General features: G+C 56.8%; 49 protein-coding genes, 2 tRNA genes and 2 pseudogenes (1 of these 53 cut by a window edge). 35 read left to right on the forward strand and 18 right to left on the reverse strand.

Features of this window, described 5'->3' with window-relative positions; genetic code table 11:
* The first annotated feature begins 10 nt into the window (after nt 1-10).
* Nucleotides 11-922, forward strand: coding sequence for an FAD-dependent thymidylate synthase (gene thyX, locus GCE01_RS06830; protein WP_046900805.1), 912 nt, complete (start codon nt 11-13; stop codon nt 920-922).
* A 479-nt stretch (nt 923-1,401) separates the two neighbouring features.
* On the opposite strand, the gene GCE01_RS06840 is transcribed toward thyX, so the two are convergent.
* The 3 genes from GCE01_RS06840 to GCE01_RS06845 form a co-directional block, all read right to left on the reverse strand.
* A tRNA-Thr gene (locus GCE01_RS06840) sits at nt 1,402-1,476 on the reverse strand.
* 68 nt (nt 1,477-1,544) lie between these two features.
* Entirely contained in the window at nt 1,545-1,703 is a 159-nt protein-coding gene (locus tag GCE01_RS16840; RefSeq protein WP_167386129.1) for a hypothetical protein, read from the reverse strand.
* Entirely contained in the window at nt 1,700-2,890 is a 1,191-nt protein-coding gene (locus GCE01_RS06845; RefSeq protein ID WP_174694802.1) for an Mrp/NBP35 family ATP-binding protein, read from the reverse strand. Before GCE01_RS06845 ends, GCE01_RS16840 begins: the two co-directional genes overlap by 4 nt.
* Before the next feature lie 117 nt (nt 2,891-3,007).
* On the opposite strand from GCE01_RS06845, the gene GCE01_RS06850 reads away from it, so the two are divergent.
* The 4 genes from GCE01_RS06850 to GCE01_RS06865 all read left to right on the forward strand — a co-directional run bounded on the left by GCE01_RS06850 (nt 3,008) and on the right by GCE01_RS06865 (nt 8,023).
* Complete coding sequence (locus GCE01_RS06850; RefSeq protein WP_099211858.1) at nt 3,008-4,543, forward strand: Do family serine endopeptidase; 1,536 nt, start codon at nt 3,008-3,010, stop codon at nt 4,541-4,543.
* A gap of 30 nt (nt 4,544-4,573) precedes the next feature.
* A complete protein-coding gene (locus GCE01_RS06855; RefSeq protein ID WP_099211860.1) occupies nt 4,574-5,326 on the forward strand; it encodes a glycosyltransferase family 25 protein in 753 nt (250 codons plus the stop codon).
* Nucleotides 5,327-5,410: 84 nt separating this feature from the next.
* Nucleotides 5,411-6,442 (forward strand): FUSC family protein, encoded by a 1,032-nt coding sequence (locus tag GCE01_RS06860; protein WP_244591121.1) that lies wholly within the window; start codon nt 5,411-5,413, stop codon nt 6,440-6,442.
* Nucleotides 6,443-6,565: 123 nt separating this feature from the next.
* Nucleotides 6,566-8,023, forward strand: coding sequence for a mannitol dehydrogenase family protein (locus tag GCE01_RS06865; protein ID WP_099211862.1), 1,458 nt, complete (start codon nt 6,566-6,568; stop codon nt 8,021-8,023).
* Between the two features lie 80 nt (nt 8,024-8,103).
* On the opposite strand, the gene GCE01_RS06870 is transcribed toward GCE01_RS06865, so the two are convergent.
* Nucleotides 8,104-8,988, reverse strand: coding sequence for a LysR substrate-binding domain-containing protein (locus tag GCE01_RS06870; protein ID WP_099211864.1), 885 nt, complete (start codon nt 8,986-8,988; stop codon nt 8,104-8,106).
* Between the two features lie 107 nt (nt 8,989-9,095).
* Between GCE01_RS06870 and GCE01_RS06875 the strand changes: the two genes are divergently transcribed.
* Entirely contained in the window at nt 9,096-10,166 is a 1,071-nt protein-coding gene (locus tag GCE01_RS06875) for a YeiH family protein (RefSeq protein ID WP_099212020.1), read from the forward strand.
* Here GCE01_RS06875 and GCE01_RS06880 read toward each other — a convergent pair.
* Nucleotides 10,163-10,993 (reverse strand): TerB family tellurite resistance protein, encoded by an 831-nt coding sequence (locus GCE01_RS06880; RefSeq protein ID WP_046900812.1) that lies wholly within the window; start codon nt 10,991-10,993, stop codon nt 10,163-10,165. The genes GCE01_RS06875 and GCE01_RS06880 overlap by 4 nt on opposite strands.
* Nucleotides 10,994-11,100: 107 nt before the next feature.
* Here GCE01_RS06880 and GCE01_RS06885 point away from each other — a divergent pair, with 107 nt between their 5' ends.
* Nucleotides 11,101-11,469 carry a hypothetical protein gene (locus GCE01_RS06885; RefSeq protein WP_046900813.1) on the forward strand — a complete coding sequence of 123 codons (369 nt, stop codon included), beginning with the start codon at nt 11,101-11,103 and terminating at the stop codon, nt 11,467-11,469.
* 5 nt (nt 11,470-11,474) lie between these two features.
* On the opposite strand, the gene GCE01_RS06890 is transcribed toward GCE01_RS06885, so the two are convergent.
* Together GCE01_RS06890 and queG are read right to left on the reverse strand one after the other, a co-directional pair.
* Complete coding sequence (locus GCE01_RS06890) at nt 11,475-11,699, reverse strand: ribbon-helix-helix domain-containing protein (RefSeq protein ID WP_099211866.1); 225 nt, start codon at nt 11,697-11,699, stop codon at nt 11,475-11,477.
* Complete coding sequence (gene queG / locus GCE01_RS06895; protein WP_099211868.1) at nt 11,696-12,760, reverse strand: tRNA epoxyqueuosine(34) reductase QueG; 1,065 nt, start codon at nt 12,758-12,760, stop codon at nt 11,696-11,698. Before queG ends, GCE01_RS06890 begins: the two co-directional genes overlap by 4 nt.
* Before the next feature lie 109 nt (nt 12,761-12,869).
* Between queG and GCE01_RS06900 the strand changes: the two genes are divergently transcribed.
* From GCE01_RS06900 to GCE01_RS06915, 5 genes are all read left to right on the forward strand, one after another.
* A complete protein-coding gene (locus GCE01_RS06900) occupies nt 12,870-13,646 on the forward strand; it encodes a PhzF family phenazine biosynthesis protein (RefSeq protein ID WP_264785202.1) in 777 nt (258 codons plus the stop codon).
* A complete protein-coding gene (locus GCE01_RS17345) occupies nt 13,538-13,777 on the forward strand; it encodes a PhzF family phenazine biosynthesis protein (RefSeq protein WP_264785200.1) in 240 nt (79 codons plus the stop codon). The genes GCE01_RS06900 and GCE01_RS17345 overlap by 109 nt, the downstream gene beginning before the upstream one ends.
* Nucleotides 13,778-13,852: 75 nt before the next feature.
* Nucleotides 13,853-15,397, forward strand: coding sequence for an adenosine deaminase family protein (locus GCE01_RS06905; protein WP_099211870.1), 1,545 nt, complete (start codon nt 13,853-13,855; stop codon nt 15,395-15,397).
* Complete coding sequence (locus tag GCE01_RS06910; RefSeq protein ID WP_099211872.1) at nt 15,394-16,485, forward strand: purine nucleoside permease; 1,092 nt, start codon at nt 15,394-15,396, stop codon at nt 16,483-16,485. Before GCE01_RS06905 ends, GCE01_RS06910 begins: the two co-directional genes overlap by 4 nt.
* Nucleotides 16,486-16,611: 126 nt before the next feature.
* Entirely contained in the window at nt 16,612-17,220 is a 609-nt protein-coding gene (locus GCE01_RS06915) for a nitroreductase family protein (protein WP_099211874.1), read from the forward strand.
* A 50-nt stretch (nt 17,221-17,270) separates the two neighbouring features.
* Here the strand turns inward: GCE01_RS06915 and GCE01_RS06920 are convergent, their stop codons facing one another.
* The 7 genes from GCE01_RS06920 to mazG form a co-directional block, all read right to left on the reverse strand.
* Nucleotides 17,271-18,329, reverse strand: coding sequence for a purine-nucleoside phosphorylase (locus GCE01_RS06920; RefSeq protein WP_099211876.1), 1,059 nt, complete (start codon nt 18,327-18,329; stop codon nt 17,271-17,273).
* A gap of 67 nt (nt 18,330-18,396) precedes the next feature.
* On the reverse strand, nt 18,397-19,563 hold the full coding sequence (gene tgt, locus GCE01_RS06925) for a tRNA guanosine(34) transglycosylase Tgt (RefSeq protein ID WP_099211878.1): 1,167 nt from the start codon (nt 19,561-19,563) through the stop codon (nt 18,397-18,399).
* On the reverse strand, nt 19,560-20,603 hold the full coding sequence (queA, locus tag GCE01_RS06930; RefSeq protein ID WP_167386130.1) for a tRNA preQ1(34) S-adenosylmethionine ribosyltransferase-isomerase QueA: 1,044 nt from the start codon (nt 20,601-20,603) through the stop codon (nt 19,560-19,562). Before queA ends, tgt begins: the two co-directional genes overlap by 4 nt.
* Before the next feature lie 115 nt (nt 20,604-20,718).
* A complete protein-coding gene (locus tag GCE01_RS06935; protein ID WP_099211880.1) occupies nt 20,719-21,207 on the reverse strand; it encodes an OsmC family protein in 489 nt (162 codons plus the stop codon).
* Nucleotides 21,208-21,262: 55 nt separating this feature from the next.
* The gene (locus tag GCE01_RS06940; RefSeq protein ID WP_099211882.1) at nt 21,263-23,692 is read right to left on the reverse strand and encodes a membrane-bound PQQ-dependent dehydrogenase, glucose/quinate/shikimate family; all 2,430 of its coding nucleotides are present in this window, start codon (nt 23,690-23,692) and stop codon (nt 21,263-21,265) included.
* Nucleotides 23,693-23,789: 97 nt separating this feature from the next.
* On the reverse strand, nt 23,790-24,578 hold the full coding sequence (locus GCE01_RS06945; protein WP_099211884.1) for an SDR family oxidoreductase: 789 nt from the start codon (nt 24,576-24,578) through the stop codon (nt 23,790-23,792).
* Between the two features lie 53 nt (nt 24,579-24,631).
* A complete protein-coding gene (mazG, locus tag GCE01_RS06950; RefSeq protein WP_099211886.1) occupies nt 24,632-25,417 on the reverse strand; it encodes a nucleoside triphosphate pyrophosphohydrolase in 786 nt (261 codons plus the stop codon).
* Between the two features lie 187 nt (nt 25,418-25,604).
* On the opposite strand from mazG, the gene argC reads away from it, so the two are divergent.
* The 7 genes from argC (at nt 25,605) to GCE01_RS06985 (ending at nt 32,881) form a co-directional block, all read left to right on the forward strand.
* The gene (argC, locus tag GCE01_RS06955; protein WP_046900824.1) at nt 25,605-26,510 is read left to right on the forward strand and encodes an N-acetyl-gamma-glutamyl-phosphate reductase; all 906 of its coding nucleotides are present in this window, start codon (nt 25,605-25,607) and stop codon (nt 26,508-26,510) included.
* Between the two features lie 75 nt (nt 26,511-26,585).
* Nucleotides 26,586-26,669 (forward strand) — tRNA-Leu (locus GCE01_RS06960).
* Between the two features lie 55 nt (nt 26,670-26,724).
* Entirely contained in the window at nt 26,725-27,882 is a 1,158-nt protein-coding gene (locus GCE01_RS06965; RefSeq protein WP_099211888.1) for a phosphoserine transaminase, read from the forward strand.
* Nucleotides 27,879-29,018: an ATP phosphoribosyltransferase regulatory subunit gene (locus tag GCE01_RS06970; RefSeq protein WP_099211890.1), complete on the forward strand. Its 1,140-nt coding sequence runs from the start codon at nt 27,879-27,881 to the stop codon at nt 29,016-29,018. Before GCE01_RS06965 ends, GCE01_RS06970 begins: the two co-directional genes overlap by 4 nt.
* 53 nt (nt 29,019-29,071) lie before the next feature.
* Entirely contained in the window at nt 29,072-30,361 is a 1,290-nt protein-coding gene (locus tag GCE01_RS06975) for an adenylosuccinate synthase (RefSeq protein WP_046900827.1), read from the forward strand.
* 91 nt (nt 30,362-30,452) lie between these two features.
* Nucleotides 30,453-32,423: a protein kinase domain-containing protein gene (locus GCE01_RS06980; protein WP_099211892.1), complete on the forward strand. Its 1,971-nt coding sequence runs from the start codon at nt 30,453-30,455 to the stop codon at nt 32,421-32,423.
* Nucleotides 32,420-32,881, forward strand: coding sequence for a hypothetical protein (locus GCE01_RS06985; RefSeq protein ID WP_086633341.1), 462 nt, complete (start codon nt 32,420-32,422; stop codon nt 32,879-32,881). Before GCE01_RS06980 ends, GCE01_RS06985 begins: the two co-directional genes overlap by 4 nt.
* A 13-nt stretch (nt 32,882-32,894) precedes the next feature.
* Here GCE01_RS06985 and ftsY read toward each other — a convergent pair whose 3' ends face one another.
* Nucleotides 32,895-33,860, reverse strand: a complete 966-nt coding sequence (gene ftsY / locus GCE01_RS06990; protein ID WP_046900830.1) for a signal recognition particle-docking protein FtsY — start codon at nt 33,858-33,860, stop codon at nt 32,895-32,897.
* A gap of 257 nt (nt 33,861-34,117) precedes the next feature.
* On the opposite strand from ftsY, the pseudogene GCE01_RS17450 reads away from it, so the two are divergent.
* From GCE01_RS17450 to GCE01_RS07030, 8 genes and pseudogenes are all read left to right on the forward strand, one after another.
* Nucleotides 34,118-34,258: pseudogene (locus GCE01_RS17450) on the forward strand (IS5/IS1182 family transposase); the annotation flags it as partial.
* Between the two features lie 1,039 nt (nt 34,259-35,297).
* On the forward strand, nt 35,298-36,092 hold the full coding sequence (locus GCE01_RS07000; RefSeq protein WP_099211894.1) for an ABC transporter permease: 795 nt from the start codon (nt 35,298-35,300) through the stop codon (nt 36,090-36,092).
* A 438-nt stretch (nt 36,093-36,530) separates the two neighbouring features.
* On the forward strand, nt 36,531-37,592 hold the full coding sequence (locus GCE01_RS07005) for a capsule biosynthesis protein (protein WP_145995778.1): 1,062 nt from the start codon (nt 36,531-36,533) through the stop codon (nt 37,590-37,592).
* Nucleotides 37,593-37,602: 10 nt separating this feature from the next.
* Nucleotides 37,603-38,250: an ABC transporter ATP-binding protein gene (locus GCE01_RS07010; RefSeq protein ID WP_099211898.1), complete on the forward strand. Its 648-nt coding sequence runs from the start codon at nt 37,603-37,605 to the stop codon at nt 38,248-38,250.
* Nucleotides 38,251-38,670: 420 nt separating this feature from the next.
* Entirely contained in the window at nt 38,671-39,897 is a 1,227-nt protein-coding gene (locus GCE01_RS07015) for a polysaccharide biosynthesis/export family protein (RefSeq protein WP_174694803.1), read from the forward strand.
* A 290-nt stretch (nt 39,898-40,187) separates the two neighbouring features.
* The gene (rfaE1, locus tag GCE01_RS07020; protein WP_099212024.1) at nt 40,188-41,642 is read left to right on the forward strand and encodes a D-glycero-beta-D-manno-heptose-7-phosphate kinase; all 1,455 of its coding nucleotides are present in this window, start codon (nt 40,188-40,190) and stop codon (nt 41,640-41,642) included.
* Between the two features lie 38 nt (nt 41,643-41,680).
* On the forward strand, nt 41,681-42,883 hold the full coding sequence (locus tag GCE01_RS07025) for an AGE family epimerase/isomerase (RefSeq protein ID WP_099212026.1): 1,203 nt from the start codon (nt 41,681-41,683) through the stop codon (nt 42,881-42,883).
* Nucleotides 42,876-43,760, forward strand: a complete 885-nt coding sequence (locus GCE01_RS07030) for a hypothetical protein (protein WP_099211902.1) — start codon at nt 42,876-42,878, stop codon at nt 43,758-43,760. The genes GCE01_RS07025 and GCE01_RS07030 overlap by 8 nt, the downstream gene beginning before the upstream one ends.
* An 18-nt stretch (nt 43,761-43,778) precedes the next feature.
* On the opposite strand, the gene GCE01_RS07035 is transcribed toward GCE01_RS07030, so the two are convergent.
* Complete coding sequence (locus GCE01_RS07035) at nt 43,779-45,107, reverse strand: glycosyltransferase family 4 protein (protein WP_099211904.1); 1,329 nt, start codon at nt 45,105-45,107, stop codon at nt 43,779-43,781.
* 468 nt (nt 45,108-45,575) lie between these two features.
* On the opposite strand from GCE01_RS07035, the gene GCE01_RS07040 reads away from it, so the two are divergent.
* The 6 genes and pseudogenes from GCE01_RS07040 to GCE01_RS17105 form a co-directional block, all read left to right on the forward strand.
* Nucleotides 45,576-47,774, forward strand: a complete 2,199-nt coding sequence (locus GCE01_RS07040) for a glycosyltransferase family 9 protein (protein ID WP_167386131.1) — start codon at nt 45,576-45,578, stop codon at nt 47,772-47,774.
* Nucleotides 47,771-49,786, forward strand: a complete 2,016-nt coding sequence (locus tag GCE01_RS07045) for a glycosyltransferase family 9 protein (RefSeq protein WP_099211908.1) — start codon at nt 47,771-47,773, stop codon at nt 49,784-49,786. The genes GCE01_RS07040 and GCE01_RS07045 overlap by 4 nt, the downstream gene beginning before the upstream one ends.
* A 103-nt stretch (nt 49,787-49,889) precedes the next feature.
* Complete coding sequence (locus GCE01_RS07050; protein ID WP_099211910.1) at nt 49,890-51,698, forward strand: glycosyltransferase family 9 protein; 1,809 nt, start codon at nt 49,890-49,892, stop codon at nt 51,696-51,698.
* 155 nt (nt 51,699-51,853) lie between these two features.
* Nucleotides 51,854-52,855 carry an ADP-glyceromanno-heptose 6-epimerase gene (gene rfaD / locus GCE01_RS07055; RefSeq protein ID WP_099211912.1) on the forward strand — a complete coding sequence of 334 codons (1,002 nt, stop codon included), beginning with the start codon at nt 51,854-51,856 and terminating at the stop codon, nt 52,853-52,855.
* A 132-nt stretch (nt 52,856-52,987) separates the two neighbouring features.
* Entirely contained in the window at nt 52,988-53,596 is a 609-nt protein-coding gene (locus GCE01_RS07060) for a D-glycero-alpha-D-manno-heptose-1,7-bisphosphate 7-phosphatase (protein WP_099211914.1), read from the forward strand.
* Between the two features lie 270 nt (nt 53,597-53,866).
* Nucleotides 53,867-54,103, forward strand: a pseudogene (locus tag GCE01_RS17105) (IS5/IS1182 family transposase); the annotation flags it as partial.
* A 151-nt stretch (nt 54,104-54,254) separates the two neighbouring features.
* Here GCE01_RS17105 and GCE01_RS07065 read toward each other — a convergent pair.
* On the reverse strand, nt 54,255-55,460 hold the full coding sequence (locus GCE01_RS07065) for a MiaB/RimO family radical SAM methylthiotransferase (RefSeq protein ID WP_099211916.1): 1,206 nt from the start codon (nt 55,458-55,460) through the stop codon (nt 54,255-54,257).
* On the reverse strand, nt 55,457-56,230 hold the full coding sequence (dapF, locus tag GCE01_RS07070) for a diaminopimelate epimerase (RefSeq protein ID WP_099212028.1): 774 nt from the start codon (nt 56,228-56,230) through the stop codon (nt 55,457-55,459). Before dapF ends, GCE01_RS07065 begins: the two co-directional genes overlap by 4 nt.
* Nucleotides 56,231-56,315: 85 nt before the next feature.
* Between dapF and GCE01_RS07075 the strand changes: the two genes are divergently transcribed.
* Nucleotides 56,316-56,966: a class I SAM-dependent methyltransferase gene (locus tag GCE01_RS07075; RefSeq protein WP_174694804.1), complete on the forward strand. Its 651-nt coding sequence runs from the start codon at nt 56,316-56,318 to the stop codon at nt 56,964-56,966.
* A 124-nt stretch (nt 56,967-57,090) separates the two neighbouring features.
* On the forward strand, nt 57,091-57,208 hold the start of the coding sequence (locus GCE01_RS07080; protein WP_174694805.1) for a DEAD/DEAH box helicase. Its footprint extends 1,706 nt past the window's final position; the window shows 118 of its 1,824 coding nt (coding positions 1-118); the start codon lies at nt 57,091-57,093; its stop codon lies off the right edge, out of view.

Here is a 57,208-nt window from a genome sequence, read left to right on the forward strand (position 1 = left end):
GCCGCGGCCTATGGCACTGACATCCGAACAGCGCGCTGAGATCGAAGCTCAGCGCAACGAGCCCCAGCTGACCTCCCGCCCGACAGTTCCGGCGATGGAGAAACTTCTTTTCACGCCCATCGAGGTGCTGGATCATGGTTTCCTGCGCGTCGTCGATTATATGGGCGATGATGGAGCCGTCGTTCAGGCTGCCCGGGTGTCTTATGGGCGTGGCACCAAGAAGGTGTCTGAAGATGCCGGACTGATCCGCTATCTGATGCGTCATCGGCATTCGACGCCGTTCGAGATGTGCGAAATCAAGTTCCACGTGAAGCTTCCGGTTTTCGTGGCACGGCAGTGGATTCGTCATCGCATGGCGAGCGTGAACGAATATTCCGCGCGCTATTCGATTCTCGACCGTGAGTTCTATCTGCCAGCTCTGGATCAGGTTGCATCGCAGAGCGCCTCGAACCGTCAGGGACGCAGCGAAGCTCTTGATCCGGAAACAGCAGAGCGCGTGCTTGAGATTCTGCGTCGTGACGCCAGCCAGTGCTACGATGATTATGAATCGATGCTGGACCCAGAGGGCACCGGCCTGGCCCGTGAACTGGCGCGCATGAACCTGACGCTGAACACCTATACCCAGTGGTATTGGAAGATCGATCTGCACAATCTGATGCACTTCCTCGCCCTGCGCGCGGATCCGCATGCGCAGTACGAGATTCGCGTTTATGCAGAAAAGATGATTGAACTCCTGCATGCCTGGGTGCCGGCAACGGCTGCTGCATTCGAAGAATATCGTCGCGGAGCCTTCACGTTCTCAGCGGGGATGCTGAACGTGGTGCGCCGCCGTCTGGCGGGAGAGGCCGTGACACAGGAAACGTCCGGGCTTTCCAAGCGCGAATGGATCGAGATGAACGACATTCTCGAACCAGAAGCTTGAGATAACCGAAAATCGTGAACGATTTTGACAAGCTCCTGCGAGAAGCTCCTTCCGTGCAAAGTGAAACTTCGGCTGAAATAGAGCCGCAGTTGCCGCGGATCTGGCCTTGGGCGATTCTCGCAGGGCTGCTCATTCTTGCGTCCGTGTGCATCCACATTTTCTGGCCTGCACCGGCACACAAGCATATGGCCCTTTGTAAAAAGGGCCTGACTGAACACTGCTATAAAATTGACCCTACCGTCGAAAATTAAGTTCGTATTTCGGTGAGTAAAATGGTCGGTGGATTTCCTGTTTTCCGGAATCGCTGTTTCTGAACTGATTCTACGGAGAACGAATGTGGAATCACGTCCGACTCACATTTCGTAGATCTTAATCAACAAACTTATCCACAGGCTTTGAACCCACAAAGTGGGGGTCGACGGCGTGCACGGTTCTTTTTGGAGAATCGCGTAGAACGCTTGATTTTCTGGGAAAAATCGTGGTGCCGGGTGAGGGATTTGAACCCCCGACCTTCGGTTTACAAAACCGCTGCACTACCACTGTGCTAACCCGGCATCCACAGCCCGGCTTTTTCCACGCCGAGACCCCTTTGGTCAAGCTCCTGAGTGTCGATTCTGTAATTTTATCGTGTCGCAGGGGTCATGAGGCTTGGTGGCGGGGGAAGATGGGAGGAGTTATTCGTGAAGCCGTAGCCGTCTGAAGAAAGCCCATGATGGACTACAGGCGGCTTAGCACAAGCCGACAGAAGTAGTGCTGTTCCCAGCAGGAGAAGACGGGTCATGAGGAAGCCTTTTCATCAGAGTGGCTGAGGGCCTCGGCAATAGTCGTGGCGAGTGCCGTGTAGGCACGGGCAGCTTCGCTGTCAGGTGCCGAGAGGATAATGGGCGTGCCCTGATCACCGCTGGCCCGGATGTCAGCCAACAGGGGAATTTCGCCGAGGAAGGGTACGCCAAGGCGTTCAGCCTCTTCTCTGGCACCACCGTGGCCAAAAAGCTCAGTGCGGTGATTACAATTAGGGCAGCAGAAATAGGACATGTTCTCCACAACGCCGAGGATGGGAGTTTCCATCCGTTCGAACATGGAAACGCCACGTCGCGCATCTAGCAGCGCAATGTCCTGAGGCGTGGAGACAATAACAGCCCCACCCCTGGCCATCTTGGCTCCAAGCTTCTGGGCCAGTGTCAGTTGGGCATCACCGGTTCCGGGTGGCATGTCTATGACAAGGACGTCCAGATCTCCCCAATCCACTTCTCCAAGGAACTGGGTGAGGGCGCCCATGACCATGGGGCCACGCCAGATCATGGCCTGATGCTCGTCCACCAGATAGCCGATGGACATACTTTTCAGCCCCCAGGCTTCAATGGGAATGATCCGGCCTTCAATGACTTCGGGGCGTGTATTGCGGCCAAGCATCCGCGGCAGGGACGGGCCGTAGATGTCTGCATCCAGCAGTCCGGTCCGCACACCGAGTTTGGCCAGTCCGGCTGCAAGGTTCACAGCGGTTGTGGATTTGCCAACGCCTCCCTTGCCGGACGCAACAGCGACGACGGCTTTTACACCCGGCAGAAGCGTCTCTGGAGCATGACGGCTGGACGCATTCTGCCGTTTGCCGCCCAGATTGAACGGCCGGTGACCGCCCCCGGCTGCTGGGGCTTGTGCGTTGGCCGGTGGTGGCGTGGTAGCGCGATGGGCTGTCAGGGAAATTGTTGCTCCCGTCAGGCCTGGAATGCGCGCGATCTCTGCTTCAACCTGAGGTCTGATCGGCTCCATGCGCGACACGTTGTCCCGCGAGGTGGCAAGGGTCACGTGCGCATGTCCATCGCGAACTGAAACACCTTCCAGCGACGCAAAGGACAATACGTTCGATCCAAGGCCAGTTTGTTCGTTGTTCAGAATCTCGGAAATGCGTTTCTCGGCATTGGCATGTGATTCGTCAGAAGAATTGGTCGGGGGGAGATGATCGGTCATGCCAAGACTCTTTTTTCTGGGGGAACGGCCTGTCAGGAAGGAGAAACAGCGTAGCATATGCCCCTCCTGAACTACAGGATGGTGACGAATGACTGTCTTCTGCGTTAGCGTGTCACCATGAGCAGATTGACCGCCAGCCTTGCCCTGTCCTGCGCCGTTTCCCTGGCGCTGTCCGTTACGACGGTACAGGCCCAGACCGCCCCGCAGCCCTCTCCGGCACCCGTACCAGTCCCGCGATCCGTTCCGTCCAGCTTCGCGGATCTGGCAAATCGCCTTCTTCCGTCCGTGGTGAACGTTTCGACGTCTGCTGTGCTCAAGCCTGGTAAGGATGAAGACAAGGGGCCGGACGCCAGTGGTCCGGATGGGCCGCAGGTGCCGCAGTTCCCGCAGGGCTCTCCACTGGAAAAATTCTTTCACGACTACATGACTCACAAGCCGGCACCGAACCGGCCGCCGCGGCGGATGCAGGCTCTGGGATCAGGCTTTATTGTCGATCCGGCAGGCATCATCGTGACGAACAATCACGTCATTGAAGGCGCAGATCAGGTCTCCGTGACACTTCAGGATGGTACCGAACTGCCGGCTAAGATTGTTGGGCGTGACAGTCAGGTTGATCTGGCCGTTCTGGAAGTCAAACCGAAACATCCGCTGCCGGCTGTTCCGTTAGGACACAGCGATGCCGCCAGGATCGGAGACTGGGTGGTGGCCATTGGCAATCCGTTCGGCCTGAACGGAACAGTCACGGCAGGTATCATCTCGTCCCGCGGACGGAATGTCGAACACGGCCTGTATGATGACTATATCCAGACGGATGCAGCCATTAACCGGGGAAATTCTGGCGGCCCACTCTTTAATCTCTCGGGCGAAGTTATTGGCATCAACACCTTGATCTATGGTGGGGCCGGGGGTGATTCTATCGGGATCGGCTTTGCCATCCCGGCGGATGACGCGCGCGGCATCATTGATCAGCTTCGCAAGACAGGTCATGTGTCGCGCGGGTGGATGGGACTGAAGTTCCAGAATGTCTCCTACGACATTGCTGAGGATCTTGATTTTCACCAGGCGGACGGCACGGTCGGCAAGGGCGCTCTGGTATCTGAAGTGGGGCCGAAAAGTCCGGCAGCCCAGGCTGGCCTGCAGGTTGGTGACATCATCACTCGTGTGGGCAGTCAGGATGTGACGGGTCAGACCATGCCGCGCATCATTGCGTCCATTCTGCCTGGAACCAAGACAGAGCTGACCGTCTGGCATAAGGGCAGCATCAAGACGCTTCCGATCACGCTGGCACAGTCGCCAAACGCGCCAGATATGCCACCGTCCGACACGCATCAACCAACGCATACGAAAGCGGCATTTGGCGAGCTGGGTCTGGCGGTGCGTTCCATCGATGCAGAAATGCGCACCCAATATGCTCTGACAGACGATCAGCGCGGCGTGCTGGTGGATCGGGTTGAACCGTCCAGTCCGGCCACATCTCGCGGGATTGCCGTTGGGAATGTGATTACGCAGGTTGGGCAGGATCAGATCGACACGCCGGATGCGTTTGCCAAAGCGGTGAGCCGCGCGCTGGAACAGAAGAAGAAAGAAGTTCTGCTGTTGGTGCAGGATGATGACGGGCTACGCTGGGTACCAGTTCCTTTTCTGGGGAACTGATCCGCTCAGCTTCTTAGGGTGTGAGGGGCGATGAAGAATTACGTCATCAGTCTTGCTTCCAGGCCAGACCGGCTTGCGCAGTTCAATGTCATAAATGCGCCGTTCCTCGACCAGATTACCATTTTCCCTGCGACAGATAAAAATGATGTCAGCAAGCAGGCGTGTGTTGATGCCGGTATCGTTTTAAATGACGCCGATTATGACGATACGGCGCTTGCCGTCGCGATGTCGCATCTGAGGCTATGGCAGCTCTGCCGGGACATCGGGGAGCCCATTATGGTCATGGAGGATGACGTTCATCTGTCTCCAGATTTCTGGAAAGACCGAGAGCAGGCGCTGACCACCAATCCTGATTATGATTTTCTGGCTCTCGGGTTCAACACGGATTGGCCGTTGGAGGTGGCGTTTGTTCCGGGCTCCATGAAGGCGACAATCATTTTTGATGAAGAGCAGCCAAAGTTCTTAAAAGGGCGTGCGTTCTGTTACCCGCAACTCAGCGCCTTCGCAGGCTGTTGCTGCTACGTCATCACGCCTGCCTGCGCAAAATTCTTTATGGAAAATATCTTTCCGATAAAGGACGGGTATTACGCTCTGCGGTATTTTACATCTCCCGTTTGCCGGGAATTTACCCGCATACGATGGACGAACGTTGGCATTGATGTTGCCATCAGCATGGTTCTGCAAGACGTCAGGTCCTACGTGTGTCTCCCACCAATCGCCATTCCGGGGAATGACTGGTCCAGCTCTTCGTTTGAACGAGGCGGGCATCTGATCTCGCTCTGAAACGGGTGGACGGAAGAACCGGGAAGCTCTTAAAGCGCTCATGATATGATGAGCGCTTTAAAAAAAATCACACAGGCTTGGCTGATGGTCCCGCCGAAGGGAAGCAGTTGGCGAGAGGTTCTGCGACCCGCCACGCGCCAGACTATTCGCGTTCTGGTTTCGATCGTCACAGCCTGGGTTGTGGGCATGACGCTCCATCTTCAGGAAACAATCTGGGCGCTCGTGACCGCGCTGATTGTTACGCAGTCCAGCATAACGCAGACAATGGCAACAGCCCGCGATCAGATTACCGGCACGCTGCTAGGCGCTGTCGCGGGGATCGTGGCGGTCTTGCTGGAAATGTGGACGGGTCTGCGGTGGCTGCCTTTCTGGATCGTTCTCGCGCCATTGGCCTTTCTCGCAGCCGTTCAGACCAATCTGCGGTTTGCCTGTATCACCCTGATTATTGTGTATCTGTTTCCGAGCGAAGGCAGCCCGTTCCTGCCAATGGTGACGCGGCTGACGGCTATTATGATTGGTGTGGTTGTCTCTCTGGTGGTGTCCTTCGTGGTATTGCACAGCAGTGCCCGAAAGCAGGCTTTCCACACATCCAGCCGTATCCTGCGACGTCTGGACGGACTGCTGGAAGGCGCACTGGATCAGAAAACGGGCTGGCGGGAAATTGAAACCCGGAACGAAGCCTGTGTGGCCCTTCTGATCGAACTTGAAGGCGCAGTGGAAGAGGCCAGGCGCGAGCGTTTCAGTGATCTGGAGAAGCGCGATCCTGTGCTTGCGGCACTTCCAAGGTTGATGCGGCGGCTCCTGAACGATACGATGCTGGTGGCTCGAGCAATCGCGACAGGCCGTGCAGCAGGGAATACAGGCCTTGTTCCACTCTACAAAAGCCTCAGCCACACGCTGAGAGCATTGGCTCATAGCTGTGAACAAAGGTTTGTTCGCAAGCAGGACCGTCATCCGCATCAGCCGGAAGACAAGGATATTCTCGAACTTCTTCCACGGCTGGAAGAACAGACGCGGCCTGAAATGCGCTTCGTCATGTCTTTGTTCAAGGATGATCTGGAGCGCGCTGTAGGCGTTCTTATGCGGGATGATGCTAGTGCTGCCAAAGGGCTCTAGGCGCCGGTTGATGGCGTTTTTTCGAAACCCGGTCGTGATCTCCCGCGTTTTCTGGAGAGCTCGGTGCATCTGCCCGGAAAACCGGCCCCCGTCAGAGGCTGGTCATTAGGAACGGAGAAATCCATGATTACGCACGAAACCCTCAAGTCTCTTCCCGCCGGTGTGCAGGCTCCGCCCTACGACATCAACGGGATAAAGCCAGGGATCGTGCATTTTGGTGTGGGCAATTTCTTTCGTGCCCACGAGGCATTTTATGTTGAGCAAATTCTCAAGGATGATCCCAACTGGGGCATCATTGGCGTCGGTCTGACGGGCGGTGACCGCTCGAAGAAAAAAGCTGAAGAATTCAAAAAGCAGGATTGCCTCTTCTCCCTGACGGAAACGGCACCGTCCGGTAAAAGCACTGTCCGCGTCATGGGCGCATTGCGGGACTATCTGCTGGCTCCGGCAGATCCTGAAGCCGTACTGAAGCACCTCTCAGACCCTGCTATCCGGATTGTTTCCATGACGATCACGGAAGGTGGCTACAACATCAATGAATCGACGGGTGCGTTCGATCTTGAGAATGCGGCTGTTCAGCAGGATCTGAAGACGCCGGAAGCGCCGTCCACGATCTTCGGATACGTTGTGGAAGGACTCCGTCGCCGCCGGGATGCCGGGGGTAAGGCCTTTACGATCATGTCCTGCGATAATCTGCGGCACAATGGGAACGTCGCCCGCAAGGCGTTCCTGGGTTATGCAAAGGCGCGTGATCCGGAACTGGCTAAGTGGATTGAAGAAAACGCCACATTCCCCAACGGGATGGTGGATCGCATCACACCGACCGTGTCTTCAGAAATTGCCAAGCGCCTGAATGAGGCCAGTGGTCTGAGCGACGATCTTCCGCTCGTTGCTGAGGATTTTCATCAGTGGGTGCTGGAAGACAGCTTTGCTGACGGACGCCCGGCACTGGAAAAGGCCGGCGTCCAGTTCGTCGATGATGTGACGGACTACGAACATGTGAAGATCCGCATGCTGAATGCTGGCCACATCATGCTCTGCTTCCCTGCCGTTCTGGTCGGGTATGAAAATGTTGATGAGGCGGTTCGTGATGAGGATCTGCGCGGTAATCTGGAGAACTTCCTCAATAAGGATGTCATCCCGACCCTGGAAGCCCCGCCGGGCATGACGCTGGAAGGGTATCGTGACAGCGTGATCAGCCGCTTCTCCAATCCGGCGATGGCTGACCAGACACTGCGAATTTCAGGGGATGGTTCCTCGAAAATTCAGGTCTTCTGGACGGAAACGGTGCGTCAGGCCCTTGAAGGCAAGCGGGATCTATCCCGAATTGCGTTTGGCATGGCAGCGTACCTTGAGATGCTACGTGGGAAGAGCGAGAAGGGTGGAACGTATGAGCCGTTCGAGCCAACCTTCGGTGATCAGCAGAAGGCACTTGCGAAAGCAGACGACTTTGAGAGCGCTCTGAAACTTCCCGCTTTTGATGCCTGGCGTGACCTTGATAATGCGACGCTTAACGAGAAGGTTATCGCGCTGCGCAAGATCATTCGCGAGAAGGGCGTCAAGGCTGCGCTTCCAGCCTGAAACCGGGCAGCCTGATAGATTTTTTAACCGCTTCTCTTTAGGGGGAAGCGGTTTTTTTATGGGCTGGCGCCCATCCGTTTTTAGGTGCCGTTTTTCCGCGCCGAGATGATCTGCAAAAGAGCATCAGCGGCTTTGCTGCGATAGCGTTCTTTGTGTCGCAAACCGAAGAAGGTGCGGGGCCCAAGATCAAACGGAGCAGCATGAAGTTTTCCGCTGGCGAGGGATGGGGCAACTACAAGGGAAGAGAGAGCAGCCAGTCCGGCGCCTTCCTCAACAGCTGTTCTTACGCTTTCGTTTGATGGCAGAACCAGACCTTCCTTCAGGGCCTCCGGTCTTACGCCGACAGCCCGCAAACTGGTATCAAGCGATGAGCGTGTGCCCGAGCCGCGCTCTCGCATGATCCAGGTCGCACTTTGCAGCCAGCCAGCATCTACAGTTTGCGTTCCGAAAGGTTCAGCCTGTACGAGTTGCAGGCGATCTTCCGCGAGTGGCCACTGCGCGAGTGTTGGGTCATCCACGTTACCTTCGACAATTCCAAGATCCGATTGTCCCTCGCGCACATGCGCTGCGGCCTGCGTCGTATTGCCGATTTCAAGCGCAACGGTGACGTTGGAAAAGGCGGCGCGAAAGGCGACCAGTATTGGTGGGAGCCAGTAGGCTGCGATGGTCTGGCTGGCGACAACCCGAAGACTGCCGCGGTTGAGTCCGCTGAGTTCATCAAGTGTGTTTTGCGCCAAGGCTGCGCTCGCGAGAACATTGCGGGCTTCTTCCAGAAAAATCTGGCCAGCATCCGTTAGAGCGATGCCTCGCCCCACGCGATGGAACAGCTTGATGCCATGCCGTTCTTCAAGAGCAGAAATTGCGGCTGAGGCCGTGGACTGCGTGACGTTTAGCGCTCGTGCAGCGGCCGTCATATGTTCGCGTTCGGCGACGCCAACGAAAATGCGTAACTGCTCTAGCGTCATGATCGTCCTCGATAGCAATTAATCGTTTTTAACGAATGAAATGACTTAATCAATTTGTTTTATTGATGATTTATGAGCGGATATCTGAAGGGCAGGAGAAAACGATCATGCCCCGATGTCTCGCTGTTCCGAAATTTCAGCCCGCTTATCGCACCCTGCCGGGAATAGGATTGTGCCTTGCAGTGAGTGCTGCTGCATCATTGCTAGAAGCTGGTGAGCAGGTTCTTTTCGGCAAGGCATGGCTGGAGGCCCTCGTCTTGGCGATTTTGACCGGAATGGCCGTGCGCAGCCTCTGGTTGCCGGGGGATAGATACCAAGCCGGCATTGCTTTCACCGCGCGCTATTTTTTGGAGATATCTGTTGTTCTGCTCGGAGCGTCAGTAAGTGCGGCAAACCTGCTGGCAGTCGGGCCTGTCCTGATTATTGGCATCGTGGTGCTCGTAGCGACATCACTCATCATGAGCTTCGGGATTGGGCGGCTTATGGGGCTTCCACCCCGCATGGCGCTGCTCATTGCCTGCGGCAACTCGATCTGTGGAAACTCCGCAATTGCAGCTGTTGCGCCTGTTATTCTAGCAGACGGAAAAGACGTTGCCGCGGCGATTGCTTTCACTGCAGTGTGCGGCGTTCTCACGGTGTTGGGACTGCCATGTCTTGGCTTATTCTCAGGTATGAGTGGCAGTATGTTCGGCGCATTCGCTGGACTGACGGTCTATGCTGTCCCGCAGGTCGTCGCTGCCACGGCCCCGCTCGGTACCATTGCTGTGCAGACAGGCATGATCGTCAAACTGGTGCGCGTTCTGATGCTTGGGCCCGTGTGTTTCGGGCTTGGACTGGCCTCTCCCGTTTTCTTTTCCGAACGTAAAAATGAAACGTCAGAAAATATAAACGCATCAGTTAGGAAAGGCGGAATTTTCCAGTTTGTGCCGTGGTTTATTCTGGGTTTTCTCGCCTTGATAGCCGGCCGCTCACTTGGGCTAATTCCGTCGTCACTTGGCGCCCCAATCAGTCACATCGCAACAATTCTGACGGTAACGTCCATGGCGGCTCTGGGCCTCGGTGTTGATGCCCGCAGCGTTGCGAACGCTGGCTTGAGGGTGACAGGAGCCGTCATCCTGTCACTGCTGGGACTGGGCGCCATCAGCTACGGTATGCTGGTATGTCTTCACTTCGGTTAAAGCTGACGGTCCCGCTTGATGCGGTCCCATGCCGCATTGATCCGGGCCACGCGTTCCTGCGCACGCTTGCGCTCCAGATCCGTCATGGGTTTCTGGGCAATAACATCCGGATGATACTCGCGGATAAGCGTTCGCCACCGAACGCGGACTTCCTTGTCAGACGCTGTACGCGTGATGCCGAGAACGCGATAGGCATCTGGCTCGCCGGTGCTGGCGGCACGGCTGTCGCCACTTTCTGCGCGCGTCCATGCTCCGGAAGACAGACCAAACGCACGATGGACACGCTGAAGAAAATCAATTTCTTTTGGATGGAGCTCCCTGGATGCTCCGGCATCTGCACGGGCAATCCGGAAAAGGGCCACCATCAGGTTCTCCAGCGGTGCCTTGTCGTCTCCGTAAGCTGAGCCCATCTCGCGGGCGTACATTTCAAAATCGTCCGTTCGCTCCCGTGCGCGGTCGAACAACATGCCAACTTCACGCGTATTGTCGGGTGGAAACTGGAAGCAGGTTTTGAACGCGTTGATTTCGGAGCGATTGACCGGCCCGTCAACCTTTGCAAGCTTTGCGCACAGCGCCACAAGGCCAATGGCGTAAAGCTGGTCTTTTTTGCCCATGGCGGCTGCAATTTTTGCAGCGCCAAAAAACGCTGCACTGTTCGGGTCAGGACGACCCCGTGCAGGAAAGCGTTCGCTCCACCCCCCGGTGGAAGGATTAAGCAGAGAGCCACTGTCGGCGGCATGCCCAAGGGCTGCTCCCATCAGTGCCCCGAACGGGCCGCCGACTGCGAAGCCAGCAACACCACCGAACATTTTGCCCCAGATAGCCATATCGACAATCTAGCATGGTCCCGGAAACCGGCAAATGACAGATCGGACATGTACCCTCCACAGAAAGAACTGGATCTCCCGCAGGCTTCGGGTGTTGAAGGAGCATCATGAAAAACAAGGTCACCCCAGTTATGTCCGATCAGACGCAGCATCTCCCCGTCGCTCAGCCTTCGTCGGCAGACGACTATGAGGAGAAGATGCAGGCCCTGATTCGCAAACTTCCTGAATGGATGCAGAAGACCCTGAGCTGGCTACGGGAGCCAGAGCGTAAATGGATTCGGATTCCGGCCGGTATTTTGTTCATGCTTGGAGGCTGCATGGCGTTCCTACCCGTTCTGGGTGTGTGGATGATTCCTGTAGGTATTCTGCTACTTTCCGAAGATATTCCGTTCTTCCGTCGTTTGATGGAGAAAGCTCTGAACTGGATCCAGAGAAAGCACCCTGACTGGATGGATCTGCCTCCGAACGCGAAGTGACCCGATCAGTCGTCGCCCGTTTTTCGCGCATCCATAAGGGCTGCAACACGGAGAGCTGAGGCCAGTGGGCGGTCTGGTGTGCGTTTGGCGTCAATCGACGCAACGAGGGCCGCAAAGCTCAAGGCCCGCTCCGTAGCCATCTGATCCAGGACTGCCCAGAATTCTGGTTCAAGCGCAACGGACGTCCGATGTCCTGAGAGCGAAAGGCTGCGTTTGACGAGGTCACTCATGTCAGGCGTTCCAAAGCCCAGCGGGCAGTTTCGGCAATATCGGGATCAGGGTCAGATTGAAGAGCCTGCGCTGAAGGTACGAGGGCAGGATCGTCCGAGTTGCCGATTGCGATCAGAACATTCCGGACAAACCGGTTGCGGCCAATGCGCTTGACGGGTGATCCCGAAAAAAGCGTGCGGAAAGCCGCATCATCCAAGGCCGCAAGGTCTGCAAGTTTTGGCTCGATCAATTCCGGTCGTGCCTGAAGCTTGATATGGCGGGAGGTCTCGGCAAAGCGGTTCCACGGGCAGGCAGAAATGCAGTCGTCGCAGCCATAGATGTGGTTGCCCATTTTTTCCCGCAGGTCGTGCGGGATCGGCCCTTTGTGTTCGATGGTCAGGTACGAAATGCAGCGCCGGGCATCCATACGATAGGGACCAATGAATGCGTCCGTCGGGCAGGCTGTCAGGCAGCTTGTGCAGGTGCCGCAGCTTCCGCCTTTTGGCTCGGACGGGCTTAAATCCAGCGTCGTGTAGAGTTCTCCCAGCAAAAGCCAAGAACCGTGAGTGCGGGAGACCAGACAGGTATGCTTGCCCTGCCAGCCCAGATGCGCCTTTTCCGCCAAAGCGCGTTCCGAAACCGGGGCCGTATCGACGAAGACCTTCACCTGCGTAGTCTCATCGCCCAGCTTCACGACGAACTGCGCCAGATGTTTCAGCATCCCTTTGATGACGTCATGGTAGTCCCGATTACGGGCATAGACGGAGATATTGCCCCGATCCGGCTGACGCAGCGTTGCGTCCGGGTCTTCGGCGGGTGCGTAACAGACTGCAAGGGAAATGACGCTGCGGGCTTCAGGCCAGAGGGCCTGCGGGTGGCTGCGCTGTTCGATGCGCGTTTCCATCCATTCCATCGTTCCGTGATGGCCTTGGGCAACAAAAGCGCGCAGTCCGGCTTCCACATCCGGGCCAAGCTCCGCCGCGCAGAAGCCCACGGCATCGAACCCCAGATGCCGGGCGTGGTCCTCGATCCGTTGCTCAAGGGAACGTCCGGGGCGGGAAGGGGACGGGCGTGATGTCATGCGCTCAGCAGATGGATGGAAAGCAGAATCAGCAGTTTACGCCATCTTTCCCCCAACGGGCCAATCAGACATGATGGGATGTCTTCATTCTCCGATGAGAGAACCGGTTATGCGTCGTTCCTATGTCACCCTGGATGTTTTCACGGACCAGCTGTTCGGGGGCAATCCTCTGGCTGTCGTGCTGGATGCGGCGGGGCTTTCCACCGAACAGATGCAGAAGATTGCCATTGAGTTCGGCTATTCCGAGACAACCTTCGTGCTCCCTGCGGTAGAGGCGGATCATACGGCGCATGTCCGTATCTTCACGCCAGCCGGAGAGCTGCCATTCGCTGGTCATCCGAATATCGGCACCGCTTTTGCCTTGGCGCGACAGGCCGAAGCGCAGGGGCAGGAGCTGCCAGAAACGCTTTTGTTTGAAGAAAAGGCCGGCTTGGTTCCTGTGCGGCTGGAGCGTGAGAACGGACGGGTCGTTCGGGCGGAACTTATGGCGCCGGAAGCCATGACACGCCGGAGCCGGATGATTCCTGAAAATGCGGCTGCGTGTCTGGGGCTTGAACCCGCAGATATTCGTACGGATCACCACGCGCCACAGGTTGTTTCGGTCGGGCTGCCGTTCCTGATTGTTGAGCTTGCGTCCCGCGACGCTCTGCGTCGCGCCCATGGAGAGCTTGCCGCGCATCGCAGGCTTCTCGCCTCCAACGGGATCAGTTCCGTGTATGCCTACACGCGCAATGCCGGGGAAGCGCCTTTGAAAAAGGCAGCGACATTCAGGGGCGCATGTTCTCGCCATTGGATGGCATTGCCGAAGATCCTGCCACGGGGAGCGCCACGGTTGCAGCCGTCGCGTTCCTGTCTGCGCTGGAGAATGGAGCGGATCTGTCCCTGACCTTCACGCAGGGTGTGGACATGGGACGACCAAGCCTTCTGGACGCCAGAACAGAAGCGGGCAAGGCTTACGTCGCCGGTTCCTGTGTCCCTGTCATGGATGGATTTTTCACTTTGGAAAGCGAAGTCTGAGAACGGTCTGTTGCAGAGTTTATAACGGTCTGAAAATGTCTTGTCAGGGGCGTGGGCAGTCGGCATCGTGCCACCATGCGATGCACCCTCCCTTCCGTTCTTGTAGCGGTTGCCCTCTCCCTGACGGCCCTGTCTCCTCTGGCAAGGGCCGAAGCTCCGTCTGCTGTTGAGCAGACTTACAACACCGTTCGAAATGATCCGGTTCGGCTTGGTCTGTTTCTGCGGGCCTTTCCAAAAGGCGCAGATCTGCACAATCATCTCGTAGGGGCGATCTACGCAGAGAACATGCTGAACTGGGCGGCCCAGGATGGCTTGTGCGTCTCTCTCAAAAGCCTTGAGATCCTCAGTCATGCATGTCCGCATCCGAAAGAGGGTGAGATGCCGGCAACGGCTCTGGCTGGAAATCCGGATGCTGAAAGTCGCCTGATTGATGCCATGTCCATGCGGGATTTTACGCCGTCTCCGGCTGACCGCTCAGGGCACGACCACTTCTTCGCAGCTTTCAGGCACTTTGGGTCGATCGATGCGGCGCATCAGGGCGATATGTTGGCAGAGGCCATGGATCGTGCCGCCCACGATCATATCACCTATATCGAGCCCATGATTTCACCGGCTCTTCCCGCGATGATCCGTGCTGGCTTCAAACATCCGATGAATGGTGACGATTTCGCCGCTGCTCATAAAGCGCTGGAGCCGGAGATTTCTGCTCTTGTGACGCAGGCCCGTCAGGAAACGGATGCCATGGACAAGCAGGCACAAACGGTTCTGAAATGCGGCACGCCCGAGGCTCATCCGGGTTGCAGCGTGAGTGTGCATTACCTTTTCCAGGTTCTTCGTACGCTGCCGCCACAGGCAGTCTATGCCCAGCTTGATGCCGGATATGCGGTCGTTAAGGCCGATCCCCGATTTGTCGGCCTTAATATTGTTGCACCGGAAGATGATGCCATCGCCATGCGGGATTACACCCTGCATATGCGGATGTTCCAGTTTCTGTCGCAGGTCTATCCGGGTGTGAACCTCAGCCTTCATGCTGGTGAACTCACAGGCAAGCTCGTTCCGCCTGAAGGCCTGAAGCATCACATTCGGGAAGCCATCGAAATCGCTGGTGCCAAGCGCATCGGCCATGGCGTCGATATCGCATCGGAAGATGATGTTACCGGGCTGCTGGCCGAGATGGCTAAGAAGCACGTCATGGTGGAAATCAACCTGACGAGTAATGACGAGATCCTGAACGTGAAGGGCGCTGAACACCCGCTGCCGCTCTACCGCCGGGCCGGGGTTCCCGTTGCGCTCTCCACGGATGACGAAGGCGTCTCCCGTGGTGATCTGACGCAGGAATATGTACGGGCCGCTCAAACCTACAATCTGAGCTATGCGGACCTGAAACAGATGTCCCGGACGGGTCTGGAATATGCGTTTATTCCGGGGCAGAGCCTTTGGGACAACCATCAGGTCGGCAAGCCTGTAGCGGCCTGCCAGACCGTGTCTTCATCTCAGCCTGAGAGCGGCCCTTGTGCCGATCTGTTGAAAACCAGCGAGAAAGCCCGCCTTCAGTGGCAGCTTGAATCGCGGTTTGTCGCCTTTGAAACTTCCGCTCCACACGAAAGCCTCTATCAATGAACCGCCTGAAAACTCTTCTCGGGGCCACTGCCCTGTCAGTTCTTGCTATTTCAGGCAGCGTCTCCAACGCCTCTGCCAAGAGCCGGCCCATTCCCGTCCGTGTGGTGGTGGTCACGACATTTGAGCTTGGCAAGGACACGGGCGACACGCCGGGCGAGTACCAGAATTGGGTTGAGAAACTCCCGCTCTCGCAGGAAATTCCTGCGCCCGGTACGGATCATGATGTTATGCACTACAACCCGGAACTGCATGTTCTGGGTATTGCGTCCGGGGAAGGGCCGGAGCACATGGCATCGGCCATCACGGCGCTCGTCCTTGATCCGCGGTTTGACCTGAAACACGCCTATTTCGTGTTGGCCGGAATTGGCGGTGTTGATCCGAAGTTCGGTACGGTCGGCTCTGCAATCTGGGCGCCACGCGTGATTAATGGCGGTCTGTCGCATCTGATTGATCCGCGGGAAATTCCGAGATCCTGGCCGGATGGGTTTACGCCGGTTCAGGGCAGTCTCCCGGATGAGAAGCCGCGTCCGCCTTTGCATTCTGTCAGCGGGGATATGGTTTACACGTTTAACCCGCAGTTCGTGCAGTGGGCCTATGGCCTGACGAAGAATATGACCCTGCCCGACACGCCGGGTCTTCAGGCATCCCGCGCGCGTTACAAGGGTTATCCGGAAGCCCTGAAGGCACCGTCTGTCATGGTCGGCGACACCATTTCTGGTGAGACCTTCTGGGTTGGCGAGAAAATGAATGCCTGGGCCGAGCGGTGGGTCCGCTACTGGACCGACAATCAGGGAACATTGGCCACGACAGCAGAAGAGGATGTTGCATTCTGTCAGGCACTTGCTGCACAGGCTAAGGCTGGTCGAGTAGATCCCCAGCGTGCTCTGATCCTTCGGACGACCAGCAATTTTGACATGCAGTATCCGGGCCAGACGGCGGCGGAATTGCTGGCCGAAGAAGCGCACGAAGGCAGCTATTCGGCGTTTATTCCATCTGTTGAGGCCGCCTACACGGTCGGCAGTGTCGTGGTACGCGAGTTGGCCACGCATTGGGACAAATACGAGAAAACCATGCCCGGTGCAGAATAACGACCTGTCCCTGTGTTGAAAGGAAAATGCTCGCCAGATTGAACTGGCGGGCATTTTTTGCGTGTATGCGCTTAAGACATAGTTTGTCGTGAACAGAACGCTTTAGCTTCGATTGATTGGATTCCCATGACTCTCGACGTTTCTTCCGCCATTCTTCAGCGCCGTGCGACCAAGCATTTCGATGCCGCGCACATCATGCCGGAGAAAGACCTCGAAACTATTCTCGGTCTGGCGCGCCGGATGCCGACGGCCTTCAATATCCAGAACTGGCGCTTTGTGGCTCTCAAGGACCCGGAGTTGCGCAAGCAGGTTCGTGCCGTTTCATGGGATCAGGCTCAGGTGACGGATGCGTCTGCGCTGATCGTTCTGTGTGCGGACATCAAGGCCTGGGAAAAGTCGCCGGAGCGATACTGGGAAAACGCCCCGGATGCTGTTCGGGAGTACATGGTTGGCGCCATCGACCAGTATTATCGGGGCCGCGAGCAGGTGCAGCGGGATGAGGGGATGCGGTCCTGTGGCATGGCGGCGGCTGCCATCATGCTGGTGGCCGAGAGCATGGGGTATGGAACCTGCCCGATGGATGGTTTTGACTTCGATGCCGTCGGCAAGCTCATCAACCTGCCGGAAGACCATGAGATCGTTATGTTCGTGGCCATCGGGAAGGCGGCGTCTGCTCCGAAGCCATCGGGCGCTGCGCTGCCGGTTTCCGAAATCATGATCGAAAACCGGTTCTGATAAAAATCGGCTCTGGACGGTGCTGCTGCATTGTCCAGAGCCTGATGGTTTTAGTCCTGTCCAGGAATATGCGTCCGGTACGTTGCCCAATGCGCGATCAGTTCATGGACAACCGGCTCACCGGCACGCTCGTTATTATCGAACGCGAGCTTCTGGCCGGGCGCTTCGTCCCCGATGCTCTCGGTGATCGGCACGCCTGGAGGGGGCATATCAAAATTGCTCCCTGAGCGCAGAACCATGACGCGGTTCAGATCGACATATCCCAGACGGGCTAATGTCCGCATATCAAGCTGATAGGTCTGGCTTTCCTCATTGGTCATGACGAATTGGCCCTGATCCTTCGTCCAGAGCTTGACCCATTTTTCCGCCCACTCGTTGCGGGACGGGCCGTGCCAGTAACGAAGCGCCCCAAGCGTCTCACCCATAATGAGCATCGGCGGTTTCTGGGCGTTGGGGAAGCCTTTCCAGGCTTTCCGGCGCTCGGCGATGGCGGGGTCATCCGCCATCGGGGTGTGCTTGCTTAGGTTGAAGGCCCAGTTCGCCAGACCCTGATTGAGCGGATACGCTTTGCTGAGTTCCGCAACGTCCGTGACAGAGCCATAATGGTTTGCGTTGGCTGGCAGCGTGTCCGGCTTGTCCGCCCCGATGGCATACAAACCATACGGCCAGCCTTTTGGAACGGTGCGGTCATCGATTTCCCGCAATGCGTCTCCATCTACAACCCAGCGTGCCCAGGCCACACTCCCAACAGACGCGACATTCGGGTTCACGCCAGAAATGCCGGTGAAAATCCAGTAGGTGTGCGTCAGATCGTAATGCGGATCGAGGGCAAGAGCGTGCAGGTCAATGCTGCCGCTTTTCAGGGCGATGCCATAAACGCCATCCGCATTGCGGCGGAGCTTTTCCTGTACGCCACGAATGGGGCGCTCTTCGTCAAGATGGAGACGCTCCACCCAGTCCTGATATTCGCCAGGCTCATCGCCCTTGTCCGCGCCGACTTCCCAGTTGGCGACAACAAGGACCTTGATTTCTTCCTTATGGGGCGCAGCCAGAGCACTGCCCGCACAGAGAAGCCCGGCAAGAGCCAGGCCTGCATTAAAGCGTTTCAAATCCGTATTCCCCAAAGCCGAAGGTCGTTGGGGAAACACATTATTGGAACAGGATCAGAATGAAAACTTACAAAGCGAGAGAGGGCATGGGCCATTCATCTTCGGTCCAGTCTCCCTTGGACCAGTCCTCGCGGAGTTTGATCGCCAGTTCGTTCAAAGTACCGTCCACGATAGCGGCACGGATCTGCCGCATCAGGCGCTGGTAGTAGGCCAGATTGTGCCATGTCAGCAGCATCGGGCCGAGCATCTCACCAGCACGGAACAGGTGATGCAGATAGGCGCGGGTGTAACGGCCAGCCATCGGGCTGTCGTCATATGGTGTCAGCGGGCGCGTGTCTTCGGCAAAGCGGGCGTTGCGCAAGTTGATGTAGCCGCGCTCCGTATAGGCTCGCGCCGTGCGGCCAGCACGCGAGGGCATCACGCAGTCGAACATGTCCACACCACGCATGACCGACCCCAGCAGATCGTCCGGCGTACCAACGCCCATCAGGTAGCGCGCCTTGTCCTGCGGAAGCATGGGCGTTGTGAAATCAAGGGTCGAGAACATGAGTTCCTGACCTTCACCTACAGCCAGACCGCCAATCGCGTAGCCTTCAAAGCCGATCTCCGTCAGCGCCTTGATGGAATATTCGCGCAAGTCTCGCTCGGTGCCGCCTTGCACGATGCCGAACTGGCCATAGCCCTCACGTGCTACAAACGCCTCACGGGAGCGGGCCGCCCAGCGCATGGAGAGTTCCATGGATTTGCGGAGCGCTTCCGGCGTGGCGGGGAGGGCCGGGCACTCATCAAACGCCATGCTGATCGTGGCGTCCAGCTTGTACTGGATCTCCGTTGAGATCTCAGGAGACAGGCGATGCTTGCTGCCATCAATATGGGACTGGAACGTCACGCCGTCCTGATCGAGCTTGCGCAGTGCACCCAAGGACATAACCTGGAATCCGCCAGAATCCGTCAGGATCGGGCCGGACCAGTCCATCATCTTGTGCAGCCCGCCCAGCTTTTGCACGCGGTCCGCCGTCGGGCGCAGCATCAGATGGTAGGTGTTGCCCAGAACAATGCCTGCGCCCGTGGAGCGAACGGCATCCATGGTCATGCCCTTCACGGTGCCAACGGTGCCAACGGGCATGAAGGTTGGGGTCGGGACAGTGCCGTGACGAGTGTGTAGATGGCCGGCGCGGGCCTGTCCGCAGGTTGCTTCCGGAACCCACGTCATTTTTGTGGCCTGTTCGGTCATGGTGCTCGCTCCAGAAGGCAGGCATCGCCATAGGAATAGAACCTCAGTCCGTTGGCGATGGCGTAGGCATAGGCCTCACGCATGGTGTCGGTGCCGTTGAACGCGCAGACCAGCATGAAGAGCGTCGAGCGCGGCAGATGGAAATTGGTCATGAGCAGGTCCACCGCCTTGAAGCGATAGCCCGGCTTGATGAAAATGGACGTCTCGCCCCGCCAGGGCTGAACCGTACCGTCTTCCTGCGCCGCACTTTCCAGCAGGCGGAGAGACGTGGTTCCGACAGCAACAACACGGCCACCGCGGGCGCGTGTTTCATTGATGGCCTGCGCCGTTTCCGCGTCGATCTCGCCCCATTCTGCATGCATGCGATGCTCGGCGATGGAGGATCGGACGGGCAGGAACGTGCCAGCGCCCACATGAAGCGTCAGCGTTCGGCGCTGGATACCTTTTGCGTCAAGCGCGGCCAGAAGATCCGGCGTGAAATGCAGACCAGCAGTGGGAGCCGCCACAGCCCCGCGATGCTCGGAAAAGATCGTCCGGTAATCGCTGTCATCCTGCGCGGTCGGCCCGAAAGGACGGTCGATATAAGGCGGCAGGGCCAATGCTCCCACGCGCTCAAGGAATGCATCGAACGCATCCCCTTCGACGGAAAAGCGGATGCTGACGGCACCATCGCCTTCGTTTTCCACAACGGATGCCGTGACCGGATCATCGCCAAAGTTCAGCGTATCGTTCGGCTTCAGCTTGCGGGAGTTGCGGGCGAGCGCATGCCAGCTTCCGTCAGCCAGAATCCGGTCCAGTGTAATGCCGATTTTTGCCTCGCCGCGCGTGGCGGAGAGCTGGGCACGGATGACGGCAGTATTGTTGGCAATCAGCAGATCGCCTTCCCGCAGCAGGCCGGGCAAATCGCGTATGATCCGAAGATCGGGGGCTTCCCCGGACCGCACATGCAGCAGCTTTGCGCTGTCACGCGGTCTGGCGGGTTCGGTCGCAATATGGTCGCGGGGCAGTTCGAAATCGAACGTGGCGAGTTCATCCGTCATGGGATGCTCTCTAGCAGGTTCAGCCAACATGAAAACGCCGGACTGGGCAGCCCGGCGCATCTTTTCGGTCAAAAGGCGATTTTTTTTGGCTTCCACCCGTCGAGGATGATGCCTTTCAGGCGTCGTGTTCGGCCTCATGAACGATAACAGGCTCGTTCATGACCAGGAAATTGACCGATCGTGCGATGAAGCACATGTCGTGCGCCTTGTGATGCAGCTCCAGTGCTTTCTCTGCGTCTGATGTGGCAGACAGGATGACGCGGGGATGAAGCGTTACGGATGTGAACTGCCCAGCGGCGGTGCGTTCTTCTTCCATTTCGCCGGTGGCATGGTCTTCGTATGCTGTGACGACGATGCCTGCCTGCGCACAGAGCCCCAGAAACCAGAGTTTGTGACAGGCCGACAGGGACGCCAGAAGCAGCTCTTCAGGATTCCATCGGGCAGGGTCTCCGCGAAAAGAAGGATCAGACGAACCTTCAATCGTGGGCTTGCCGGGCGCCGTAATATCGTAATCGCGCGTGTAACTGCGAGCAGAGGATGTGCCGGTTCCCGTATTGCCGGTCCAGACAACCTTCACGGAATAAGTGTGCTGTTTCCCGGCCATGGTTAATCCTGCCTCCTGCTGTCTTCCTGCCCTGATGGGCAGGAAGACAGTATGCTCATGGGGCTTTGGGTAATGCAAAGGCCACGACTTCATCGCTGTTGCGTGTTTTCAGCCCGCCATGGCCACCCACAGCCAGCACGACATATTGCCGGCCGTCTTCGCCCATATAGGTCAGCGGCGTGGCATTGCCGCCGGCATCCAGTTCTGTCTTGAAAAGCGTATGGCCGTCATGCCCATCAAGAACATGGAAGCTTTGATCGGCCAGCGCCCCCATGAATACCAGACCATTCGGCGTGGTCACGCTGCCGCCCATGGAGAAGACGCTGGTAGGCAGGCCAACGGGCATCCGCAGCATGTTCGTCGGGCCAACATTCTTCGTTGTGCCCAGAGCCCGCTCCCAGATGACCCGACGGTGAACAAGATCAATCGCCTGCATCTTGCCCCAGGGCGGTGCGAGGCAAGGGGCACCAAACGGGCCAAGCCATGGCTTCACGACGGCCGCGAAGGGCAGGCCATGCTGTGGGTTGTTTGTGAAAACAGGTTCTGGATAAGGCTGGGTCCAGTCATGCCAGGATTTGTAGAGCCCTTTGGCAAGAGCTTTTTCCTGCGGCACCAGCGTCATCAGGAACGGAATGAACGTGGTGTTGATATACATGACACCGTGCGTCGGATCGACGGTGCCGCCATACCAGTCTGCCACGCCATCAAACGCTGGAAAGCCTACGGTGCCCTGCTGGCTCGGTGGTGTGAAAAGGCCCTTGTCCCGCATGGAGCGGAAAGCAATGCGGCAGAACATCTGATCATACGGGGTTGCGCCCCACATATCGTCTTCCGTCAGATTAGGGCGGCGCAGATTGGGCATATCGACGGAGAGTGGCTGCGTCGGCGAATAGTGCTCGCCCGGCGTATCCCCGGCAGGTACGGGTGTTTCCTGAACGCGATAGAATGGGGCTCCGGTTCGACGGTCCAGCACGAAGAGTTCGCCCTGCTTGGTTGTTTGTACCAGGGCGGGCGTCAGGGTGCCGTGGGCATCTGGCAGATCTACTAACGATGGGCCGACGGGAAGGTCAAAATCCCACAGATCATGATGAACGGTCTGGAAATGCCAGCGCTCTTCGCCCGTCGTGATATCCAAGGCGACAAGGGAGCTGTCATACTTCTCGTCAAAGCTCCGGCGCTTGCCACCGAAATAGTCAGGCGTGGCAATCCCGAGCGGGACGTAAACCATGTTCAGCCCGGAATCGGCCGTATAAACACCCCAGCCATTGGCGGTGCCACGGGTAAAGACTTCGCCCGGATCCAGAGGTTTGTTGGTCGGTGTACGGCCCATGTCCCAGGCCCAGGCCAGTTGGCCCGTAATAGCATCAAAGCCACGAATAACGCCGGAAGGTTCGCCAACCGTCTGATCATCATAAACCCAGCCACTCGTCATGATGCGGTTATGCAGCACCATGGGGGGGGACGTGATGAAGTGAAAGCCGGGCGGAATGGCACCCATCCCACCCCGGAGATCCACAACGCCATGATCGCCAAAACTCTCACAGAGTTTTCCCGTGTCTGCATCGACTTCAAACAGGGTTGGAGGGGAGCTGGAGTTTGTTGAGACGATGCGATGGGCGCAATCCGTTCCCGGCGCATTGACGTAGGACACGCCACGGCAGGCCTGATAGATATTCTTGCCGAATTCCCCACCTGGCGAATATCGCCAGATTTCCTTTCCGGATGTTGCATCAAGCGCCACGACATCTCGGTGCGGCGTGCAGAAAAACAGCCGGTTGCCGATCTTGATGGGGGTTGCTTCAAAGCTGAATTCCCGCCCGCGGGAGTTCTCGCCCGCGCGTGGCAGATCCTTGCTGTGATAGACCCACGCCACTTTCAGATCGTGAGCGTTGGAAGCGTTGATCTGGGTGGGCATAGCAAAGCGGTCTCCGGCCGGAGTGCCGCCATAGAACTGCCAGTCATTGGCAGCCTGCTGGTCTGCGCCCGGAAGGGCCGCACCGGTCTCCCCGGGGAACGGATTGAACTGGTGGTCGCGTGAGGCGGTAATGTGCCAGCCGCAGGCAAACACGAAGACAAACAGTGCCGCGCAGAATGCCATGCCGCCTGCAACAACGGGTTTGTCGAAGGAGCGACCCTCCGTGCCCTGGAGCAGTCGTCCCGTAATCCATGGACTGAATACCCACAGGCCCATCCCTGCTGGCAGGGCAAGAGGCGGGAGAAGGCGCCAGCCATCAAGGCCCACGCGCCCCAATGCCCAAACAAGCGTATAAAGCAGGAGGGCGGCATAAACTGCGGAAGCACCGGGGTGAAGCCGGATCATCAGAATGCCGGACGCCACTATGAGGACGCCTGCGACGGCGTAGTAGAAAGAGCCTCCCAGCCCAATCAGCCAGAAACCGGGCAAGGCCAGACCCAAGCCGAGCAGAACGAGTAAGATGCCAGTTACAAGGGGCAGGAACGAACTGCGTCGAGGCGTAGGCGGCATGGAATTTTCCTTCGGGGTAACCGAAAGGATTAATCCCGCACGGGGGAGCGCAGTTTCCTAAAAAAGAAGATAGGGCGCTCTTTTACTCAAGACTGTTTCAGATCGACTTCAGTGCGCCACCATCAACACGGATCATGCTGCCGGTTATATAGGCAGCAGCCGTACTGGTGAGGAAAGCCGCGGTCGCGCCGAACTCTTCAACAGTCCCGTAACGTCCAACGGGGATATTGCGGGCCTTTTCTTCCTGAACGGCTTCCTGCGTTTTGCCCGTCTTGCGAGCTTCAGCCTCTGCCAGGAAATGGGTTCGATCCGTTGTGATATGGCCGGGCAGAAGCATGTTGACCGTCACGCCATGGGGCGCCACTTCCGTCGCAAGCGTTTTGGACCAGCCCGCGAGTGCCGAGCGTAATGTGACGGAGACGCCGAGCCTGATATTCGGCTCAACCACAACAGCCGAAGCGATGGTGAGGATGCGCCCCCACCGGCGCTCCTTCATACCGGGCAGTACCGCATCCGTAATCCTGAACAGGCTCAGAACCATGGTTTCAAACTGCTGTTTCCATGTGTGCCCGGAGATGCCCTCGACACCTGATGGAGAGGGGCCGCCAGTATTGTTTACGAGAATGGAAATATCCGGGTGCTGCGTACGGATGGCCTGAACGAATTCTTCGACGGAGGCGCTGTCCGACAGGTCAACTGGCAGTGTAACCGTCTGAACGCCGTGCTGACTGGCAATCGCTGTTGCCGCGTCTGTCAGCCTGTCACTGGCGCGCGCAGCCAGAACGATATGAACGCCTTCTGCTGCCAGTGCCTCCGCAACGCCCCGGCCCAGACCCGAAGATGCGCCAAGAACAAGAGCTTTGCGGCCTGAAATCTGGAGGTCCATATCAAAGTATCCTTAGGGGCGAGGTAAAATTGAGGAAGATGATCGGGGAACGATCAGCGCATCCCCGGCTGTTTCTTGACCATCTGCCAAAGCGTTTCCAGTGTTTCCAGATTTTGCTCGCCCATTGTTTTGCCCTCAGAGGCCAGGCTGGCTTCCATGGCTTCGAAACGGCGCGTGAACTTCCGGTTGCTGCGGCGCAATGCGGCCTCCGGGTCAATGCCCAGCTTGCGTGCCAGACTGGCGACAGTGAACAGGACATCCCCCAGTTCGTCTTCGATCCGGTCGCGGTCTCCGTCCAGTTCGGCTTTAAGTTCGCCAATTTCCTCCTGAACCTTTTCCAACACGCCCGACGCATCATCCCAGTCGAACCCGACGCGCGCTGCACGGCGGCACAGCTTGGCGGCTCTGACCAAGGCGGGCAGGTGCTGGGCCACACCAGCGAGTGCGCCATATTCTGCTTTGGCGTGGCGCTCGGTTTCTTTCGTGCGTTCCCACAGGTCTTCGTCGTGTTCTACATCGCTGAAGATGTTGGGATGGCGGCGGACCATCTTGTCAGCGATCTTTCCAGCAACGGTTTCGAAGTCAAATTGGCCCTTTTCTTCAGCCATTTGAGCTTGGAACACGACTTGTAGCAGCAGATCCCCGAGTTCATCCGGCAAGGAATCACTGTCATCCCGGGCGATGGCATCCATCACCTCATACGCTTCTTCTATGGCGAAGGGCGCAATGGTTTCGGGTGTCTGTGCCACGTCCCACGGGCAACCGCTCTGCGGGTCGCGCAGGCGCTTCATGATGTCCAGAAGGCGGTCAATCTGACGGACGGGGTGGGTCTGGGTCATAACAGCTCCTGGGTAATGATCTGGCGTCTGGCCTGACCCAAAAGCATACTCTTTCGTTGCACAGACAGAAAGCACAGAGCGCACGAACCGCTCTCACGGGATGACAGCACCAAGGGTAACGCGATAAGAAGGCCAGCCCGGCTGCTTGGACAGGCCGGACATTTTTTGCAGACCGGATTTTAAATACATGGCCAGGATCTTTATCGACGGAGAAGCAGGAACCACGGGGCTTGGCATACGCCAGCGTATCGAGGCCCTGCCGGAAAGTTACGGTTTCGAACTGCTATCGATTGATCCGGCTCTGCGAAAAGATGCTGAGGCACGGCGTGCCCTGCTGGCGCAGGCGGATATTGCCATTCTCTGTCTGCCAGACGATGCCGCGCGTGAAACTGTTGCTCTGGCAGAGGGTCTGAACGTCCGTATTCTGGATGCCAGTACGGCGCACCGGATTGCCGATGGCTGGGTTTATGGTCTGCCGGAACTGGATGAAGATCAGGGCGCTCTGATCCGCGGTGCGACCCATGTTGCGAATCCTGGCTGTTATCCGACGGGTGCAATTGCACTGTTGCGGCCGCTGGTTCGCGCTGGCCTTGTCCCAGCAGATCACTCCATCTCCATCAATGCCGTTTCGGGTTACAGTGGGGCAGGGCGCTCCGCGATCGAGGCGCATGAACGGGATGGCGGCCCGGCATTCTTTCTTTACGGGCTGACGCTGGAACACAAACATCTTCCAGAAATCCAGCACTACTCCGGCCTGACGCGCCAGCCGGTGTTCGTACCGTCTGTAGGGCACTTTCCGCAGGGCATGATTGTGTCCATCCCGCTTCACCTTGCGGATCTGCCCGGCCATCCGACGCCGCGCGATCTGGAGGCGACGCTTGAAAAAGCTTATCGCGGGTGTGACCATGTCCGGGTTCTGCCGTCTGAACCCAAACTCCTGGCAGATGCGCTGGCCAATACGGACAATATGGAGCTCCGTGTGCACGGCAATGCGCAGGGAGAAAAAGTGGTTCTGACCGCGCGTCTCGATAATCTGGGCAAAGGAGCCTCTGGCGCTGCGATCCAGAATCTGCTTTTGATGCTGGGTCTCTGATTTTCCACGGTTTGGGATTTTTTTTTCACGGTCTGGTCCTTTGCTCAGGAATGCACTAGGGTCTGGGCCGTTCGCGCGAGAGTGGCGGAACGGTAGACGCAGTCGGCTCAAAATCGACCGCCGAAAGGCATGGGGGTTCGAATCCCCCCTCTCGCACCACAAACCGGGCGCACCAGTCTGGCTGCACCCGAGGACCGTTTAGCCCGGAACGAGCATGTCCAAGCCGACTGTCAGACCTTCCCGCCCGTTCTTTTCCTCTGGTCCGTGCGCAAAACGCCCTGGCTGGTCCCTCTCGGCTCTGGATCAGGCCCTGGTGGGACGGTCACATCGTGCCCCTGAAGGCCGTGCGCGCCTAAAGGAAGTCATCACCCGCTCAAAAAATATCCTAGGCATTCCCGCAGACTGGCGTCTGGCTGTTGTTCCGGCTTCGGACACCGGTGCGGTTGAGATGATTCTCTGGGCGATTGCCGGTGAGCGCGGCATGGATGTGCTGTCTTTTGAAAGTTTTTCCGGAACATGGGCGCAGGATCTGCGGGACGTTCTGAAAATCGAAGATCTCCGCGTGCTGGACGCGCCTTATGGAGAGCTTCCGGATCTGGCGGCTGTAGACTGGTCCCGCGATGTCGTCCTGACCTGGAACGGTACAACGTCAGGCGTTCGCATTCCGAATGCAGAGGCTATTCCCGTCGAGCATGACGGTTTGATCATCTGTGATGCAACATCCGCTGCTTTCGCCATGGACCTTCCGTGGGATCGTCTGGATGTTGTCACTTGGTCCTGGCAGAAGGCCCTCGGCGGCGAAGCGGCTCATGGCATGGTGGCCATCAGCCCCCGTGCTGCCGCTCGTCTGACAGAGGCATCCCCACGTCCGCTGCCCAAAATTTTCCGTCTGACGGGAAAGAAGGGCCTGCTGGAGGCTGTGTTTGAAGGGGATACCATCAACACGCCCTCCATGCTGTGCGTCGAAGATGCGCTGGATGGTTTGCGGTGGGCAGAATCTGCGGGTGGTCTCCCTGCTCTCAAGGCGCGCTCGCAAGCCAGTCTGGCCGTCGTAGCGGAATGGGTGGAAAAGACGGATTGGGTGTCCTTTCTTGCGTCTGATCCCGCAACGCGGTCCTGCACGTCAATCTGCCTAAAAATCGTAGCACCCTGGTTCGAGGCCTTGGCGCCTGAAGCCCGGGCCAAGGCCGTCAAGCACTTGACCGGGCTGGTCGCGCAGGAAGGTGCAGGCTATGACCTCGCGTCTTATCGAGACGCCCCTGCTGGTTTGCGGATCTGGGGAGGAGCCACCGTTGATGCAGCGGATATTCAGGCTCTCCTACCGTGGCTGGACTGGGCGTATGAGTGCACGCGCGAGGAGTTTGCTGCATGAGCCTGTATTCCGAGACCCCGAGCGCTGCCCTTCTGCCGTCTGGCTTCTCCGACCTTCTTCCGGGTGAAGCCGAAGCTGAGGCGCGGGGTATTGCCTGCGTCATGGAAGCCTTTTCCCGGCATGGTTATGAGCGTGTACGCCCGCCCATGCTGGAGTTTGAAACCTCCCTTCTGAATGGTTCAGGCGGTGCGCTCTCCACTCAGACGTTCCGTCTGATGGACCCAAGTTCTCATCGTATGATGGCTCTTCGGCCAGACATGACGACGCAGATTGCCCGTATCGCCAGCGTCCGCCTTCAGGATGCACCGCGCCCGCTGCGTCTCTCTTATTCCGGAAGCTGTATCGTCATCGGTACTCCGGGACGTGAAGCTGACCGTCAGGTTTCCCAGGCTGGTATCGAACTGATCGGCCCGGATTCCGCACAGGCTGATGCTGAAGTAGTGGCGCTGGGCGCCAGAGCACTTGAGGAACTGGGCATCAAGGGTGTGTCCTTTGACCTCTCGATGCCAGCTCTGGCTCTGGGCCTGATCGAGACTGCCATTCCTGAAGCGGACCGGGAAGATCTGATCCAGGCGCTGAACCGCAAGGATGCAGCATCTGTTGCTGAACTGGGCGGCTCAATCGCGGACACTCTGGCGGTTATGCTTCAGGCCGCAGGTCCTGCCAGTCGCGCGCTTGATCTGCTCGCTTCTCTCGATTTTCCGGCTTCCGTCCGTCCGCATTTCGAGCGTCTGGTTGCCTCCGTTGCCGCTATTCGCGAGCGCGCACCGTCCTTGCGTCTGACGGTAGATCCCGTGGATTTCCGCGGATGGCAGTATCATACCGGACTATGCATCACGGTCTTTTCCACCACCTCGCGTGAAGAACTGGGTCGTGGTGGACGGTATATTGCGGGTCAGGAGCCAGCCTGTGGTTTGACGTTGCGTCCGCAGGCGCTGTTGCGTGCGGCTCCTGTGCCTCCGTCCCGTCCGCGGTGCTATGTGCCCGTTCGGCTGGAGGATGAGGCCATGGCAGCCCTCCATGCTCAAGGTTTTGCGACGGTTTCTGCACTTGAAGTAGATGCAGAGCCTGATGCCGAAGCGCGCCATCTGCGCTGCACCCATGTCTGGCGGAATGGCGCAGCGCACGCGCTCTGACCCCCAGTTTTTTCTAATTTCTGCTCTGCATACCAAGTTGAGGAAGCCAGCTCATGTCCAACGTCACCGTGATCGGAACCCAGTGGGGGGACGAGGGTAAAGGCAAGATCGTGGACTGGCTTGCCAGCCGCGCTGATATCGTTGTCCGGTTTCAGGGTGGTCACAACGCCGGTCATACGCTGGTTGTCGGTGATCAGGTCTACAAGCTGTCACTGCTGCCATCAGGTCTCGTGCGTGGGCAGATTGGCGTGATCGGCAATGGCGTTGTCATTGATCCGAAGGCGCTGATGTCTGAAATTGACCGCGTAACGGCGCAGGGCCTGAAGGTCACGCCGGAAACGCTGTGGATTGCCGAGAATGCTCCGCTGATCCTCCCAGTCCATGGTGCGCTGGATCGTGCGCGTGAAGCTGCTCGCGGTGATCGCAAGATCGGCACAACGGGCCGCGGTATCGGCCCGGCTTACGAAGACAAGGTTGCCCGTCGCGCCATTCGTGTCTGTGATCTGGCCGAGCCGGAGACGCTGGACTGGAAGCTGGACGAAGTCCTGCTGCACCACAACACGTTGCTGGCGGGTCTGGGTGCTGAGACTTTCACGAAGGAAGAGCTCAAGGACTTCCTGACGGAATTCACGCCGCGCCTCATGTCCTTTGCCTGCCCGGTCTGGGACCGTCTGGACGAAGCGCGTCGTGCTGGTCGTCGTATCCTGTTCGAAGGTGCGCAGGCCGTCATGCTGGACGTCGATCACGGCACCTATCCGTTCGTGACGAGCTCCAACACGGTTGCTGCGGTTGCTGCGTCTGGCAGTGGTGTCAGCCCGTCTTCCATCGGCTTCGTTCTGGGTATTGCCAAGGCATACACAACCCGTGTGGGCGAAGGTCCGTTCCCGAGCGAACTGTTCGATGACGTTGGCCGCACGATCGGTGAGCGTGGTCATGAGTTCGGCACGGTTACTGGCCGTCCGCGTCGTTGTGGCTGGTTCGACGCGGTCATGCTGCGTCGTGCAGCGCGTGTGGGCGGCGTCACGGGTATTGCCCTGACGAAGCTGGACGTGCTGGATGGTCTGGAAGAAATCTCGATTTGCGTTGGCTATGAGCTGGACGGCAAAAAGATCGATACCTTCCCATCCGCTCCGGGTGCACAGGCTCGCGTAAAGCCGATTTACGAGACAATGCCAGGCTGGCAGGAAACCACAGCGGGTGCCCGTTCGTGGGGTGAGCTGCCGGCACAGGCCATCAAGTATGTTCGTCGCATTGAAGAGCTGATTGAAGCTCCGGTTACGCTGCTGTCCACCAGCCCGGAGCGTGATGACACGATCCTGATGCGTGACCCGTTCGAAGACTGAGTTTTTTCTGAACAGGAAACCGCCTGTCCGTTAACGAAGCCTCAATTCCTGTCCGGCATAGAATGTCAGACAGGAATTTGATGGAACGGACATGGATTACACTCAGGGAGATGACAGCCCCGAACTGCTGATCGCAGACCGTTACCTGGTGAATACGAGCCAGAAACAACCTGACCTCAGCGGCTGTCCTGCCTGGGTGGCTCAGGATATTACGGCCACAGGTTCAACCTGGCTGGCTCTGGCACCGTCCATGCCATCTCCCCATTTCTCTGATCTTATGTTTTTCCGACATGAGAGTGTTATCGGCCTGCATGCTCATGAATATCATGCAGGCTCGCTCTGGGTGCTATGTCCGCACCCTCCCGGACCGTCCCTGAAAGACAATCTGGGTGTCTGGTCTGAAAGCCAGATTATTGAAGGGGTTATACGCCCTATTGCCGATGCTCTTGAGAAGCTCTCCTCCATGGGGCTGACCTGTCGCGGGATCCGGCCAGATAATCTGTTTGTTGGGCAGGGGCTGCATCAGGTGGTCGTTGGCCCGCTGGGGGTTGCCTGTAATGCAGAAGCGCAGCCTGTCCTGTTCGAGCCTTTGTCTTCCGCAGTCTGTCATCCAACGGCGCGGGGAGGCGGGACGATTGCCTGTGATATCTTCTCATTGGGAGTACTGGTTCTCTCCCTTTGCATCGGGGAACTGCCCCTGAGGGGCATGTCAGATAACGAAATTCTGCAACGACGTTTTGAGGTGGGTTCTGCTGAGGCCTACATGCAGGGGCATAATGTTCCCGCAGGTCTGGTCTCCCTTCTGGAGGCCATGCTTTCAGACAGGCCCGAAAACAGACCCTCTCCCAATGACCTTATAACGATTGCGCCGAGCAAGCTGTTTTCAATTCGGCCAGATATTCCCGCGCGCTCGCCTCTGGTCATTGGCGGTGTGGAGGTCAGAACACCACAGGCACTGGCATGGTATGCCGGGACATATCCTAATGAGTTCCTGTCTCTGCTTCAGCGAAAAATTGTCAGCCAATGGTTACATCGAGAGCTGGAGCTGTCGGTCATGTCCAGCCTGATCGAACAGGCTGGAATTGCGTTTTTGCCATCCAGCGGAAACAAAGCCGTAGACCCGACGACAATGGTTGTGACACGGGCCATTGCCATTCTGGACTCTGCCGCTCCAATGTTCTGGGCCGGACACTGGTTCTGGCCATCCGCCATTCCTCATATGTTGGCGTGTGCCGAAGCCGGACGGTTCCCGCCTGAAGAGCAGCGCAATATTCGTGGGATAGCGGGCTTCCTGATGACGAGCCCAGAAGTGTTTGATGTTCCTTCGCTGCCCGCATTGCAGGCAAAGCAGATCAATGATCTCGCGACTGATGCCCGGCGAACAGGTGCAAAGGGAATGGAGCAGATCCGTCGTGTACCTTACGACGTGAATGTCTATCAGCCCTGCCTGTCTTCTCGTTGCCTGAAAGAACGGATCTCGTTGTCAGCGGGTCTGTTGCAATGGCTGGATAGGCACGTTTCGGAACAGGAGCTTTCTGCCGACGACCTGGGGCGTTCAGGTTTTCTGGACGAGCAGATGCGGACTTTTCTGGAAAGTCATTGCGCGCGCCAGGGGATCATCCCACTTGCGCAGTCCCAGAAAGCGGGTCTTCCGTCCTGGCTTTCGGATCTGACATTGATGGCTGCGGCCCAGCGCCGTTTCGACAAGACACCCCTCAGTGCTGTGGCAAAGCGGGCGCTTTCCTTGCTGGAAAACGAGCTTAAGCAGTGGCGAAGCAAAACGACGAGAGCAAAGCGTCGTGCCCGGCTTTTTCAGCTGGCCGAAACGGGAAATCTTACGAAGTTTCTTGATAACGTCACTGACCCTGCGGGTTTGCAGTATGATCGCAAGCTGGCTCGGCAGGCTGAAGCAGAGATTGCACATCTTGAGAAAGTTCTGGAGCAGGAGCCTGTCCGCAAAGCTGTCCATGAAAAACAGGCCCGCAATGCTGGAGAGTTCTTCTCACTCTTGATCGGGATTGCTGTCGCGATGACTAGTATCTGGCTGGAGTTTTGTGAATGACCCGCCAGTCAGTGCGTTTGCGCGTGACAGAGGCGAGTTTCAAATGGTGGCACGGCCTCATTCTTGGCCTGCTTTTGGCATATGTGCCGGGCAGTCTGCTTGTGGGCGGTGTTCTGCTGCTGCCTCTGATCGTGCTTCGATTCATCGATCCGGATGCTGATCGGCAGCGGATCATGATTGTTCTGTTTTATCTGGGGGCTGTCATGGTTCATCCCTTGAGGGAAGCATGGTTGTCACATGGGGATTGGGAGGCCTGTACCCAGCAAATTATGCAGCCAATGCTGCTTGTGATGGACTGGATGGCCGTTGGTGTGGCGTGGCTGGTCGCTGAAGCGTCTGCCATTGGTGCCAGACTTTGGTATGCGGATTATGTTCGCAGAGAGCGCAGGGCCATCGAAAAGAAGATCGACGCCCTGCGAGAGGAATGGCTGACTTCAGACGGTGAGAGACAGCCCTGAAAGGGCCGGCTCTTCAATCTTCCGGGGTTTCTTCTTCTGAGGGGCTCTCGACAAGCCGGGAGGCAAGATCTCCCGTAGCTCCACCCACAAGACCGCGCGCATAATCCTGAGCTGAGAACGGGCGCAGGTCTTCGGCCTGTTCGCCGACCCCGACCATGTGCACGGGCAGTTTGAACTGTTCTGCTAGTGCGACCACAATTCCGCCGCGGGCAGAACCGTCCAGTTTGGTCACGATCAGGCCTGTCACGTTCACCAGCTCACGGAACACGCGCACCTGCTCAATGGCGTTCTGACCGGTCGTTGCATCCAGCACCAGCAATACGGAATGCGGGGCGGTTGGGTCGAATTTCTGCATGACGCGGATGATCTTGGCCAACTCTTCCATAAGCGCGCCCTTATTATGCAGGCGGCCGGCCGTATCGATGAAGAGAAGATCTTTGCCCTCTTCCGTCGCGCGTTTGATGCCGTCATAGGCAAGACCCGCAGCATCTGCTCCGTGTTTTCCCGCGATAACGGGCACATCTGAGCGTTGCCCCCAGACCTGAAGCTGTTCGACAGCCGCAGCACGGAAGGTATCTCCCGCCACGAGCATGACGGATTTGCCTTCTTCGCTGTAATGGCGGGCCATTTTGCCGATGGTTGTGGTCTTGCCTACACCGTTGACGCCCACCACGAGAACGACATGTGGCTTCTTCTTCGGATCAGGTTCAAACGGGATCGCAACGGGCTCCAGAACCCGTGCAATCTCTTCGGCCAGGGCATCGCGAATTTCGTCACTTGTGACGTCCTTACCAAAACGGGAGCTGCGAAAGCTCTCGATGACACGCTCTGCCACGACAGGCCCTAGATCTGCCGCGATCAGTTCGTCTTCGAGTTCTTCAAGAGCAGCATCGTCCAGCTTGCGATGCGTGAACACAGCTCCGAGACGTGAGCTCGAGCGTGAAAGACCCTGTTTGAGTCGTGAGAAAAATCCAGCCATTTACGGGAGTTCGGACAGGTCAGGCCCAACGTCAAGTCTGTAGCGTCGATTTCCTGAGAGTAAATGGGCTGTTGGGCGATTGTTTCACACATTTACAGTCTGACAGCCTTCTAGTTTTCTGTAAGGGCGTATGGTTCTTCATCCCGGTTTCGTGGCTTGCGCCATGCTTAGGAGTCATAATCTTCTTGTAGGAATCTGTTTTCAGGCTCCGTGAGGTGGCTGGATAAGCGCCCTAATATTGGCTAGCAGACGAATAGATGGATCGTTTGCGCCCTTGTTTCCCGAAGAGCCACGGCAGACCGAATTGATGCCTGCCGTGTGCTGAGCGGCATTATTTTTGTCAATCGGAACGGCCTGCGCGGGCCTAAAAATATGCGCTGCAAAAGACGCTTTATAACAGCGGGAAACATTGAGGCTACATGGGTGCTTCATGGGAGGAATGGCCTATCTGCCAAAAGGCAGCGCCGCAGACCATGGTGATTGATGCGGCTTCTCTCAAAATATACTGCACGGCTTTGAGCCCGTGCGTAAAAAAGAATTCAGGGCGACTGCCTTGCTGGGCAGCCTCTGTAAGGGAAGAATGGCTTTAGGCAGCCCAGGGTTATGATGCTGACTGGTTTTGGGGCTGTTCTGGAGTAAAAAGGGATAAACCCTTGCATTCTGGGACGAAGGTCTCTGGAAATCCGCATCGGGTACTATAAGCAACACAGATAAAAATGCCTTAATCGCATCGAAATCATGTTCTCAGGTCTCAAGGATTGGAGGCGTCTCGCAACGCACTATAATAGATGCCCGAATGTCTTCTTCTCAGGCATTTGTCTTTCTGCAACCGTCATGTTCGGACTATGTGTCTTGAGCTAGGTATTGGTGTCACCTTTTGGCCGTTGAAGTATCTGCCCGCATAGAATGCGTGTCCAGCCATCAGGGGGGGGGCTGGAGATCCGCTTTTTTCTTTATTGGTGTTGCGTTGCTTTGGCGCCCCCACCGAAATTGTATCTAGAATCTTGCCTGACTTTGGGTGCCCGGTGCGATAGGCCCGGACAACGCAAATAAAGACAGGTAGTTGTTGATCAGATATTCCGTGTGCTCGTTAGAAAGAGCCGCGTGTTCAACGTCTGGAACACTAGGATTTGAGCATCGGAACCAGATTAAAGGGGGGACATCAGCTTTTGCTCTCATCCGCATGAGCCATAGCTTTGTCTAGATTTAGGTCAAGATACCTTAAAATCCACAGTCCACAAGATGCCTAGAGCTGATTGTCAAGCCCACGCCAACGAGAAAGCCTCTTCTCAACATCAAAAAATGACTGTCTCATTTTATCCATCCAATCATCAAAGGAAAAATGAAATCATAGATACCTTCTAAAAACCAAAGGATTTTTTGAACCCTCTAGTTAGCGACTCTTGCGATGATCTTCCTGTTGAGGGATGATGTTTCATGCATCAAAATCGTCAAACTCTTCTGCAACTCTTTCTAACCCAGCTTCGGGTTATCGGCGCCTTGATGCTGCGCGAATTGCATACACGATTCGGACGTGAAAATCTCGGATATCTTTGGATCGTAGGTGAGCCGATCCTTTTCTGTGCAGGCGTCGCCATCGCTTGGACAGCCATCCGCCCCTCATACGAACATGGCCTACAGACTACAGCTGTTGTAATTACAGGCTATGTCCCCCTGACGATGTGGCGGCACTGCCTAGCAAGTTCCGTTCGGGCATTTGAAGCGAACGGAAGTTTACTCTTTCATCGACAAGTAACGCCTCTTGACATCATTACGGCTAGAAGCATTCTCGAAATAGCAGGAACGATCATTGCAGGGGTTATCGTTTGCTCGGGGGCAATGTTGCTAGGGTATATGACGCCCCCGAAGGATTACGGACTTCTTTACATAGGAATTTTTTACCAAAGCCTTTTTTCTTATGCGACGGCTTTGCTTGTCGCCGCTCTGAGCCAACGATCAGAATTAGTCGAAAAATCTATAACTGTTTTTTCTTATCTTTCTTTGCCGTTTTCTGGTGCTTTTATTTTGGAAAGCTGGCTGCCGCTTAAGGCAAGGAACCTTCTTCTCTGGTCTCCATCAGTCAATAATATTGAAATGATTCGTGGTGGGCAATTCGGAAATAATATTCATCCATACTACGACATGGTTTATAATTCATACGCAACAGCATTCATGCTTATTTTGGGAATTTCACTCACGCTTAGAAGTAGAAAATACATTAATGTCCAGTGATTTTCTGAGAAAGGATCTTCAATTTATTAGGGTATTTTTATTCGTATTTGGTTGGTGAGTAACATCGGTTATTCCTCTTTTCAGGGAGCGGGTTTGCAGATCCGTTGAAAGGATCGTCCCGCCTTCCTGTCGCATCGCCTGCGTAACCCCTCTTGACCAGTGGATATACTGGCTCGTGCAGTAGTCTCTTCTGAATGTTCGAATGGATCGAAAGTTTCAAGGAGAACTCTTCACAAGGTGTAATACGTTAGCGTGGTAAAAAATATATTCTCCTGATGGAATAAAGGGTGGGGAAGCTACGTTGCCTTCCTGTGATGTTTGAGGCAAAGCAGACCTATGGCTAAATTGTTCATCACCTCGTCTTCCAGATCCGATGCAAAATTTGGGCTTAGCATCAGACAGATAAGTGCCTGGGCCAAGCGTCGCGTGGTTTTTCTCATGATGGTGATTCTGCCGACGCTGTTGGCTATTATCTATTATGGCCTTATCGCGTCTCCTCAATATGTCTCGCAGGCCGATTTCGTCGTTCGCGGGCAGGCGCCGCAGACCCCAGGGCTGCTGGCGGGGATTTTGTCTTCTGGCGGCGCAGCAGGTGGTAGCGAGGACACGTATGCCGTCCAAGACTACGTCATGTCGCGCGACGCAGCGCAGCTTTTGCTGAAAACGCAGGATCTCGCTAATGTTTTCGACATTTCCGAGGCAGATGCTCTGGCGCGGTTTCCGAATTTCTATTCGGGGCGTACGTTCGAGCATTTCTATCGCTACTATAAGAGGCATGTGAAAGCCGAGCTCGATACGACGACCGGCCTTTCTACGCTTACTGTTCGCACCTTCGGGGCGGCGACTTCCCAACGTATTGCCCGCTCGCTCCTTACAGCCGCTGAGCAGCTTGTCAACGAGATGAATGCGCGACAGCGCGAAAATACCATTGCAGCATCTCTGCGCGAGCGAGATGCTGCCATCAGCCGTCTGCAGGCACTTAATACCCGGATCGATGCATATCGCAATCAGACAGGCTTGCTCGATCCACAGCGTCAGTCCCTGCCGCTTCTGACCGATCTTGCCGGTCTCGATACGGCGAGAATGACCACTCGCGTACAACTCGAGCAGCTTCGGCGCTCCACGCCCAGTAGCCCTTTGATCGAGGTGCTGACACGACGACTGAGTGCGCTGGATCAGGAGATTGCCAATTCGGCGACCAAGGTGACAGGCGACGGCAAATCATTCGTGCCGAAGATCAGCAAATATGAGGATCTGGTCTTTCAACGGCAGCTTTTGGAGCGGGAAGTCAGCGCGGCTGATGCGGCGCTCGACGCTGCACGAATTCAGGCCGACCGGCAGCAGCTTTATCTGGAAGAGATCTCCCAACCTGATCTGCCCGACTATCCCATCTATCCACGAAGTGTTGCAGACATCGCCATCGTTTTCGTAACCATGCTCGGATTGTATTTCATTGGTGCGTTACTGGTTGCAGGTGCCCGTGAGCATAAAAGCATGTGAAAGCTGACTGATGTTGCAATGCATTGATCTTATAAAGGACTATCCGGTCCATGGAGGAAGGCGCCGCATACTTAACGGCGTTAATTTCACCCTTAAAAAGGGCGAAAAACTCGGGATTCTTGGGCGTAACGGTGCAGGAAAGTCGACTTTGATCCGCATCATTGGGGGGGTAGAGCACCTTACGGGGGGGAGAATCGAGCGGGATATGACTGTTTCGTGGCCCCTCGCCTTTGGGGGAGCGTTTCAGGGTAGCTTGAGCGGGTTAGATAACCTGAAATTTATTTGCCGGATCTACAATCTCGATTATGCGGATACCCGAGCTTTTGTGGATGATTTTGCCGAACTTGGGCATCAGCTTACCGAGCCTGTCAAAACTTATTCGTCAGGAATGCGGGCACGATTGGCTTTTGCCCTTTCGATCGTCATCGAGTTCGACTGTTATTTGATAGACGAAGTAATAATGGTTGGAGATGCGCGTTTCCATGCGCGTTGCCAGGAAGAACTCTTTGGGAAGCGCGATGAACGGGCAATGATCGTTGTCTCACACGATATGGGTTTTATGAGAGAGACGTGCAACCGAGTTGCAGTTCTTGATCAGGGGGAACTGACTCCTTACGATAGCATGGATGAAGCCATTTCTACCTACGAATCTCTGTAGTGAATGTCTTTAGTGAGGTTTTTGCATGGCGGTGGGATGGACATGGAATGTGAGGAGAGCGACGCTAAAATAACCAGACATTTTTCTTGCAGCGGTCTGTGACGATATATGGCTTTTTAATTGAAGCCACTGTTGCTCCGTTTGATCGAGGTAAGATCTTTTTATATCTTCTAGGGTGCTTCAAAAGTCACAATTTCTCAGAAGGATTCAAGTGAATTCTCTGGTGGGTTCCAATGCGTCAAGTTATTCGGACCATAAAACCGGCTGTTTCATTTTCTCGTTCTTTGTTGTGTCCTAAAGAATGGAATAACGGGGCTTATTTTATATTTAAAGGATTTTTCAAACCCTTCACCTGTTGCAACAAGTGGAAAACCAGACCAGAAAGAGTACATGATCGTATATCCCAAGCAACGAGCTGCTATGCCGACTAATTCTCTTATAGGTTCTTCCCGGTGTTCCAGCGTTCTTGGCCTGTCGCAGGTGGCGCTTCTTCTGATACTTGGTGGGTGCTCGGCACTTCCTGACAGTGGTCCGACAGAGCGTGGCGTGCTTTCAGAAGCCCGGGATACGAAACGAAATCCGCTTGATTTTGCGGTTGTACGTCTGTCTCCCGATGTTGCAGCTATTCTGGCGGCTGAGGTGACACCACTCGTTTCGAGCCTAGATACGGCAAATAACCCACCAGCTCATAACGACCGGATCGGCGCTGGTGACGTTCTTACGATAGCGGTTTTTGAGCTCGGCAATGGACTGTTCTCCTCCAGCGGTTCAATGTCGGCGGCAGGACAGAGTGGCGATGTCGGGGCGATCTCGCATGGAACAACGGGCGTCACGACGTCTAATCTACCTCCCACAGAGGTCGAGTCGGACGGGACGATCGCCATTCCGTATGCCGGTCGTTTGTATGTTTCGGGTCTTACGCCTCAGCAAGCCGCCGCGTCGATCCGAGCACGCCTTATTGGCAAATCACAGAATGCGGAAGTCATGGTTCGCATCGCCAGCGATATTTCCAATACCGTTATCGTGTCTGGCTCGGTCCATCATCCGGGGCGCGTCGTGCTGAGTACGGCGCAGGAACGACTATCGGATGTAGTGGCCATCGCCGGAGGCGCGATGTATCCGCCGGAGGATACGCAAATTCAGGTTGTGCGCGGCAATCGTGCTGCCCAGACGGATCTGGGAACGCTGGAAACATACCCTGCTGAAGATCTTCGAGCCCGGCCAGGGGACCGCCTGCATGTCGTTTATCAGCCCCGGAGCTATACGGTATTTGGAGCTGCTGGCAAGCAAGCGACGGAAGTGCGTTTTGAAACGCCGCATGTCTCCTTAGCGGAAGCGCTTGCGCGTGTTGGGGGGCCTGCGGATGAGCGGGCGGACCCGAATGCTGCGTTTCTGTTCCGCTTCGAAACTCCTGAGACTGCGCGGCGGCTAGGTCTTACGACGGCTGCGACGCCGAAAGGCGTTCCTGTCGTGTATCAGGTCGATCTGATGAGCCCGACATCCTATTTTCTGACGCAGCAGATCCCGGTAAAAAGCAAGGATGTTCTCCTCGTCGCCAATGCACGAACGAACCGTTTCTACAAATTCAACCAGCTGATCAGCACGCTGGTTAGCCCAGCAATCACGGCGGCATGGATCGCCAAGTAACCCCCAGATGCTGCATCCTGTCCTGCCAGCGGAGTATGTCGGAAGTCCGGAAGGTAAGGGGTCACTGATGCGGTCTTTACTCTTTGTTTGTGATTTTCCGACAGATTTGATCGCCCCGTTGCGCTATCGGCAGCGCAACGGGGCCCGGCAGGTATGTGTGTGCACAGGCCTCTTTCGGGGATCTCACGTCGCGCGGGGGATGTCTGGTTGTCCTGCGGGCCATCTTTATTTCGAGAGGTCCATTCAGTTTCGTCCCTCTTTTCTTCCACGGCAATCACGAGAATGTGGTCATGATTGATAATTTCGCGTTCGGCCGGGTGGCTATTATCGGCGATCTCCTGCTCGACTGTTATATCAACGGCTCTGTCGGCCGTATTTCTCCCGAGGCTCCCGTTCCAGTCCTTCTACGGGCCAATCATACTGCAGTGCCAGGAGGCGCAGCCAATGTGGCGTTGAATGCCGCTACTCTGGGAAGCAGTGTGGCACTCGTCGGGCTAGTGGGTGACGATGAATCGGCAAATAGGCTGCGCGCGGCTCTGAGTGTTCAGCCAGGCATTGATATCAGTGGTCTTGTAGTGGACTCCGCATGGACGACGATCACCAAGACTCGTGTGCTGAGCGGGCGCCAGCAGATCGTGCGGATTGACGAGGAACGAGTTGAGACGACCGCCGCCTCTACGCGCCGCCGTCTCGTGGAGGCCAGTCAGGCCGCGATCGCTGGGGCGGATGTCGTCATCTGCTCGGACTACGCCAAGGGCGTCCTGACGGACGAGGTTCTGGCTGCGATTTTCGAAGCCGCGAAACAGCATGGTGTTCCGGTGATCGTCGATCCCAAGCGGCGGGATTTCACGGCTTATCGTGGTGCCGATCTCATTACGCCCAACCGGAGTGAGCTTGGCGTGGCCACAGACATGCCCTTGCGTGACGATGCGGAAATCGAACTGGCCGCACATGTTGCGTCTGAGCAATTCGGCGGCCATGTTCTGGTGACACGTTCGGAAGAAGGGATGACACTCTTCCGCCGAGACGGGCGGATTACGCATGCGCAGGTCCGTAAATCAGAGGTTTATGACGTGTCCGGAGCCGGCGATACAGTTGTGGCAACGGTGGCGAGCGTGCTTTCGGCCGGGCAGGATCTTGAGACCGCTGTCGTTATCGCGACCAGCGCGGCGTCGATCGTCGTGGGAAAGCTTGGGACGGCGACCGTCTCGCGTGCGGAATTGAGTGCGGCGCTGATAGACGAGATGAAAGAGGATGGAGCCATCGTTTCGCTCGAAGGCGCCCGCTCCATAATCGAGCAGTGGCATCATCATGGTGCGCGAGTGGTGTTCACCAATGGCTGCTTTGACCTTGTCCATCCGGGGCATGTCGCTCTGATCCGGGCTGCTGCGAGCCAAGGGGACAAGCTTATCGTGGCCCTTAACAGCGATACGTCCGTTCGGCGTCTGAAAGGGGAGCAGCGTCCGCTTCAGGATGAACGGGCCCGCGCGACCGTCATGGGGGCGCTGCGTGACGTCGATATGGTCGTAATCTTCGACGAGGACACGCCACTTGAAACCATTCAGGCTTTGCGGCCCGATGTTGTCGTCAAGGGGGCTGACTACCAAGAGCACCAGGTCGTGGGCGGGGATTTCGTAAAGTCCTACGGTGGGTCAGTCGTTCTCGTGGATATCGTATCTGGTCGTTCCACGACGTCCATCGTTAGGAAAATGCAGACAGCACCGGCACCATCGCCTTTCATCTGATGATCCGCTCCATTGCCCGTTCATCCAAGGACACATTCATGACGGTTTCTGACAAGCTTTCCTTTTCGACCGACACGAAGAGCGCAGGCTCCGGTGAAGTCTGGAGGGACTGGCTGAGCGCGAGGGCGCTCCCGCTTTGGAGTGTTGCGGGATTCGATAGGAAGCGAAATCTTTATCATGAGCGACTAAACTGGGACGGCTGTCCTGTGCCCATGAGTGGGCTGCGCCTGATGGTACAGGCGCGCCAGATTTCGACTTATTGCCGCGCCACGCTCGACGGGTTTTACGATGCCTCCGCACAGGCGCTGCAATGTCTCGACGTCGTTGAGCGCGCCTATCATGGCAGCGATGGGGATGCCGGGTGGGTTTTTTCCCTTGCGCCCAACGGTAAGCCTGCCGATTCCCGACGTGATCTTTATGCTCATGCATTCATACTGTTCGCCTATGGGTGGGCAATTCGGCTGACCGGGGAAGAACGATACCGGAAAATCGCCCGTCAGACGGCGGAAGAGGTGGAGCGTATCTTTGCCGCGCCCGACACGGGTTATCTCGATACGGTCCCTTCCACGGATTCCCTGCGGCGGCAAAATCCGCACATGCACCTGCTCGAAGCCTATCTCGTCCTGTTCGAAGCCACAGGAGACGAGTATTACCTTGATAGGCTGCGCGGTCTGATGACGCTCACGCGGAACCATCTTCTCGACCGGCGCTCCGGCCTGCTCCTAGAGTTCTTCGATTCTTCTTGGAAGCCGTTGGAACCCGCATCCCGTAATCGTGTTGAGCCCGGCCATCTGTTCGAATGGGCATGGCTGATCGGCGAATATGAGCGGCTCGTCTCTCCGTCGGGAGAGGATATGGCTGGGCTGAGGGATGTGACGGAGCGGCTGTTCCGTTCCGGCCTGTCACTCGGGACCGACCCGAAGACGGGATTCGTCTTCGACGCGATGACCGAGGATGGAGTTGTTTTCGAGCGGATGACGCGGATTTGGCCGCAGACAGAACTCCTTCGCCTGCTGTGCACGCATCATGTTTCGGGTAAACGGGAGAGCATCTCAGCTCACGATCTGGGCACGACATTTCTCGCACGATTTGCTCCGTCACGCCTCGCCGGTGGATGGATAGACCGTTTCGACGAGGTTGGTTCGCCGTTGGTGGACTACATGCCCGCCAGTTCGCTCTATCATATTTATGGCGCGGCGCGGCTGCTTTCGGGCTGTGTGCCGGAGACGGGTCATGGCTGAGATACGCAAAAGCACGGCGAAAAAGACAGGTCGATCCGCCGCGACGGACACATTCCCGGCGCATGTGCTAGCCTTTCTGGATAGGCTCACGGATGGCGCGGGCAAGGCGCTCCTCGCCCGGATCAATAGTCAGAATGCGGACATGGAGGCGATTGTACGCGAGATCGCCTCAGGCGCAGCCGTAGAAGAGCTTGCCAAACTCGCCCGGACAGGAACAGACGCGGACGGCATCGCGTGGGTCACGCAGGCGGATTACGATTATGTCGGCCTGCCCTCCGAAGCGGCGGACTGCGATTTTAGGTCGGGATTCGACATCTATCTGCGTGAGCGTCTCGGCAAGCGCGCCGACGGGTTTGCGACAATTTTTGAAGCGCTTGACCAGCACGAAGCGCCCTTCATTATCGAGACCGGATGCCTGCGTGTGCCGCGCAACTGGGACGGCGATGGGCAGAGTACTTTTCAGTTCGACTGGTATGCGCGCGAAAGGCGGGGGCGGGTCATAACCATCGACGTCAATCCCCAGAGCATTGACAGTGCTCGCCGTGCGTGTAGCAGCGTCACTAGCACCATCCTCAACGATTCCGTCGCCACTCTCGACGCTCTGGGCGCGGCTGGTATGGGGCCAGCGGCCTTGATCTATCTCGATTCCTTCGATCTGGACCTCGATAATCCGATGCCTAGCGCCATTCATCACTCCATGGAACTGATGGCCGCGCGTCGTCTTCTTGGCCCAGGAACGATCCTGTGCATCGACGATTTTGACGTCGCGCCGCTGGGGCCGGGCGGCAAGGGGCTGATCGTCGACCGGTTCTTCGATACGATCCGCGCGGAGGTTCTTTACTCAGGATATCAGAAAGTGTGGCGCATCTCCGTATAAGAAGGCGCGCCACGCCCGTCAGGGGTGCTTCATTGGCGCCCGCATGACATCGGCGTAAAATGCTTTCAGCCGTATTTGATAGCAACTCATGTCAAAGCGTGCCGCTTGGTTGGGCCCTGCGGCGCGCAGCGCAGCGCAGAGTGAGTCGTCCCTGTCCAACCGCTCGATGGCCGCTGTGATCTGCGGAATGTCATATGCATCCACGGTTAGGACTGCATCTCCACCGACTTCCGGAAGGGCGCCCTCGCATGAGGTCATGACGGGCGTGCCGAGTGTCATAGCTTCTATGACCGGGAGGCCGAAACCTTCCGCTAGAGAGGGAAACAGCAATGCACGTGCACCACGCACGAGCGTCATTAGGTCCCGCTCCGGCAGATATTCCATGCGAATTACCCGTCCGGTATTCAGGCAGCGCTCGAGCAGCCTGAGTTCGCCTGTCGCCTTCCAGGCCATCGCGCCCACGATGACCAGCGGCCGCTCAGCGGACGATGAGAGCATTGCTTCCAGAAGGCGGCCAATGTTCTTTTTCGGCTCGATCGAACCGAAAAACAGGTAGTAACCGTCCCGACGTAGGCCATAAAGCCGTTCGAGAACATCCTTCAGCGTTTCCTCGTTGATTTTCAGAGAGGCCGCGGGACTGCGGATTGTCTGATACGTGTTGTGAACGAGCGGTGCGACCTGGGAAGAAAATGCGATGATATCGCGCTTCGAAGCCTCGGAGACCGTGCAGATCGCGTCCGCGTGCCGGCAAAGATCCGTCATCAGGCGAAAATAATAGCTCTTATCGTCGAGCGTAGCGTGCGGCAGCCGCAAAGGGACAAGGTCATGGACCGTATAGACGTTTCGTGCGCCCCTGACGCGGATCGGGAAAGGATAGGTCCAGTGCATCACGTCAGGCGTTACCGGTAGATTCACCGTCATGAAACGGCGTGTGGCCCGGTAGCGCTGCGCAGCGACGAAAAAGAGATCCCGCGCGTTTAACAACTGGTCGAAGGCCGGCATGCGTTCGCTAAAGGAACGGGCGTCAATCTGTGAGTCTGCAGGTACCGTCTGGGCCGTGCATCCTGTCAAAGTGCTGCGCTGACGTGCTTTCCAGCGTTCCGACAGGAAGCTGGCCTTCGTCTTTGGCTCTTCTTCGCCCAGCCGGTCATAAAACAGGACTTCCCGGAGGGCGGCGGGCGTATGGGAAGGAATGTTAAAGCCATAAAGCACGTCGACCTGCGCAGACATTCCCTTCAGAGCCTCACTCAGGGTTCTGGCGTAGGTAGCGACACCTGTCCCGCGGGGAAGAGCGAGATTGAAACCATCAAGGGTCACATGGAAAGGGGGTGATACGGCAACGGTCATTCTTTTACTCCTGCGGGGAGGGGATGAAACATTCTGCGGCGTTACACCAGCACCTTAATTGATCGGCGACGGAAACATTGCCGGACATCGTTTGGCTAAGCCCCCGGAGGGTTTTTTCGATGACAGTCATGAACAATTAAAAGTCCATACGAATGAATTTATGTCTGCCGGTAATGTCCGGTAAAGTCTCAAGACCTCAAACAGCTGTGCTTCCTGTGAACTGTCAGTAGAATCTGGACTTCAGAACCAGAGCGACTCACCCCAAATGCAATCCGTTATAACATCGGACAACGGCTCTTCGATCCATTCATTTGTTGTAACCTCGCCTAATGCTCTTCACGAATGCCTCCGACGAGGGCAAGATAAAAACGTGGGCAGACTTTATCATGCCGCAACTCATTCGGTCTTAACTGTCCGGATGACCTTACCGCCGCTAGAACGAAGTACAGAGAAGAACGTATGGTAAAGATGGGAAAGTTCCTTGAGGTCGTCCGGCGTCGTTCGGGCGCGCGCTTGCAGCCGGATAAGACAGCAGGTTCTCGGAACCAGGATAGGACCTCTTCGTCCATTGACGCCGATTCCATACGGGTACTCGCCAAGGAAGCCGAACAGGGCAAGAAGCTGGCGCTGGCCGTTCTGTATTACAAGAAAATCATAGAACTTTGGGGTGAAACTCCAGAGCTGTGGATCTCCATTGCGCGGCTTCAGCGCGATATGGGTCGATACGACGCATCTCGCGACAGCTTGGACAAGGCTCTGCGGATCGAGCCCGGCAATGTGCAGATTCACTTTGAGTGGGGCGAACTCGAGTTTTGCCAGAAGCACTACCTTCAGGCCATTCAGCATTATGACAGCGCGCTTCTTCTTCACCCCGGCTGGCCCTTAGCGGCTGCTCGACGCGCCGATGTCAAGGCACAGATGGTTTTTGAGAAAAAACGCGATTTCGAGGATGAACGCGAGAAGATCGCTCAGGCTGCCCAGCTCGACGCACTGAACCGTCTGGATGTGGATCAGCGGATCGACCCCGCGCTTTTTCATCCCACCCGACATGAACTAACGCAAAATCATTCTCCTCAGTTCGTACGCACCTTCAATGGCGTTTATCAAAGAACGCGCTGGGGTGCCGGCGACGTGGTGCGCGGTGTAGGAAGCCTGCGCGGCCATATTCTCTCGATTGTGCCCTATCATCACATCGAGATCTATATCGACGGACAGCTTGTGCACGAAGGACCGCTGACCGTCGGGCCGGTACAGAACGAACAATCAGATGAGCGTTTGCGCAAATACGCTTACAATGTGTGGGTTGATTTTTCGCGCTTCTCATTCGGATGGCATAAAATCTACTATCGAGCAGTCGGCACCGGGAACAGCGTCGAGGTCAATATCAACTGGCGTATCGACGATATTATCGTGGACGCTCCCATTGCCGACGGATTTTTCCAAGATGCGACGGCGCGCGTACCTGTCGCCGGTCTTGATCCGTCCCGTTCCCTTGTCGAGCAGGTGCGGGCCCTGCCTACAGTCGTTTCCGAGGCGAGCCCCAATTCCTATCCCGGCCCCATACGCAACGTCGCCATTCTCAGGCTTGATGGTTTGGGTGATGTTGCTGTCTCAGTGCCATTCTTCCTGCATGTGAGGAAGCTTCTTCCTTCGGCCAGACTAGTCGTTCTCGCGTCGGCGGATAATGCCGATGGCTGCCGGGCACTTGAGATTTTTGATGAGGTCATCGAGATTGATTTCCCGGAAAATCCTTATGAACAGGGCCGATATCTAACCGAAGATCAGCAGCTTGAACTTATGGAGCAACTCGCTTCCTACAAGTTCGATCTGGCGATCACCGGCATGGTAAGCGACAGGCCGAGGCAGCTTTCAGTGATGACTGGCGCCCCGGTGACTATCGGCTTTGACGGTGAAGATCACAAAACCCTTAACATTTATTACACCTCGCGCGACGCAATTTCTGGCGCAAATATCCTTAACTATGCCGCCCGATATGGGCTTCTGGCCAAGGCACTGGAAGTGTGGCTCGATAGTGGCGCACGTGTTCAGCGGCGCGATGACCTGAGCCGTGACTTATTACGGCTTTACGGAATTGGACCTAATGACGATTTCGTTGTCATGCATACAGGTTCGCGCATCAAGGCTACGGAATGGCCAGGTTATACCGAACTTGCCAACCGAATTGTCGAGCAGATGGGACTGAAGGTTGTATATATTGCTCATGATGAGAGCCAGCGCCCAAATCTTTCCGAAGAAGCTCTTTTAGATGGACGGATCATCTTTTTGGCTGGCTTGATTCCGTTCGATCACTTTGATGCATTCTTGTCTTACTGTTCAAGCTTTGTAGGCAATGATAGCGGCCCGGGTCATCTTGCCACTCTGCGGGGCGCGAAAGCCGTCAGAATACTTTCTGCACGTCTAGGCGCAACCGAATGGAAATCCGAGCTAGCGGGTGTGTGCCTCTACCGGCGCGTCCCCTGCGCGGGATGTGGCCCAATTCCCATCTCTCGTCAGGAGGAGTGCACTTACGACATCGCATGCGTGAAAGATATTACTGTCGACGAGGTGTTCTTCCAGGTCGCTAAACAGATTGCACGCCCGGATAATGCGCCAGAGACCTCCACCGAGTCACCAACACCCGTCCTCGCATTAGGAGACATGGCATGAGCGCAACGATCAGCGCAGGCAAATGGCGCAGCGAAGTTCAGAAAATGGCGGACGAGGCTCGGGACGGTGGAGACTACCTTGCCGCCGCCGAACTCTACGAAAAAGTCATAGCTCTTGGAGGGCCGTCGTCCATTTCAATGGCTGCTGGGCATATGCGCAAGGAGGCCAAGGACTTTGTTGCGGCTGAACGGCATTATCAGAACGTCCGCGAGGCCAATCCTGATGACCCGGAAATTTACATGCAGCTCGGGCATTTCTACAAAACGGTTGGCCGGTATGGCGATGCCCAACACCATTACATGCGGGCAATGCAGAATCATTATCCCAATTTCGACGAAGTCAGGCACGAGCTTCGCGCAATTCATGAAAGCGAGGAGCTTTCCCGCGAGCAGGAGCGGTGTGATTCCCTTGAAGACGCAGACTTCAAGGGGCTCGTCTCGGAGCGGCTGTTCCCAAGGCAGCTCGACCAGCTTCAGCGGGACTATCATGAGACCTTCACCATTTCGCGTCTTGGCAACCACCGCAAGACAAGCTCGGGAAAAGGCCGTGTGATCCGCGGTGTTGACGCGGTGCGCGGTCATGTCATCACGTCAATGCCGTGCGACAGCATCGACATTTTCCTTGATGACGAGCTAATTTACTCCGCACCTTTGCAGGTCGTTCCGTTGCGTTGGGAAAAAAACCGCTCCAACCTGCGCAAATACGTCTTCAATGCCTGGATTGATTTCAGTGATTTCCCTGTCGGGAAGCACGAGATCGTCCTATTCGCGAACCCCCTTCAGGGCGAGCCGCGTGAAGGCATCGAATGGAAACGTGAGACAATCCTCGTCGCCGAGCGACTGCCGGAAGGATTCGATGAGCAGAGTCCTGCCCTGATTCCGCCGCTGGACCCTGAGTCACCACTAACGGTAGTCGAACAGGTCAACCGCCTCCCGAGCCTTGTGCGAAAAGTCACGCCAGGATCCTTCCCGGGCAAGCTCGATACGATCGCGATCATCAGACCTGATCAACTCGGGGATATGGTTATTACGCTGCCGGCAGTACGGCGTATCAGGGAACTTGCGCCTAAATCCCGGATCGTTGGTCTTCTCAGCCCTGCCAATGCCGATCTGGCGGCTACGCTTGGAGTGTTCGATGATATTGTCGTCATTCGTTTTCCTGATGACAAGTATCAGGACAGGCGTGTCATGGACAAGCGTGCGCAGGAAGCATTTGCAGCGCAGTGCAAGCCCTATAACTTCGACCTCGCGATCGACTTCCTCTACAGTGAGCATGCCAACAAACTGCTCCCTCTGACCGGGGCGCCGGTCACCATGACCGTCGCGCGCTCTGACCAAGTCGAAGATCTGGAGGTTGTTTTTGACGCCCGTTCACCGAATGGCGGCCTAAGTCTCTCCCCCATGGCGCATACGGCCCGCGCTCGCGCGCTCTCGGAAGCACTTGGGCTCTGGCTGGATAATAACGCGCGTCCTCTCCCCCGGACCAAGCCGAACGCCGAGCCTCTGGCCCGGTACGGCCTGTCCGAGAATGACCGTTATGTCGTCTTGCATACCGGATCGAGCTTCGCCCAGTTTCTTCGCTGGCCCCATTATCCCGAATTGACGGCACGGCTCCTAAGGGCTGGATACAAGGTCGTCTACATGGGCAGTGACGAACAGCAAAAGGCACGCCTCTCCAACGAAGCCCGTGAGGATGGGCGGATCGTCTATCTCGACCGGAAGATCCCGTTCGACGACCTCGATGCGCTGCTCTCCTGTGCCTCACTGATGATCGGCAACGATTCCGGCCCCAAGCACTGGGCGAGTCTTCGCGGGACACGGGTTGTTAGCCTTCATCCGGGCCGCGACGACCTGCGCGAATGGGGACAGGTCTTCGGCGGCGTGGTACTTGCTCGCCGGGTGCCCTGCGCGGGCTGTGGCATACGTTATGACGAAACGGAATGCGGTCAGGACTTCGCTTGCATCAGACAGATCACCATCGAAGAGGTACTCCGGGAGGCTCTGTCTCCATAATGCGCGTCCACCTTGGGCCGGCGCTGGCCTTAATCCAGCCGGCACCGGCCTTTCAATGCGGGTTCCAGCATGGAATCTGGGACGAAAAAGAAAGTTTTGAAGCATGACGGGGGTGTACACCGTTCCGGACGACGTCGAACGTCTTCCGGGTCTGACATCCGACCGGAATATAGGGCATCGCGACCTGTATACTGACGAGGACGCGCTTTTTCCCCATCTGTCGCAGCAGGCAGGCCCGACCCGCGCGGCGGCCCTGCTTGATGGTGTCATTTTCCACCATGTCGGCTGGCTGGCCAAGCAGTTGATTGCATGGTCGCGGAACGGGAACCCGCTTGTCGGGCCCGTTCTCCGTCCGCTGGGGAATTCCGTTGCTGCCCTTTTGGCTGTGAGCCGGACACGCTTTTCGATTGTCCAAATCGGCTGGATGAAAACCAGAATGGGCGTGCCGGTCCTTTCCGGCGTGGTGGCGTTCCGTGTGCTCGTTCATTCGCGCCACGACCTTACGGAGGTGCTGGCCTGCTCGGACGACACAGGAGAGGTCATTGGCCGCATTACCCCGGTACGCCTGACGACGATCGGCGCTGTATCCACCTGGTCGGCCAATCTCTGGATCGATACGTCCTGTCTCAGGACAGGCCGACAGAAGATTCATGTTCGCGCTTGGGCCGGCTCGCGTCTAGCCGGGCAGATGCGTCGCTTCGTCATGGTGCAGAACGAGGATACGACCCTGCACGCGGTCCCCGATGCGGTGCAGTCTTCTTCTTACATCCAGTCGCCCGACTCCCCGACGGATGATGCTACGTCTTGGGTGCTCTCGCGCCCGGTCGAGCGCCATCACCCTCCGGGTGCTCTGTTCTCAGGCCCTGTAAACTCGATCCTCGTCCTGCGAACCGACCAGCTTGGTGACGTCGCCGCTTCGCTTCCCGCGATGGCCCGCCTCAGGAAACTTTTCCCTCAGGCCCACGTGACCATGCTTCTTCAGAAGGCCAATGTGCCTGTAGCCCGCGCCTCGGGTGTTGCGGACGAGTATCTTGACCTGACACTGCGCTACGATTCAAAGACAGAACGCCGCTATCTCGACGCAGAGGCGGACGCCCATCTGCGCACCCAGCTTCGCGGGCGCAGCTTCGATCTGGCTATCGACCTCTCCCCTGGTGCTGAAAGTCAGCACCTTCTCCTTCTTTGCTCGGCACGCCGTCGGGTGGGCTTTAAGCCCGAGCAGTTTCCGTTCCTTGACTTCGGAATCGAGGTGATATCCCGCGAGGTAATTAACCGTAAGCCTGTCATATCCCACGCCGCCCATGTTGAACTCCTTGTCTCTTCCCTTGGGCAACTTATGGACCAGCGGCGTGAAGTTGTTCCTCGCCGTGAACCTGCCCCATCGCAACTGGGCATGACGCGTCTTCGCGATCGCCCTATCATCGTCCATTCAGGCGCGCGCCATCCTATCAATCGGTGGCCGATCGAGAATTTCCTGCAACTCTGCGGCGTCCTTGCGGCAGCTAGTGGGCGCGAGGTTCTGTTTTTCGTTGACGGTCATGCGCTTAACGATGCAGTACGCTCACGTTGTACCGAACTCCCTGGCGTGACGCTCATGGACTGCCTGCCGATGGATGCATTCGATGCCCTGGTCGCGAGCGCCGTTCTGTTCGTGGCTAATGATACCGGCCCCAAACATTTGGCTGCTGCACGCGGTGTCCCGGTCGTAAGTATTGCCATTCCTCGTTTGAATTGGGAAGAATGGGGACAGAATCAGGGGGGCGTGATCCTCTCTCGTACTGTTCCATGTGCGGGATGCGGACTAAATAACCGTGATGCTTGTGGGCGGGATGCAGCGTGCATTACCACAATATCTGTCGAGACCGTTCTCAAGGTCGCACTGGACGTGTTCGAACAGTCGAAGACCGAATAAAGCAAAATGGTCCCAGGACGGGGAGGGAGCGATCCCCGTCTGATAGTAGGCCGTTCGAGTTGCCGTCTTATCGAAATGATCGCACGGTTCTATGGTCGGGGCATCAAGTTGAAAGACAGGTTAAAATCCCTTTTCCCATTGAGTGAATAGAGAATATGCGCAAACGTATCATTGTAACTGGTGCCGCCGGCTTTATCGGCAGTAATATTGTGCGAGGACTTAATGCTCGCGGGTATACCAATATTATCGCAGTCGATAATCTCGCAAAATCGGAGAAATTTCATAATCTCGTTGATCTTGGAATTAGCGACTATGTGGACAAGACGACATTTTACGATTCTTTTGCGGCAGGAAAGTTCGGTTCGGTAGACGCCATTTTCCACGAGGGTGCGTGTTCCGATACGATGGAGCATGACGGTCGCTACATGCTGGCCAATAACTATGCTACGAGCAAGATGTTGCTCGATACCTGCGCTTCTTCGGGCACGCGCTTGCTGTATGCGTCCAGCGCCGCGACCTATGGTGGCTCATCGCAATTCATCGAGGATCCTCGATTCGAGCGTCCGTTGAATGTATACGGCTATTCGAAACTGCTTTTCGATCAGGTTGTCCGTCAGTCTCTGCCGCGGATCCGGAGTCAGGTTGCAGGATTTCGTTACTTTAACGTTTATGGTCCGCATGAGCAGCATAAAGGACGTATGGCGTCGGTCGCGTATCACCAATTCAACCAGTTCCGTGCGGACGGAAAGGTCAAGCTGTTCGGCTCTTATGACGGTTACGCACCTGGCCAGCAACTTCGTGATTTTGTCTATGTTGACGATGTCGTGGCGGTCAATCTCTGGTTTTTTGATAATCCAGGACAGAGCGGTGTTTTCAACCTCGGTTCCGGGCGGGCGCAGGCGTTTAATGACGTGACCCATGCGGTGGTGAATAGCTTGCGCAGCGCACAGGACCAGCCCGCTATTACGCTGGAGCAGATGGTCAGTAACGGGATTTTGGAATATATTGACTTTCCCCAAGCTCTGATGGGTAAATACCAGAGCTTCACACAGGCCGATCTGACGTGCCTGCGCGCCACCGGTTGCGACCATGTATTTGCTGATGTCGCAGCAGGAGTCTCGGACTATGTCCGGTTTCTGTTAACTAAAGAGTCCTGATGACCATTTTGGGCAACGCTAACTCGTTGACGCGCTCGTATGTTCGGGCAGAACACAGGCTGCTGCGGATCCTTACGCGCGTCTTCAAACATGGCCGCGGCATGACGACAATACTAGATAAGAAACGTCATCATGCCGCACGGTAGTAATGTCATGCTGGTGCGGCGGCCGATCGCTCCTGGCACGCCAGCGCTGTTTCTGGATCGAGACGGCGTCGTCAATATCGATACGGGCTATCTCGCGGACCCAGAAAGCGTGACGCTTCGCGATGGCGCCGCGACGATGATCGCGGCCTTCAATGCTGCGGCTTGGCCGGTAGTTATCGTCTCAAACCAGAGCGGTCTCGGTCGCGGTTATTTCGACCTGTGCACCATGCTGGCTGTGCAGGAACAGATCGAGGTATTGCTTCTGCACGAAGGAGCATATGTCAACGCCGTGTTTCTCTGCGGCACAGCCCCTAACGATGTCAGCCCCCTTGCCGAATGGCGTAAGCCGGCACCAGGAATGTTGACGACAGCGGGGCAGTTGTATGACATTGATCTGACGCGAAGTGTGCTGGTGGGCGACAAGATCACTGACATGCAAGCTGCTGCCGCCGCCGGATTGCTTCTGGGTTTTCTAGTTGATGATGGCTTTGTCGCAGACATCCAGACAGTTCCGTTTCCGATTCACACCGTAGATCATTTGGCGGATATTTCCCCTGCCGCTTTACTCTCATGGCAAACCCTTGAAAGCTCGTAGATCCTTCCGAAGGCTTGTCTGGGATGTTCTGTTCAAGGTTCAAACATCATGGCCGATTCTTTGCCGTAACGGATCGGCCGTGGCGCTGCCTCTGGCCGGTCCCCTCAAGGCGTGAGGTCAGGATCCCCGAGTGAGGTTTTGTTTGAAAACGTACATTATGCTCAGGAGCCATAATCTTCTTATAGAAAACTCGTTCTGGCTCCGTGAGGAGACTGAAGATGAGCGACCGAGCAGCCTCTCTAGGGGCAGAACGGCTTCTTGCAGATCAGGGATGCCGACTGGTTTAGTGATGCTCTAAAGTAAAAAGGGATAAAGCCTTGCATTCTAGGATGAGGATCCTTGGTAATCCGCATCAGGCACGACAAACACAGATACAAACGCCGTAACCGTATCGAAATCATGTTTGCACGTCTCAAGGATTGGCGGTTTGTCAGAACATACCATGATAGATGCACGAATTTCTTCTTCTCGACCATCTGTCTAGCTGCGACCTTTATGTTCGGACTATGTGTCTTGAGCCTGACGTCTTCGATGCGCATGCGTAAGCGGCACAATATGCGTATAACTATCGCCTGACACTGGGGTCTGCTGCGCAGAGCGGCACAACAGGTCATTCGCTGGAGCCAGTTTCTGCCCGCTTTGCCCTGACCGCAGGTTTTTAGGCAGGGCTGCGTCCCAGAAGATGCCCTTCTGAGACACTGTAGATCGACATGGGAATGATGCTCCCTCTGACTGCGGGGGAGGCGTCGGCAGCGAAGCGCACAGGCGCAAATTCCGGAGAATGGCCTCGGTCAGGTGTCTCGATCAGGACGTTCACAGTCTGACCCACAAATTTTTCAAGAAACGTATCCCGGTTTGCCTCGCCAACAGCTCTAAGCTGGGCTGCTCTGGCTTGACGTTCTCCGTTCGGCACCGCGGGCATTCGGGCGGCAGGTGTGCCGGGGCGTTCGCTGTAGGGAAAGACATGCAGAAACGGGATAGCCTGCTCTTCGATGAAGGAGAGTGTTTCGTTGAAAAGCGTGTCTGTTTCTGTCGGGAAGCCCGCTATGAGATCTGCACCAACACCAATATTGGGGCGTAAGGCGCGAGCATGCTGGAGCATGGACGCGACCTGCGTGGTGGTGTGTCGGCGTTTCATGCGCTTGAGGATGAGGTCGGAACCAGCCTGAAGAGACAGATGCAGATGTGGCATCAGGCGGGGCTCGTTTTCCAGAAGCCACCAAAGGTCCCGATCTCCCGTTTCCGGATCAAGAATGACAGGGTCGATGGACGACAGGCGCAGGCGTTCGATGGCGGGAACGTCCTGCAGGAGCGTCCGGCACATCCGGCCCAGACCCTCGCCGTCTGTGCCTTGCCACGAAGCAATATCAACACCCGTGAGAACGATTTCACGATGTCCGGCTTCAGTCAGGGCGCGAGCTCTCGAAATAGCTTCCGCTGTGGGGGTGGAGCGGGAGTCTCCCCGGCCATAGGGGATGATGCAGAACGTGCAGCGATGATCGCATCCCTGCTGGACCTGAAGAAGAGCACGGGCATGCCGTGATGGCGGAAGGCCGGGCTTGCTGTCTCCCCATGTGGTGGGCTTGAGCTTGTCAGCATTGGGCACAACCCGCACCACGCCGGGCAGCTCCATCCAGCGCTTGGCGTCAATTTCCGACGCGCAGCCTGTCACGACTATTTTTGCATCCGGGCGCTCGCGGTGAGCGCGGCGGATGGCCTGCCTCGCCTGTCGCTCGGCTGTGGTCGTAACGGCGCATGTATTGACGATGATGGTGTCATCCTGCCCGCGGGCGTGATGCGCCATGCCGTCGCTCTCATGCGCGTTGAGACGGCAGCCGAATGTCAGAACGGAAGGGGATGTCACGGAAGCTTGCCATGGAAAACGGTTGTGGCCGGTCCGGTCATCAGGACGTCCCCGTTTTCCTGCCAGGTGATTTGCAGGTCTCCACCGTCCATGGTCACGAGGCAGGTCCGGTCTGCCAGGCCTCGACGTACGGCATTTACCACGGCAGCGCACGCTCCTGAGCCGCAAGCCAGTGTTAAACCCGCACCGCGTTCCCAGACGCGCAGACGCATGTGACCGGGAGTGATGAGATCCGCAAATCCGATATTGGCGCGCTGCGGGAAGAGCGGAGACTTCTCGAGAGAGGGGCCAAGATCTTCTGCGCGCGATACGTCGCCGAAAACGGTCGCATGAGGATTTCCCATGGAGCAGGCGGCTGCATCATGCAGGGGCAGGTGAAGTGTATCGCAATCCTTGGACAGCGGCACGTCCTGCCAGCCAGTCCGGGGAGCGCCCATATTCACCGTGATGCGATCGCCATCCTGGGACGTCAGGAGAAGTCCAGCCCGGGTCTGGAGAACGGGATTGTTACCAACGAGACTGGCAACACACCGCGATGCATTCCCGCAGGCGCCGGATTCCGACCCATCAGCATTGAAGAAACGGACCAGAACATCCGCACCTTCCAGGGTGGGAGCAGAAAGCAGGACGAGTTGGTCGCAGCCGATGCCGAAGCGTCTGTCGCACAGGTGCCGGATGGTGGCTTCGTCAAGGGCGGGGTCGGTTTCGCGGCCATCAATGACGATGAAATCATTGCCCAGGCCGTGCATCTTGGTGAAAGAAAGGGTCATGATGGTGCCTCCCATAGAGCATCCTGCGGGTTGACGCACGAGGAACATACCCTCATTTCGACAGGTCAGTCAGGAGGAGATGGATATGAGCGGCACGGAACAGGTTGAAGGTTTTCACGCAGCGGCGTTTACGCGCGTCAATAATGAACCGGATACGATCTTCTATGCGCAGCGTCTTCCGGATTCGCTGATGGACATGGGGGCCCGCACGGCGGTTGCGGCACTTTACCAGACCTCTCTTCCCGTTGGGGGCACGGTTCTGGATCTTATGGCGGGGTCACTCAGCCATTATCCAGAAGAGGCCCGGTTTCAGGATGCCATCGGACTGGGAGCGTCCAAGGCTGCGCTGGACACAAATCCTGTGCTGACGACACGGATCGTACAGGATCTGAACGCAGATCCCATCCTGCCGTTTGAAGACGATACAATTGACGCCATAACGCTGTGTGACGGGGTGGCATACCTGACGCAGCCGTTGAAAGTCCTGACGGAAGCCCTTCGTGTTCTGAAGGAAGGGGCTCCCCTGATTGTCACATTCTCAGATCAATTTCATCAGCAGAAAGCTGTTGCAATGTGGCAGGCTCTGGAGCCAGAAGACCGGGCACGCCTTGTCAGTGTTCTTCTTTCGAAGGCTGGTTTCGGGGAACTCGACACAGGTGAAGTCGTTCCTCCGGAAGATCTGACGGCATGGCGTGACACGGTTCGGGCGGTTGTCGGGCGGAAGCCCAGAGGCTGATTTTGCCTGATTCGCAGGTTCGGATGCGTTACTTCTGGCATTTATGCTCGGAAGTCTTTATGCAGCGGCATCCCAGCCGCCGCTTTTTGCCGTCGGCGTGACGTTTGCCGAGTGTTCATTAAATATGCCTTTCCCCGATACTCATCCTGCCCTTCTGCGCGCCCTGACGGCGCGTGGCTACGAACAGCCCACTCCCGTTCAGGAAGCAGTTCTGCAGCCAGGGCTGGAGGATCGTGATCTTC

Source organism: Gluconobacter cerinus (genome assembly GCF_002723935.1).
GTDB classification, from domain to species: domain Bacteria; phylum Pseudomonadota; class Alphaproteobacteria; order Acetobacterales; family Acetobacteraceae; genus Gluconobacter; species Gluconobacter cerinus.

Bases quoted from the DNA above. Each gene is read 5' to 3' on its own strand.
- queG (WP_099211868.1), bottom strand. From the start codon at position 12,760: ATGACATCACGCCCGTCCCCTTCCCGCCCCGGACGTTCCCTTGAGCAA.
- GCE01_RS07010 (WP_099211898.1), top strand. From the start codon at position 37,603: ATGTTGCAATGCATTGATCTTATAAAGGACTATCCGGTCCATGGAGGA.
- GCE01_RS06910 (WP_099211872.1), top strand. From the start codon at position 15,394: ATGAACCGCCTGAAAACTCTTCTCGGGGCCACTGCCCTGTCAGTTCTT.
- GCE01_RS06850 (WP_099211858.1), top strand. From the start codon at position 3,008: ATGAGCAGATTGACCGCCAGCCTTGCCCTGTCCTGCGCCGTTTCCCTG.
- GCE01_RS06865 (WP_099211862.1), top strand. From the start codon at position 6,566: ATGATTACGCACGAAACCCTCAAGTCTCTTCCCGCCGGTGTGCAGGCT.
- rfaE1 (WP_099212024.1), top strand. From the start codon at position 40,188: ATGATTGATAATTTCGCGTTCGGCCGGGTGGCTATTATCGGCGATCTC.
- argC (WP_046900824.1), top strand. From the start codon at position 25,605: ATGGCCAGGATCTTTATCGACGGAGAAGCAGGAACCACGGGGCTTGGC.
- GCE01_RS07035 (WP_099211904.1), bottom strand. From the start codon at position 45,107: ATGACCGTTGCCGTATCACCCCCTTTCCATGTGACCCTTGATGGTTTC.
- GCE01_RS06940 (WP_099211882.1), bottom strand. From the start codon at position 23,692: ATGCCGCCTACGCCTCGACGCAGTTCGTTCCTGCCCCTTGTAACTGGC.
- GCE01_RS06875 (WP_099212020.1), top strand. From the start codon at position 9,096: ATGCCCCGATGTCTCGCTGTTCCGAAATTTCAGCCCGCTTATCGCACC.
- GCE01_RS06855 (WP_099211860.1), top strand. From the start codon at position 4,574: ATGAAGAATTACGTCATCAGTCTTGCTTCCAGGCCAGACCGGCTTGCG.
- GCE01_RS07040 (WP_167386131.1), top strand. From the start codon at position 45,576: ATGGGAAAGTTCCTTGAGGTCGTCCGGCGTCGTTCGGGCGCGCGCTTG.
- tgt (WP_099211878.1), bottom strand. From the start codon at position 19,563: ATGACCGAACAGGCCACAAAAATGACGTGGGTTCCGGAAGCAACCTGC.
- mazG (WP_099211886.1), bottom strand. From the start codon at position 25,417: ATGACCCAGACCCACCCCGTCCGTCAGATTGACCGCCTTCTGGACATC.
- GCE01_RS06900 (WP_264785202.1), top strand. From the start codon at position 12,870: ATGCGTCGTTCCTATGTCACCCTGGATGTTTTCACGGACCAGCTGTTC.
- GCE01_RS07075 (WP_174694804.1), top strand. From the start codon at position 56,316: ATGAGCGGCACGGAACAGGTTGAAGGTTTTCACGCAGCGGCGTTTACG.
- GCE01_RS06860 (WP_244591121.1), top strand. From the start codon at position 5,411: ATGGTCCCGCCGAAGGGAAGCAGTTGGCGAGAGGTTCTGCGACCCGCC.
- ftsY (WP_046900830.1), bottom strand. From the start codon at position 33,860: ATGGCTGGATTTTTCTCACGACTCAAACAGGGTCTTTCACGCTCGAGC.
- GCE01_RS07060 (WP_099211914.1), top strand. From the start codon at position 52,988: ATGCCGCACGGTAGTAATGTCATGCTGGTGCGGCGGCCGATCGCTCCT.
- GCE01_RS07000 (WP_099211894.1), top strand. From the start codon at position 35,298: ATGCATCAAAATCGTCAAACTCTTCTGCAACTCTTTCTAACCCAGCTT.
- GCE01_RS06890 (WP_099211866.1), bottom strand. From the start codon at position 11,699: ATGAGTGACCTCGTCAAACGCAGCCTTTCGCTCTCAGGACATCGGACG.
- GCE01_RS06905 (WP_099211870.1), top strand. From the start codon at position 13,853: ATGCGATGCACCCTCCCTTCCGTTCTTGTAGCGGTTGCCCTCTCCCTG.
- GCE01_RS06845 (WP_174694802.1), bottom strand. From the start codon at position 2,890: ATGACCGATCATCTCCCCCCGACCAATTCTTCTGACGAATCACATGCC.
- GCE01_RS07025 (WP_099212026.1), top strand. From the start codon at position 41,681: ATGACGGTTTCTGACAAGCTTTCCTTTTCGACCGACACGAAGAGCGCA.
- rfaD (WP_099211912.1), top strand. From the start codon at position 51,854: ATGCGCAAACGTATCATTGTAACTGGTGCCGCCGGCTTTATCGGCAGT.
- GCE01_RS07045 (WP_099211908.1), top strand. From the start codon at position 47,771: ATGAGCGCAACGATCAGCGCAGGCAAATGGCGCAGCGAAGTTCAGAAA.
- GCE01_RS06980 (WP_099211892.1), top strand. From the start codon at position 30,453: ATGGATTACACTCAGGGAGATGACAGCCCCGAACTGCTGATCGCAGAC.
- GCE01_RS06935 (WP_099211880.1), bottom strand. From the start codon at position 21,207: ATGGCCGGGAAACAGCACACTTATTCCGTGAAGGTTGTCTGGACCGGC.
- GCE01_RS07030 (WP_099211902.1), top strand. From the start codon at position 42,876: ATGGCTGAGATACGCAAAAGCACGGCGAAAAAGACAGGTCGATCCGCC.
- GCE01_RS06880 (WP_046900812.1), bottom strand. From the start codon at position 10,993: ATGGCTATCTGGGGCAAAATGTTCGGTGGTGTTGCTGGCTTCGCAGTC.
- dapF (WP_099212028.1), bottom strand. From the start codon at position 56,230: ATGACCCTTTCTTTCACCAAGATGCACGGCCTGGGCAATGATTTCATC.
- queA (WP_167386130.1), bottom strand. From the start codon at position 20,603: ATGACGGATGAACTCGCCACGTTCGATTTCGAACTGCCCCGCGACCAT.
- GCE01_RS06965 (WP_099211888.1), top strand. From the start codon at position 26,725: ATGTCCAAGCCGACTGTCAGACCTTCCCGCCCGTTCTTTTCCTCTGGT.
- GCE01_RS06985 (WP_086633341.1), top strand. From the start codon at position 32,420: ATGACCCGCCAGTCAGTGCGTTTGCGCGTGACAGAGGCGAGTTTCAAA.
- GCE01_RS06975 (WP_046900827.1), top strand. From the start codon at position 29,072: ATGTCCAACGTCACCGTGATCGGAACCCAGTGGGGGGACGAGGGTAAA.
- GCE01_RS16840 (WP_167386129.1), bottom strand. From the start codon at position 1,703: ATGACCCGTCTTCTCCTGCTGGGAACAGCACTACTTCTGTCGGCTTGT.
- GCE01_RS06945 (WP_099211884.1), bottom strand. From the start codon at position 24,578: ATGGACCTCCAGATTTCAGGCCGCAAAGCTCTTGTTCTTGGCGCATCT.
- GCE01_RS07015 (WP_174694803.1), top strand. From the start codon at position 38,671: ATGCCGACTAATTCTCTTATAGGTTCTTCCCGGTGTTCCAGCGTTCTT.
- GCE01_RS06970 (WP_099211890.1), top strand. From the start codon at position 27,879: ATGAGCCTGTATTCCGAGACCCCGAGCGCTGCCCTTCTGCCGTCTGGC.
- GCE01_RS07050 (WP_099211910.1), top strand. From the start codon at position 49,890: ATGACGGGGGTGTACACCGTTCCGGACGACGTCGAACGTCTTCCGGGT.
- GCE01_RS07005 (WP_145995778.1), top strand. From the start codon at position 36,531: ATGATGGTGATTCTGCCGACGCTGTTGGCTATTATCTATTATGGCCTT.
- GCE01_RS06915 (WP_099211874.1), top strand. From the start codon at position 16,612: ATGACTCTCGACGTTTCTTCCGCCATTCTTCAGCGCCGTGCGACCAAG.
- GCE01_RS06870 (WP_099211864.1), bottom strand. From the start codon at position 8,988: ATGACGCTAGAGCAGTTACGCATTTTCGTTGGCGTCGCCGAACGCGAA.
- GCE01_RS06885 (WP_046900813.1), top strand. From the start codon at position 11,101: ATGAAAAACAAGGTCACCCCAGTTATGTCCGATCAGACGCAGCATCTC.
- GCE01_RS17345 (WP_264785200.1), top strand. From the start codon at position 13,538: ATGTTCTCGCCATTGGATGGCATTGCCGAAGATCCTGCCACGGGGAGC.
- thyX (WP_046900805.1), top strand. From the start codon at position 11: ATGGCACTGACATCCGAACAGCGCGCTGAGATCGAAGCTCAGCGCAAC.